Annotated in this window: 52 protein-coding genes and 1 pseudogene (1 of these 53 running past the window's edge); 22 read left to right on the forward strand and 31 right to left on the reverse strand. The window is 64.8% G+C overall.

The window, feature by feature from the left end; genetic code table 11:
- Positions 1-855, forward strand: an 855-nt coding sequence (locus U0177_RS10590; RefSeq protein ID WP_409570595.1) for a PT domain-containing protein, incomplete at its 5' end; no start/stop codon positions are given.
- A 47-nt stretch (positions 856-902) separates the two neighbouring features.
- Here the strand turns inward: U0177_RS10590 and U0177_RS10595 are convergent.
- From U0177_RS10595 to U0177_RS10640, 10 genes are all read right to left on the reverse strand, one after another.
- Entirely contained in the window at positions 903-2,942 is a 2,040-nt protein-coding gene (locus tag U0177_RS10595; RefSeq protein WP_409570596.1) for a phage portal protein, read from the reverse strand.
- A 58-nt stretch (positions 2,943-3,000) separates the two neighbouring features.
- Positions 3,001-3,663, reverse strand: coding sequence for a hypothetical protein (locus U0177_RS10600; RefSeq protein ID WP_409570597.1), 663 nt, complete (start codon positions 3,661-3,663; stop codon positions 3,001-3,003).
- A gap of 6 nt (positions 3,664-3,669) precedes the next feature.
- Entirely contained in the window at positions 3,670-4,419 is a 750-nt protein-coding gene (locus U0177_RS10605; protein WP_409570598.1) for a hypothetical protein, read from the reverse strand.
- Positions 4,420-4,525: 106 nt separating this feature from the next.
- The gene (locus U0177_RS10610) at positions 4,526-5,986 is read right to left on the reverse strand and encodes a phage portal protein (RefSeq protein WP_409570599.1); all 1,461 of its coding nucleotides are present in this window, start codon (positions 5,984-5,986) and stop codon (positions 4,526-4,528) included.
- Positions 5,952-6,497: a terminase small subunit gene (locus tag U0177_RS10615; RefSeq protein ID WP_409570600.1), complete on the reverse strand. Its 546-nt coding sequence runs from the start codon at positions 6,495-6,497 to the stop codon at positions 5,952-5,954. The genes U0177_RS10610 and U0177_RS10615 overlap by 35 nt, the downstream gene beginning before the upstream one ends.
- Positions 6,498-6,499: 2 nt before the next feature.
- Positions 6,500-6,784: a hypothetical protein gene (locus tag U0177_RS10620; RefSeq protein WP_409570601.1), complete on the reverse strand. Its 285-nt coding sequence runs from the start codon at positions 6,782-6,784 to the stop codon at positions 6,500-6,502.
- Positions 6,781-7,083, reverse strand: a complete 303-nt coding sequence (locus tag U0177_RS10625) for a hypothetical protein (protein WP_409570602.1) — start codon at positions 7,081-7,083, stop codon at positions 6,781-6,783. Before U0177_RS10625 ends, U0177_RS10620 begins: the two co-directional genes overlap by 4 nt.
- Positions 7,084-7,203: 120 nt before the next feature.
- Positions 7,204-7,491, reverse strand: a complete 288-nt coding sequence (locus tag U0177_RS10630; protein ID WP_409570603.1) for a hypothetical protein — start codon at positions 7,489-7,491, stop codon at positions 7,204-7,206.
- Positions 7,492-7,671: 180 nt separating this feature from the next.
- Positions 7,672-8,160: a hypothetical protein gene (locus tag U0177_RS10635; protein WP_409570604.1), complete on the reverse strand. Its 489-nt coding sequence runs from the start codon at positions 8,158-8,160 to the stop codon at positions 7,672-7,674.
- 707 nt (positions 8,161-8,867) lie between these two features.
- Entirely contained in the window at positions 8,868-9,248 is a 381-nt protein-coding gene (locus U0177_RS10640; RefSeq protein ID WP_409570605.1) for a LuxR C-terminal-related transcriptional regulator, read from the reverse strand.
- 252 nt (positions 9,249-9,500) lie between these two features.
- On the opposite strand from U0177_RS10640, the gene U0177_RS10645 reads away from it, so the two are divergent.
- Entirely contained in the window at positions 9,501-10,253 is a 753-nt protein-coding gene (locus U0177_RS10645) for a hypothetical protein (RefSeq protein ID WP_409570606.1), read from the forward strand.
- A gap of 87 nt (positions 10,254-10,340) precedes the next feature.
- Here the strand turns inward: U0177_RS10645 and U0177_RS10650 are convergent, their stop codons facing one another.
- Together U0177_RS10650 and U0177_RS10655 are read right to left on the reverse strand one after the other, a co-directional pair.
- Complete coding sequence (locus tag U0177_RS10650; RefSeq protein ID WP_409570607.1) at positions 10,341-10,901, reverse strand: uracil-DNA glycosylase family protein; 561 nt, start codon at positions 10,899-10,901, stop codon at positions 10,341-10,343.
- Between the two features lie 68 nt (positions 10,902-10,969).
- The gene (locus U0177_RS10655; protein ID WP_409570608.1) at positions 10,970-11,488 is read right to left on the reverse strand and encodes a uracil-DNA glycosylase; all 519 of its coding nucleotides are present in this window, start codon (positions 11,486-11,488) and stop codon (positions 10,970-10,972) included.
- A 213-nt stretch (positions 11,489-11,701) separates the two neighbouring features.
- On the opposite strand from U0177_RS10655, the gene U0177_RS10660 reads away from it, so the two are divergent.
- The 10 genes from U0177_RS10660 to U0177_RS10705 all read left to right on the forward strand — a co-directional run bounded on the left by U0177_RS10660 (position 11,702) and on the right by U0177_RS10705 (position 22,808).
- Positions 11,702-15,334: a GAF domain-containing protein gene (locus U0177_RS10660; protein ID WP_409570609.1), complete on the forward strand. Its 3,633-nt coding sequence runs from the start codon at positions 11,702-11,704 to the stop codon at positions 15,332-15,334.
- 194 nt (positions 15,335-15,528) lie between these two features.
- On the forward strand, positions 15,529-16,227 hold the full coding sequence (locus U0177_RS10665; protein WP_409570610.1) for a GAF domain-containing protein: 699 nt from the start codon (positions 15,529-15,531) through the stop codon (positions 16,225-16,227).
- Positions 16,224-16,637 carry a hypothetical protein gene (locus U0177_RS10670; RefSeq protein ID WP_409570611.1) on the forward strand — a complete coding sequence of 138 codons (414 nt, stop codon included), beginning with the start codon at positions 16,224-16,226 and terminating at the stop codon, positions 16,635-16,637. Before U0177_RS10665 ends, U0177_RS10670 begins: the two co-directional genes overlap by 4 nt.
- Positions 16,638-16,658: 21 nt before the next feature.
- On the forward strand, positions 16,659-18,032 hold the full coding sequence (locus U0177_RS10675; RefSeq protein WP_409570612.1) for a hypothetical protein: 1,374 nt from the start codon (positions 16,659-16,661) through the stop codon (positions 18,030-18,032).
- A gap of 179 nt (positions 18,033-18,211) precedes the next feature.
- Complete coding sequence (locus U0177_RS10680; RefSeq protein WP_409570613.1) at positions 18,212-19,378, forward strand: helix-turn-helix domain-containing protein; 1,167 nt, start codon at positions 18,212-18,214, stop codon at positions 19,376-19,378.
- Between the two features lie 328 nt (positions 19,379-19,706).
- Positions 19,707-20,126, forward strand: coding sequence for a PH domain-containing protein (locus U0177_RS10685; RefSeq protein WP_409570614.1), 420 nt, complete (start codon positions 19,707-19,709; stop codon positions 20,124-20,126).
- Between the two features lie 15 nt (positions 20,127-20,141).
- The gene (locus U0177_RS10690) at positions 20,142-20,903 is read left to right on the forward strand and encodes a protein kinase domain-containing protein (RefSeq protein ID WP_409570615.1); all 762 of its coding nucleotides are present in this window, start codon (positions 20,142-20,144) and stop codon (positions 20,901-20,903) included.
- A gap of 50 nt (positions 20,904-20,953) precedes the next feature.
- Positions 20,954-21,730: an alkaline phosphatase family protein gene (locus tag U0177_RS10695; RefSeq protein ID WP_409570616.1), complete on the forward strand. Its 777-nt coding sequence runs from the start codon at positions 20,954-20,956 to the stop codon at positions 21,728-21,730.
- The gene (locus U0177_RS10700; protein ID WP_409570617.1) at positions 21,727-22,197 is read left to right on the forward strand and encodes an alpha/beta fold hydrolase; all 471 of its coding nucleotides are present in this window, start codon (positions 21,727-21,729) and stop codon (positions 22,195-22,197) included. Before U0177_RS10695 ends, U0177_RS10700 begins: the two co-directional genes overlap by 4 nt.
- A 251-nt stretch (positions 22,198-22,448) precedes the next feature.
- Positions 22,449-22,808 (forward strand): four-helix bundle copper-binding protein, encoded by a 360-nt coding sequence (locus U0177_RS10705; protein WP_409570618.1) that lies wholly within the window; start codon positions 22,449-22,451, stop codon positions 22,806-22,808.
- A gap of 123 nt (positions 22,809-22,931) precedes the next feature.
- On the opposite strand, the gene ureC is transcribed toward U0177_RS10705, so the two are convergent.
- From ureC to U0177_RS10725, 4 genes are all read right to left on the reverse strand, one after another.
- On the reverse strand, positions 22,932-24,650 hold the full coding sequence (ureC, locus tag U0177_RS10710) for an urease subunit alpha (protein WP_409570619.1): 1,719 nt from the start codon (positions 24,648-24,650) through the stop codon (positions 22,932-22,934).
- Between the two features lie 80 nt (positions 24,651-24,730).
- Complete coding sequence (locus tag U0177_RS10715) at positions 24,731-25,315, reverse strand: hypothetical protein (protein ID WP_409570620.1); 585 nt, start codon at positions 25,313-25,315, stop codon at positions 24,731-24,733.
- A gap of 28 nt (positions 25,316-25,343) precedes the next feature.
- Positions 25,344-25,715 (reverse strand): urease subunit beta, encoded by a 372-nt coding sequence (locus U0177_RS10720; RefSeq protein ID WP_409570621.1) that lies wholly within the window; start codon positions 25,713-25,715, stop codon positions 25,344-25,346.
- Positions 25,716-25,894: 179 nt separating this feature from the next.
- Positions 25,895-26,197 (reverse strand): urease subunit gamma, encoded by a 303-nt coding sequence (locus tag U0177_RS10725; RefSeq protein ID WP_409570622.1) that lies wholly within the window; start codon positions 26,195-26,197, stop codon positions 25,895-25,897.
- 204 nt (positions 26,198-26,401) lie between these two features.
- Here U0177_RS10725 and U0177_RS10730 point away from each other — a divergent pair, with 204 nt between their 5' ends.
- Together U0177_RS10730 and U0177_RS10735 are read left to right on the forward strand one after the other, a co-directional pair.
- The gene (locus tag U0177_RS10730) at positions 26,402-26,764 is read left to right on the forward strand and encodes a hypothetical protein (RefSeq protein WP_409570623.1); all 363 of its coding nucleotides are present in this window, start codon (positions 26,402-26,404) and stop codon (positions 26,762-26,764) included.
- Positions 26,765-26,789: 25 nt separating this feature from the next.
- A complete protein-coding gene (locus U0177_RS10735) occupies positions 26,790-27,944 on the forward strand; it encodes an ISKra4 family transposase (RefSeq protein ID WP_409570624.1) in 1,155 nt (384 codons plus the stop codon).
- Between the two features lie 15 nt (positions 27,945-27,959).
- Here the strand turns inward: U0177_RS10735 and U0177_RS10740 are convergent, their stop codons facing one another.
- Complete coding sequence (locus tag U0177_RS10740) at positions 27,960-28,820, reverse strand: AraC family transcriptional regulator (RefSeq protein ID WP_409570625.1); 861 nt, start codon at positions 28,818-28,820, stop codon at positions 27,960-27,962.
- Positions 28,821-28,839: 19 nt separating this feature from the next.
- Complete coding sequence (locus U0177_RS10745) at positions 28,840-29,415, reverse strand: metalloregulator ArsR/SmtB family transcription factor (RefSeq protein ID WP_409570626.1); 576 nt, start codon at positions 29,413-29,415, stop codon at positions 28,840-28,842.
- 187 nt (positions 29,416-29,602) lie between these two features.
- On the opposite strand from U0177_RS10745, the gene U0177_RS10750 reads away from it, so the two are divergent.
- Positions 29,603-30,199 carry a LysE family translocator gene (locus tag U0177_RS10750; RefSeq protein WP_409570627.1) on the forward strand — a complete coding sequence of 199 codons (597 nt, stop codon included), beginning with the start codon at positions 29,603-29,605 and terminating at the stop codon, positions 30,197-30,199.
- Between the two features lie 4 nt (positions 30,200-30,203).
- On the opposite strand, the pseudogene U0177_RS10755 reads toward U0177_RS10750, so the two are convergent.
- The 3 genes and pseudogenes from U0177_RS10755 to mmuM all read right to left on the reverse strand — a co-directional run.
- Positions 30,204-30,337 (reverse strand): annotated as a pseudogene (locus U0177_RS10755) (VOC family protein); the annotation flags it as partial.
- 177 nt (positions 30,338-30,514) lie between these two features.
- Complete coding sequence (locus U0177_RS10760; protein WP_409570628.1) at positions 30,515-32,569, reverse strand: NAD(P)-binding protein; 2,055 nt, start codon at positions 32,567-32,569, stop codon at positions 30,515-30,517.
- A gap of 178 nt (positions 32,570-32,747) precedes the next feature.
- Positions 32,748-33,683 carry a homocysteine S-methyltransferase gene (mmuM, locus tag U0177_RS10765; protein ID WP_409570629.1) on the reverse strand — a complete coding sequence of 312 codons (936 nt, stop codon included), beginning with the start codon at positions 33,681-33,683 and terminating at the stop codon, positions 32,748-32,750.
- Here mmuM and U0177_RS10770 point away from each other — a divergent pair.
- From U0177_RS10770 to U0177_RS10800, 7 genes are all read left to right on the forward strand, one after another.
- The gene (locus U0177_RS10770; RefSeq protein WP_409570630.1) at positions 33,651-33,935 is read left to right on the forward strand and encodes a hypothetical protein; all 285 of its coding nucleotides are present in this window, start codon (positions 33,651-33,653) and stop codon (positions 33,933-33,935) included. The two genes, mmuM and U0177_RS10770, sit on opposite strands and share 33 nt — an antisense overlap.
- 26 nt (positions 33,936-33,961) lie before the next feature.
- Positions 33,962-34,648, forward strand: coding sequence for a TetR/AcrR family transcriptional regulator (locus U0177_RS10775; protein ID WP_409570631.1), 687 nt, complete (start codon positions 33,962-33,964; stop codon positions 34,646-34,648).
- Between the two features lie 168 nt (positions 34,649-34,816).
- Entirely contained in the window at positions 34,817-35,557 is a 741-nt protein-coding gene (locus tag U0177_RS10780) for an ABC transporter ATP-binding protein (RefSeq protein ID WP_409570632.1), read from the forward strand.
- A 16-nt stretch (positions 35,558-35,573) separates the two neighbouring features.
- A complete protein-coding gene (locus tag U0177_RS10785) occupies positions 35,574-38,108 on the forward strand; it encodes an FtsX-like permease family protein (protein WP_409570633.1) in 2,535 nt (844 codons plus the stop codon).
- Positions 38,109-38,323: 215 nt separating this feature from the next.
- On the forward strand, positions 38,324-39,877 hold the full coding sequence (locus tag U0177_RS10790) for an HlyD family efflux transporter periplasmic adaptor subunit (protein WP_409570634.1): 1,554 nt from the start codon (positions 38,324-38,326) through the stop codon (positions 39,875-39,877).
- Positions 39,878-40,287: 410 nt separating this feature from the next.
- Positions 40,288-41,667, forward strand: a complete 1,380-nt coding sequence (locus tag U0177_RS10795) for a flavin monoamine oxidase family protein (protein ID WP_409570635.1) — start codon at positions 40,288-40,290, stop codon at positions 41,665-41,667.
- A gap of 79 nt (positions 41,668-41,746) precedes the next feature.
- The gene (locus U0177_RS10800) at positions 41,747-42,673 is read left to right on the forward strand and encodes a DMT family transporter (protein WP_409570636.1); all 927 of its coding nucleotides are present in this window, start codon (positions 41,747-41,749) and stop codon (positions 42,671-42,673) included.
- Between the two features lie 653 nt (positions 42,674-43,326).
- Here the strand turns inward: U0177_RS10800 and hutH are convergent.
- The 10 genes from hutH to U0177_RS10850 all read right to left on the reverse strand — a co-directional run.
- Entirely contained in the window at positions 43,327-44,901 is a 1,575-nt protein-coding gene (gene hutH, locus U0177_RS10805) for a histidine ammonia-lyase (protein ID WP_409570637.1), read from the reverse strand.
- 173 nt (positions 44,902-45,074) lie between these two features.
- Positions 45,075-46,343: an imidazolonepropionase gene (gene hutI, locus U0177_RS10810; protein ID WP_409570638.1), complete on the reverse strand. Its 1,269-nt coding sequence runs from the start codon at positions 46,341-46,343 to the stop codon at positions 45,075-45,077.
- 88 nt (positions 46,344-46,431) lie between these two features.
- The gene (hutU, locus tag U0177_RS10815; RefSeq protein ID WP_409570639.1) at positions 46,432-48,084 is read right to left on the reverse strand and encodes a urocanate hydratase; all 1,653 of its coding nucleotides are present in this window, start codon (positions 48,082-48,084) and stop codon (positions 46,432-46,434) included.
- 281 nt (positions 48,085-48,365) lie between these two features.
- Positions 48,366-49,613 carry a hypothetical protein gene (locus U0177_RS10820; RefSeq protein WP_409570640.1) on the reverse strand — a complete coding sequence of 416 codons (1,248 nt, stop codon included), beginning with the start codon at positions 49,611-49,613 and terminating at the stop codon, positions 48,366-48,368.
- A 223-nt stretch (positions 49,614-49,836) separates the two neighbouring features.
- Positions 49,837-50,808, reverse strand: coding sequence for an aldo/keto reductase (locus tag U0177_RS10825; protein ID WP_409570641.1), 972 nt, complete (start codon positions 50,806-50,808; stop codon positions 49,837-49,839).
- 30 nt (positions 50,809-50,838) lie between these two features.
- Entirely contained in the window at positions 50,839-51,807 is a 969-nt protein-coding gene (locus U0177_RS10830) for an aldo/keto reductase (protein ID WP_409570642.1), read from the reverse strand.
- Positions 51,808-51,903: 96 nt separating this feature from the next.
- Positions 51,904-52,914 carry an ATP-binding cassette domain-containing protein gene (locus U0177_RS10835; protein WP_409570643.1) on the reverse strand — a complete coding sequence of 337 codons (1,011 nt, stop codon included), beginning with the start codon at positions 52,912-52,914 and terminating at the stop codon, positions 51,904-51,906.
- Positions 52,907-53,848 carry an ABC transporter ATP-binding protein gene (locus tag U0177_RS10840; protein ID WP_409570644.1) on the reverse strand — a complete coding sequence of 314 codons (942 nt, stop codon included), beginning with the start codon at positions 53,846-53,848 and terminating at the stop codon, positions 52,907-52,909. The genes U0177_RS10835 and U0177_RS10840 overlap by 8 nt, the downstream gene beginning before the upstream one ends.
- A gap of 63 nt (positions 53,849-53,911) precedes the next feature.
- The gene (locus U0177_RS10845) at positions 53,912-55,549 is read right to left on the reverse strand and encodes an efflux RND transporter periplasmic adaptor subunit (RefSeq protein ID WP_409570645.1); all 1,638 of its coding nucleotides are present in this window, start codon (positions 55,547-55,549) and stop codon (positions 53,912-53,914) included.
- A gap of 111 nt (positions 55,550-55,660) precedes the next feature.
- Positions 55,661-56,414, reverse strand: partial view of an ABC transporter permease gene (locus U0177_RS10850; RefSeq protein ID WP_409570646.1) — the 3' portion only. Its footprint extends 362 nt past the window's final position; 754 of the gene's 1,116 nt are visible here — the last part of the coding sequence; its start codon lies off the right edge, out of view; its stop codon occupies positions 55,661-55,663.

The following is a 56,414-nucleotide window of genomic DNA, read 5'->3' on the forward strand; positions in this document are numbered from 1 at the left end:
AACCAATTGATTCTATTCTTCATTCTTTTCGTAATTTTCTCAATACCCGCTGTTTATCTATCCTATTATCTAGCTAATTTACCACAAGCTCCAACTCCAACGAGTATTGCAGAAGCTAGTTCACCAACCTCAATGGTTACTCTTGAGCCGCCTACTCAGCTCCCAACTCTAGCACCTACAACTGAACCAACTTTGCAACCAACACAAACACCAACCAGTACACCTGAACCGTCACCAACACCAAAGCCGACCGAAGTGCCTATACCCACGGCTACAGCAGTTCCACCCACACCCGTACCACCAACACCAATCCCTCCTACGCCGATTCCTCCTACGCCAGCACCAGAGCCGAATCCAGAGGGCACAGATTTGGGAGATGGAGCTATTTCTATTATTGTAGATAACTCATATTTCTTGAGAGAGAGCGACAAATCTAATCAGGTAGTTGAATTTAAGATAACACTACGAAATAACACTGGTGAGACAATGCGTGTCCAGATAAATCCCAGAAGTATGACAGGTATTGATAATATACCAAACAATTATCGAACTTACCTGAATGAGCTTGATGAATATAAGCTTGGTGGATGTGATAGTAATGTCTACTTTGGCGTGCCTATGCCAGTGGTGGATTATACTATAGAGGCGGGTTCAACAATAACAATGCCGCATGATGAAAGCCTTATATCACTGGATCGCTCCTATAGTTATAAAGATGGCAGATGTGAAATTAAATCTCGTTTGCCATTTGGCGTAGATCATATTAATGTGACAATACCATCTGTTAGATACTCTGTAGGCGCGTCTTCGCCTAAAACCTTAGAGCGTCTAACTTGGAAACTGGTGTTTAAATGATAACGATAATTAATTATTGCGAGCATGGTTGTGTTTGATTTTGGCACTTAATCGTTCTTGACTGATGCTCCAAGACTACACTCACAATTAGGATGGGCACTCGGAGCATCATCCCCACTCGGGAAATTCTCATCGATTCCAATAACGCCAGCGTCAGCATTCTCCACACAAATATCACATGCCTCTGAGTCCGGCATCCAGTACTTCCCGTTGACTACCCCAGACTGCCTATATCCCTCCAGCGCCCCAGCCCCATAGGCATTGATCGTCTCAGTCCTCGCTATCCGCATGGCCCTGTAGTCGCTCTGGTCATCAAAGAACTGCTTGATTGTCCCTGCTATATCCTCGTTGCTCTGACCCAGCTCGACGCCCTCCATGACCTTCAGGGTGATGTCTTCCTTGATGGTCCCGGTGTAACTGTCCGAGTCTTCCAGAGCGTGCTCATTGAGCCAGTCCAGAACACGAGGGTGCTGCAGATCAAACGTCATATCCACTTCAAGGAGTGCCAGGGTGTCCTTCCCAGACTGTCCTAGAACCCGCGTAAGGCCGTCCTTGGTGGCGTTGTAGACTAAGCCGATCCAATCCTCATAGTCCTCAAAGATAAGCCGTACCAGCTCGTCTGAGGCATCCTTGCTCACCTGGCGAGCGAGCTTCTCGATATAGCTATCAGCCGATTTGGCTTTCTTGAGGTTCTTGAGAAGTTGCTTTTCAAGCTTCTCGTTGAGCTTGAGATAGGTCTCGTGCTGGGTGGCGATCTCTTCGTCTATGTACTCTCGGTTGAGCGGAGTGTCGACGCGCCGGCCACTATCGTTTTTTTTTACGCGGAGGGCCTTTTTGCCATTGCCTTTTCCGCCGTTATCAGCGTTGTCCTGGCCGCCATCTGGAGTATCGTTTTGAGGCCCTGTAGTGGCCTGTGACAGGGGAACGTAGTTGGAGGGGATATACAACTCATCTCCACCATCGATCGGCTCCTGACCGATCTGGGCGCGTGCTTCATTAGGTGTCAGATAGTAGTTCTTGATACCAGACTCGATATCTAGCCGCTTTTGCTCGATACTCTCTGGAACCGGGTCTTTGAAGTGCAGGCGATATTTCTGGCTATCGAGGCCAAAGATGGGTAGGTAGAATTCATTGAGCGTAGACACAAACGTTCGCATCTTGGGCTTGACCGTGAACTTGCTAAAGACATACTCGCCGACCTCGGCGTTAGCCAGGTTGACATTGTCAGTCACGCTGACGATTATCGGATGTACGCGGAAGATACCAAGGATTTCGTCGCGGATTGCCTTGCGGCCTTCGATAAACTGCATCTCGCGGGAAGTTGGAGTAAGCGAGGTGTACTTCAATCCTCCTTCAAGGATTGCCATCTTGTGGGCGTTCTGGACACCTCGATACTTGGCGTCCCAATTGGCCTTTATGCGGTCGTACTGGTCTTGGCTAAGTGAACCATCACTTGAGAGGATACCGGCCGGCATGGCTGAATTGCCAAAGAAGTTGCGCTGCCATTCTGAGGCATAGGTGTCAATGTCAATTGAGATTGCAGCAGCCTGAACAGTTCCAATACCACGGTACTTGTTCCAGGGGTTGAAGCGCTTGAAATGGATAATCTCATCAGTATCGAAGGGAATCTTTGCGCCCTTCTCGTTTGTGAAGATGTAGCCGCCAATGAAGTCTTGCTCAGACTTCACAATCTGCATCTTGGTCGGGTCCATGTACCAGATTTCAACAGGCGCACCCTTCCCGTTCCTCGGCAGATACCAGAAGGCGTTACCATCGAGTTCTAGGTATGCTTGGGTAGCATAGGTAAGGTCGAGAAACGATTGGAAATTGTTGACTTTGTGGAGAAGGTCGAGAGCGGGGTGGTCTGGTACATCCTGCCAGCCGTCTTTGGCCTTTTGCTGAAGCGTGAGTTCTATTTCGGAGAACGCCTCGGCGATGGCGTTGACACAAGCATAGACCCAGCCTTTGTAGGCTCTGAGATAGTCGCCCTCACGAAACTGGCTGCCAGCGGAAGGATTGAGGAAGCTGAATATGGAACTGTTGATGCTTTTCTGGGATTGGCCGAAAAGTCTACCGAGTAGGGACATAGTCTATCCCATTGTAGCGGGATAGGCAGCGGATGTTATACAAAATGAGCAGTATAGTTCAACTGAAAATCTGAACTTTTGATATATAAACGCAGCCAGACCCCTTTTCCTCTCGACATTCATTGATTCTTGGCGCAAATGTCAGATAGAGTAGACTTGGTAAATCTCGAAAGTCAAACGAGAATGAAGCTTTATGCCATTGATTATCAGCGGTATGCTTTGTTGGTGGAATAAAAGCCTGTCGTAAGCTAGGTTGCTCATTTTCGTTTATCTCAAGGTTTTCGATAAAGTTCTCATTCCACCTTTGCTCAATAGGAATCATGTAAAAGGCAATGTTCATCTCTTTTGTAGTACTCGATAGAATTTGATATTCGAACTCTATTCTGCCTCTGCGCCCAGGAATGTTCTTGTTAAATCCTACGAGCTCATCACTAAGTGTTCGCATCATAAGATAGGGCTGGTCGTCATCACTACCAGGTTTCCGTTGATAGAAGTCTTCCTTAAACTTGGCAGCTATATTATCTCGTAAAGTCACACAGGCCAGGCCATGCTTGTTATTGTCAAAGCGAAAGCTTATATCCCTACCTCCGTCTGCGCCGCCGCGTGGTGCCATGAGAACAACGTCTTCATAGCCTATGCCGTGCAGGATGTCGGCGCACATCCTTTCAAAATCATGTTGATTATCAAGTTCCTCTAACGCCTTTTTGGTGAGTGACAACATTAGGAGTTACTTTCTTGGCCCGCTTATAACGATGGGCCGCTGATCAACAACGCGGGTCGTTTCGGTGGTTTTTAGTGTTTCTTTGATCTGTTCTATTGTGTCCTTTCTTTGCTTCTTGTTATTGGCCTCTGCTTTTCTCATTATCCTCTTGTAGACTACGGTTTGATAGAGTAAGTTCACGAGTAAGTAGATCATAAAGACAATTACTAGGCCAGGAACAATATAGGGTTGGATAATGCCAATGTTAATAACACTCGGATATATATTTTCGAATAACGAATAGGCGGTAAAAACAATCGCCGCTGTTAAGTTGATGCTGTTAATATTTCCGACAAACCGCGTGGTTGCACTTCGATTATCCGTCATCTTCTCCCAATCGCCCACATGGACTACCCCGTCGTCCTCAGTATGAACGGAGAAGAAAATATACTTTTGGTTATCTGGTGAAAGTTTTGAGAAATATAAGCGTGTTAGCTTGTTTTGGAAATCAATAACGAGCGTATTAATCGTCGCATAAATAGTAGTAATAAAGGTGAAATGGCCAAACACGAACAAGAACCAAAAAATAATGAATAGCAAATGCAGTACCTGCTGAATGGCATTACTAAGCGCCATTAGGCCAAAAATGCCAGTCAGCGCTACGCCCTCAATAGACAGAAAGAACTGAACTATCTGCAACATGGATGTTTCAGCTTGTCTCATGTTAGCATGTTGCTCAGCGAATTCGGCTAGCAGCAGGTCTTCAAAGTTTGCCATGGAATTACCCCATATTATCTGCTTTGGACCACGACGTATATACGAGGTTCATTTAGTGAAAGTTACAGGTCAGCCGTTCGGCTCTGGCACTTCACTTCATGGGTTATTATAGCAGTCTTATCCCAGGCTCAGGCACCTTTGCTACCTCAAAGTACATCCTCATCATAAGTCCGTCTCCAAAGTCTGGGGATCGGCCAAGCAGATTGCGGATTGTTTCCTTATTCTCATCCTCCTTGCCCACGCCGCCCTTAGGAATAATCTGCCGCTTCTGATCGCTCCCATCATTGATTTCCTTGATAACATCAAGCTCCTCGATAATCATCTCCCTCATGGGCTCGTCTTCACACTGAACATAGAGCAGGGCATCATTCACTAGCTCGGCCAGCTTGAACCAGCACTGTGAGCGAAGGTTCCTGTAATTGGCCTTGAGACCTTGCTGTTGCTCCTCCTGGGTCGTGAAAGCCGATGCACCCGCCTGGAAGCCCTTGCACTTCAGCCGGTCAACGATGCCCACACCGATGCCGTCATAGTCCAGAATGATGTTGCTCGTCGGAATGTTGAACTGCTGCTTCAGCTCGATAATTTTGTCGTACAGTTTATCCTGATCGGTGATGTCCTCCTTGTAGATATGGATGACCTTCAGCCCTTCCCAGACATAGAGCACCGTCTTGTCTTTGCCCTTGCCTGCGATGTCGCCTGAGAGGTAGCGGGTCGTTCCGGTCACATGGACATTTGAGAAGAGGTCGGTGAGCTTGTCATAGTTGAATATCTTGGTCGGGTCGTCATCATAATCAAAGTTGCCGTAGAGCAAGCGCTCGATGGTTACCTTACTTGAGCGGAGGATACGGTCAATATAGGCTTTGGGCAGGAAGGGGTTATCAGATGCCAGGGCGCGGACAAACTGGCGGGTAGCGGGCAGTACACCGTCTCTGAAGGGTTTCCAGAATCGAGTGTAGATGTGTCCCTTCTCTGGGTTGAAGGTCTCTAGGAAGATCGGCTTGAGTATCCAGCCGTCTTTCTCGTCGTGCCGGCCAAAGAACTGCTTGAGGTTCTCTTCCCAGACCTTATTCTTGTTGCGCCGACCAACACGGGTGCTAAGGATTTCTATGGCCTTGTGCGGTGTCTCATTCGACTCGTCTATCCAGCACCAGGACAGTTCCAGACCGCCAAAGCGGGTATAAAGCGGGTCTTTCGGTGAAGGGGCAGTATCGAGGATAAGGATCTCTGAGCCGTTTTTGAAGCGTATGATGCCGTCCTGCTGGTTATAATCATAATCCCAAGGCTTCTTAACTCGCTCTTTTTGTTTTAGGCCCAGTTCGCCAGCGACTTCAAAGAAACTGGCGAGCGTCGTGCGCTTGAGGTTCTTCAGCTCGAAGCGGCCAATGGCACCGCGGCTACCAGGAAAAACGTCAGAGATGAAGATAGCGAGTTTGCAGCCAAGATTAGTTTTGCCGCCACCGGCACCGCCACCATAGCCAAGTTCATCAACGAGAGACTGAGGATTTTCAAGGTAATCCCATGCGGTCGTCTGCTTAGGTAGTAGGTTTATCGGATTCTTTATCAGCATAGGTCTTGTTCACCACCACAGTAGTCGGAGCCTTTCTCTCCAGTGGGGTGACATCCTCGACCTTATCCGGCTCATTGTAGCCCATCATCTTGCTGATATTCTCGATTGCTCGGTTCGCGCCGTTGCTGTCGTACTGCCAGACGCCGGTCACCTGCACTTTTCCGTCTTCGCCTACAACCTCATCGAAGACCTGTTCCATTTCTCTGGTCTTGGGGTTGTAACGCATCACTGGCTGCGCTTTCATGCTCATCCGCTTAATCGTATGGAGATCCTCTACCAATGTGAACTTGTTAAAACCGAGAATTTCCTCCATGTGTTTCTTGCGCTCATTAATATAGGCTTGTATCAAAGGTTTTGTAAGGTTTTCCGTGGCTATCGACTGCGCCGTATGTTCACTGTATCCCGCCTTAATTGCCGCCTGTGTCCCATTCGCCAATTTCAAATACCAATCGCAGAACAGTTTCTGCTTAAGGGTTAACTTTGCTTCTGGTTTTTCCTTTGTCTTTTTCATATTTACTTTTGCTTACGAACCAACCGAGATAGAATACCGGGCCTATCAACTGGTCTGGGTGGTTGCGGAGTTGGCGGGACAGGTCTTGGACTTCTCTTTTTGCTCCTTTCTAAAAACTCTCCCTGTAAGATAACCTCATCAGCAATAAGCTCTATCCTTGCAGTCGTTAGCTCATCGGGTCTAATACGAACATCGACAGCAAGCACTGGTACTTCTGCATCGTTGATGTATACATGACTGTCCCATGGTTTTTGACCGACAACAACTTTAACTTTTGTCTTTTTCATTTCATCTCCCTCCGTTTCTTCCCATCTCTCACCATTGCCTGAACAGCAAACACCTCGTTCATTATATCAACACGGTTCTTGCCCAACTGCCTGTTGACTTTCAATAGACCCTTAAGAGACTTTATATTGCCGCTGTAGATCTGATCGGACAAGGTTTCTACTGATGAGGCGATGCTCTCCGAAATGTTATCACTCAGTCTCTGTCTCTGCTTTTCGATGCGACGCTCTATTCTCGCAATCGCCACAATGTTCAAGATAAGTGACAGCCCAATACCGATAATAACAATGATTAGTTCCATATGTTTATATTAAGTCGATAACGACACAAACTACTAATGCAATTCCCCAAGCGTTCCAGCTACTTCCAATCAGGACTTGTGGCGTGTGTTGCAACAGCCAAACAATTAACCAAATAAATGTCATATTCTTGTTATAACTGGCGGCTCCATTTCCGGTATCTCTTGCCCTAAAGGAACTGGCTCAAATTGCTCACTCTCTATCAGCACGTCAAAGTAGTCGCCCATCCCAAACTTCATGTTCACAATCTTTGCATCAGCTGGCAAACCACCACTAACAACTTTGTATTGCTGCGCTGTTCCTTGCATAAATAGCGAAACAAAAATCGGATTTGCAACTCGCAAAATCTTCAATCTTCTTCCCGGAATTTCTGTTGTTTGTAATACCATAATGTTGTTATTGATGAGCACTCCCCCGCTTTAGCATCGACCCCTCTCAAAAAAATTCTATAGCCTCAGCTATTGATGGCCTTAGCCTCAGCCAACCTACCACTCCCCCGGCGGGGGAGACCCCATTGGGGAGTAGTTTAGCTCCCTGTGAAAATTCAGAAACCCCAGATTTTCACGATTAGCAGTCACTAAAGTCGTGTGCTAAAAGTCCTCCACACCCTCTAATTTATTGTCTATAAATAACTTTCGTTTTTCTATTAGCTCTTGTTTCTCTTTTCGGGAATACCAGGTCTTCTTTCTCGTTTGAGGATGTGGTGGTAATATGGGAGTGTTTTGTAGTCCTAACATAATTCTTTTTAATTTATTTCTGGAATTTTTGCCTGTCAAATTTTTGGTACTATTTACTGTGAAATCTACTTCTCCCCTCTCCATTCTCTCCTGAAAAGTTAGCCTGTTTCTATCTCTATAGAGCAGTTCCGTTAACGTCATATTGAACTTATCAAAGTTACTGTGACATCCCGGACATAATTCTATCCAATCACTGATTTCATATTTATATTCTCGGCTAATATTAGCCCAGTGATAGTTCGATGCCTTGTGTTCTTTGTTGACAATACAATACGCCGCATCACCATACTGTTGTTTTATCCAAGAGTGAACTCTCTCATACTCTTTTGTTCCTGCCTTCATAAGAGATGTGAAATTATTCTACCATTTTCACATCTAAAATGACATAGGCAGTCGAGCAATTCATCTGCTAATTACGCCGCATACTTAAACTCTATATCTGACTGATTACCAATTGCTGGTTTATAAAAACCAATCGCTAAACAGATATCACAGATATAGTCTTTTGTCTTCTTTCCCGCCGCATTTCTGACATTGCGAAGTGGTCGATTTCTCCACTGTCCTTGACAGTGCCAGCATACAATCTTCGCCACCGGTCGCGGGTGAGTTAGTCGCACTCGTCGCGGCATCGGAATGTCATTGATAGTAAATTCTCTTGTTGCTCCTACAGGATTCATCTCATAATCACCACCTACAAATAATCACACCTATTGCATCGATACCCCTTGCCATCTTCGCGGAGTCTGCAATGTTTACAGTACCCGCGCTTGCATCTGCTGCAAATCTTGCTCGCCGGTTTTCCCGGATGATTAGTACATGCAACCGCTTTTCCGTAATACGACATAGTCAATTTGCGACAGCTTTTTTGCTCGTCGAATTTGCCTGGACATCAGCACACCACAATTGCAAAGTCTCAAGTGTTGGCCGGTCATACTCTGCGAGCACTTTGTCTTGTTTCCAAATCTCGTGGAGTTTCTTAGCGTCAGTCCCTGGATTTATCAGAATGAAAAGATAGACCAGATTTTTGACCGCTTTGCTGACTCGCATAGTTAATACCTGCCGTGACGCACTCGCCAGCCCTTGGTACTGATGCCGGCTTTCAACTCCAGTCGTTTTCTGATCCGCAGAATTATCTGATGAACTGCTTGGGTGCAGACGCCGAGTTCTTCGCCAATTTCTATCCGGCTGTATCCCTCGGTGAGGAGCTGTGTCACTTGGCGCTGTCTTGCGGTGAGTGCAGCCAACATCAATTCTTTGTCGCGGTTGCCATAGTTGTTGTCCGACGCAAAACCATTGTCGCCGAGTGATAAGCCAGCTGATCGGTTCGAAGAGTCACCATTGTCATCGAAGTCAAAGTCGGTATCAAAGGCGCTCAGTGGTGTCTCAATAACTTTTACTTTTTCGTATCCTACAATTGGATTACTGTCCATAATTGGCAACAAAAAAGCTCTGGCGTTATCGCCAGAGCGTTACATCATTTATCGGGTTAGTGGCAGTCATAGTCAACAATCCGAGTGTATAGAAAAATCTTCCTTTTTGCAAGTGGCAACCGTTTTTAACCGAACGTATGTTTCTTAAGAGGATTGTTACATTGAATTCCTTGACATTTCCCTTGAATCATGGCATGAATCCCCTAACATTTTTTCCAACCGCGCCGGCCGCGCATACACAAGGACGGCAATATGCCCAAGATCTCCGACATGAACGGCAACCGCAGCGGTTCTTATCGTGACATTTTTGACGACGAAAGACTTGGGCATTTAATCAGTCAAACTCACGCAGCGGCGATTCGGTTTGGCACTGAGTTAGAGCGTGTTATTTCCTCACTTGTCCCGCAATCTAGCATTGCCACTGTTCAAAGCATTGCACAAACAATTGCTCGTGGCGAGGTTGATCCGCTTATCCCAAAGCACGTTATTTTCAAGCCTACAAAGCCACCTGTCGGCCGGGCAAGGGCTATCGTCTGTGACTTTGCAATCTTTTTCCACCAAGATCAAGAATTCTATGTTGTTGAGTTGAAGCTTGGTCACGACTTTGATACGCAGAAATCCGAGGCTGCCCACAGCAAACTGCAAACAATCTGCGAGTTTCTTACTGGCCGGACTGGTTACACTGGACGAACCTATATTGCCTCCTTCTCTGCCACGTCGAAGAAGCAAATGCTTGAAGGCTTCAAAGGCTATTTCCATGAGAATGAGGTTATGCTTGGGCCTGAGCTATGTTTCTATATGGGGGTTGATTACGAGGAGGTTTTGCAACGCCTGAAGGTCGATCAAGATGCGAACAAAGAGTACTTTTTGGGGCAGATAGACAAGATACAAAACGGCCTCCCCAAAGAGGAATACTTTGCTCAAATCGATCGACGTAAGAAGCGGGGTATTACCGACGCGCAGCAGGAAATACCAATCGACCCGCCTGAAGATATACAGCTGTAAGAGGGGATAAGAAGGATAGCCCGCCAAAGCGGGTTATCTTTTTCTTTACGCAGAAAGTAAAGTAGAGTTTATTGGGATTTGTGCTAGCTATATTTCAGCTAGCACTTCTTTCAGTTTCTGAAAGTCCTCTTGAAATGTCTCCTGCATCGGTGGGTAGCGCAATCCTGCGGCTGGATGAACAGTAATGAAATACTTCCGTCCATCGCGCTCAAGCACAGTGCCATGCACAGATGTGACAGCGACCTTCTCGTTGAGCACGGCCTGAGCTGCGACCGCTCCCATCAGGACAACGATTTTGGGATTAACAATAGCAAGCTGCCTATCAAAATGCGTCCTTGCGTGGTCGATATCCTTCTTGCTTGGTGTGCCGCGTTCTGGAAGATACTTCACAGGGCTTGTAATATAAACGTCTTTCATATCATCAAGTCCTAGCACGTCTCGGATTGTTTTGCGTAGCAGCTTCCCAGATGGACCGATGAAAGGGCGACCAACTTTCGCTTCTTGCTTCCCTGGTGCTTCACCGATAAATGCTACGATAGCATCAGGGTTACCCTCGCCAAAGACAGCGCCCCCAATCTTATCCTTCTTGCACTCCTCACACGCTTCGACCTCTTTGGCTAGCGCGTCGAGTTCTTCTTGCTTGCTCATAGATGTTCCCTTTAATGTCATTGTGCTACTAAGCGGCAGTGAGGTAAACGCGAAAGGTAAAATAGACTTTACGCGTAGTTCTGGGCATAGCCACCCCAGAGCACGAACACCACCGGCGTAGCGCGGGCGCTCAGCGCGGCGATGATCGCGTCGGTGAAGGTTTCCCAGCCCTGGCGCTTGTGCGAGTTCGGCTGGCCGGCCCGCACCGTCAGCACCGCGTTCAGCATCAGGATGCCCTGCTCGGCCCAGTGCGCCAGGTAGCCGTGGTTTGGCGCCGGCGCGCCCACGTCGTTGTGCAGCTCGGTGAAGATATTGCGCAGCGAGCGCGGCTGCGGCACGCCGGGGCGCACCGAGAAGCACAGCCCGTGCGCCTGTCCGGCGCCGGGGTAGGGATCCTGCCCCAGCAGCAGCACGCGCGCGCGCGCGAAGGGTGTGAGCTCAAGCGCCTGGTAGACCTCGGGCGCGGGCGGGTACACCGTATGCTCGGCGCGCTCGCGCGCCACAAACTCCTGGAGCCGCGCGTAGTATGGCTGCGATGTTTGCTCCTCCAGGATCGGCTGCCAGTCTGCGGGAATCGGCGTGGTCATGGCTGCTCCTCTGATCCAATCGGCGGGCCTGGCTTTTTCCTGCAAGTTGCTCGCCACGGCGGCCGCGCGCGTATGGTAGCAGATTTTGGCGCGGCCTCAGCGCATCTCAGCCATTTTCAGCCGCGAGTCAGCGGCAGGGGCTAGTGCGCCGCGCCAGTTTCGGCTAGACTACGCAGCTATCCACGTGTCGATCCAAGCGCTTGGAGGAAGCACATGCTCAATCAGATCGCGTCGGAGGGCGGCTGGCTGCGCCTGCTCAACGGTATTAGCGCCGACGTGCGCCGGGCTGAGTCGATCGACCAGCTCGCCGATTGCGTCGTGCGCAGCGGTATCGCGCTGGGGTTCGCGCGCGCCCGGCTGTGGCGGCTGACGCCCGACGGCGTTTCGCTGATCGGCATGAGCCAGGCCGGCGACCCGGCCGGCGGCGAATTTCGCGGGCTGAGCATCGCCCTGCACGAGTCGCCCTACTCGCAGCAGGTGCTGCAAGCGCGCGAGCCCCAGTACTTCGACGGCGAGCAGCTTGGCGCCTGGATGCTGCCGCGCTACCTTGGGCCAGAGAAGTTTGCCGCGCCGATCGGCCAGTGGGTACACATGCCGCTGTGGGCCGGCGCGCACTGCTGGGGCATGCTCACGCTCGACAATGCCGACCAGCCCGGCGCGATCACGCCCGAGCGCCGCCTGGTACTGAGCCTGTTTGGCCAGCAGATCGCCGCCGCGATCGAGCACACCAGCCTGGCCGAGGAGCTGCGCCGCCGCGAGCAGGAGCGCGACTGGCTCGAGGAGCTGATCCACATTGGCGCCGACGAGCAGCGCACCACCTCGTTCGACGAAACCACGGCGATCATTATCGCCGGCGGCCGCCGCCTGGGCTTCGAGCGCGTGCGGCTGTGGCTGCTGAGCGAAGACCACGAGCTGCTGATCGCCGTGGCCCAGGCGGGCTGCGCGGGGCTCGACGCGTTCGAGGCGGTACGCTTCCCGCGCCGTGCCTCGAAGTATATCGAGCGCGTGATCGTGGCCAAGCAGCCGGTGTTCTTTCGTGGCGAAGAGCACGGCCCGGGCTACCTCTCGCGCACGTTTCGCCAGCAGGGCTACCAGCCGCCGGCTGGCGACTGGGTCGGCATTCCGCTGCTCAGCAACCAGCAGCTGGTAGGCGTACTGATGCTCGACAACGCCGCCGCGCCGCGCGTGCTCGACCGCGATCAGCAGAAGCTGCTGGCGCTGTTCGGCCAGCAGGCCGCCGCCGCGCTCGACCGCGCGCGCAAGGCCTACGAGCGCACCTGGTTCTCGATCATCTCTGACACCATCGCCGCGGCCCAGCACGTGCAGACGCTGCGCGAGGCCGCCGAGCTGCTCGCGCAGGGCGGGCGCCGGCTCGACTTCGACCGGGTGCGGCTGTGGCTGCTCAGCGCCGACGGCCAGTATATCGACGGATTGAGCGAATCGGGCAACGATTCGCTTCCGAATTTTCAGTCGTTGCACGTTGAGTATACACAGTCGCATTTCAGCCAGCATATGGACGGCGCGCGCGAGCCGCGCTTCTTTCGCGGGATCGAAGAGGGCGACACCTACCTGGTGCGCACCTACCCCGGCTTCGCCGCCCCGGTGGGCGACTGGGTCAGCCTGCCATTGTGGACAAATGACCGCATGTTTGGCATTTTGACGCTCGACAACATCCACCGGCCGCGCGTGCTCTACCCCGGCCAGCGCGACCTGCTGCAGCTGTTTGGCCGCCAGGGCGCGGCGGTGCTCGAGCGCGCGCAGCTCTACGAGGCCGACCGGCGCCAGCAGGTCGAGCGCAAGTGGCTGGCGACGCTCTCGGCGATCGCCGAGCGCACCCAGCAGGCCTCGACGCTGCCCGAGGCGGCGCGCGCGATTGTGCAGGGCGGCCTAAGCCTGGGCTTTGTGCGCGCGCGGCTGTGGCAGCTGAGCGCCGACGGGAGCACGATCGAGTGCATCTGCCAGACCGGCGCCGACCACGTGGCCGACCTGGTAGGCGCCACGCTCTCGATCGGCCAGGCCGACTACGCGCGCGAGATATTGGTCGGCGACCGGCCGAAAATCTTCCCGTGGCGCGGCGACCTGCCGGTGCTGATCGACCGGCAGCTGGCCGCGCGCGGCTTCGCGCCCCCCGCCGATGAGCGCATTGGCGTGCCGCTGTGGAACAACGACCGCTGCTTTGGCCTGCTGGTGCTCGACTATGGCGAGCAGCCGTTCCCGCCCGAGCAGCGCGACCGGCTCGACCTGATCGAGCTGTTCGGGCGCCAGGCCGCTGCGGCCCTTGAGCGCGTGCGGCGCGCGGCCGAGCGCGATTGGCTCGAGCAGCTTTCGCTAGTGGCCAGCGAGCTGCAGCTGGCACTCAAGCCAGAAAGCGTGCAGGAGGCTATTCTGCACGGCGCGCAGCGCCTAGGCTTCGCGCGCGCGCGGCTGTGGCGCCTGCGCGCCGACGCGCAGACCCTCGAGGGCGTGTGCCAGATCGGCACTGCGGGGCTTGAAGATTTCGCCAACCTGGTGATCCGCCGCTCGGACTCGCTCTATATTCGCAAGATGCTCGCCAGCCCCGCGCCGGTCACATTCTATGGCCATGCCGACGGCCCCGACATCCTCTCGCAGCACTATGCCGCGCACGGCTACCGCTCGCCGCGCGGCGGCTGGGTGGGCCTGCGCCTGGGGATCGGCAAGGTCGAGGGCAGCGCGCAGTGGCGTGGCGTGCTGGTGCTCGACAACGGCGACGACGCGCGGCGCCTCAGCGCCGAGCAGGAGCAGCTGCTGAACCTGTTCGCGCGCCAGGCCGAGGCCGCGCTCGAGCGCGCCCGGCTGTACGAAGACGGCGTGCTCGAGCGCGCGCAGCGCCAGCTGTTCGAAAAGCTCAATGCCGTGGCCAACCGCCTGCAGCGCGCCCGCGGCCTGCAGAGCGTCGCGGCGATCGTGGTGCGCGGCGCGCAGGATCTCGGGTTTGTACGCGCGCGGCTGTGGCAGCTCAGCGACGACAAGCGCCACGCCAGCGGTGTGGCCCAGTGGGGCGACCCCGACCTCGACAATTTCGCCGAGATGCAGGCCGACACCGGCCGCTCGCCATATATGCAGAAGGTGCTAGCTGGCGCCGGCATTGAGTTCTTCCAGGGGGCGTCGCATGGCACTGGCGTGCTCGAAGATCACTATGGCAGCGATAAGTTCCACCCACCGCTCGGCGAGTGGGCCGGCATCCGCATCGGCCTTGGCCAGCAGTGGCAGGGGCTGCTGTTCCTCGACCACGGGCAGCTGCGCCGGCCGATCAGCGAGGCCCAGCGCAACCTGCTCGGCTGGTTGCGCCAGCAGGCCGAGGCGGCGATCGAGCGCGCCCGGCTGTACGAAGAAGAGCAGCGCCAGCGCTTTGAGAGCGCCTGGCTGAAAGAGCTGCACGATGTTGGCCGCGAGCTGCAGCGCGCCCGGCAGCTCCACGAGGTGGCCGATGTCGTTGTGCGCGGCGTGCAGCGGCTGGGCTTTATGCGCGCGCGGCTGTGGCAGCTCAGCGACGACGGCCAGACGGTACGCGGGGTGGCGCAGTGGGGCAGCGCGCTGCTCGAAGACTTCGAGACGCGAACCACCAGCCGCAGCCACTCGCCGTATATCCAGAAGGTACTCACGAGCGGCGACGGCATCGAGTTTTTCGACGGCACCCAGCTCGGCGCTGGCGTGCTCGACGAGCAGGCGCGCCCGGCCGTAGGCGAATGGGTCGGTACGCACTGGCGCCGGCCAGCACCTGGCGCGGCGTGTTGTTCCTCGACCGCGACCAGAAGACCAGTCGCTCATCAGCGCCCAGCGCGGCCTGATAGGGCTGTTTGGCCGCCAGGCCGAGGCCGCGCTTGAGCGCGCCCGGCTGTATGAAGAAGAGGAGCGCCAGCGCTCCGAAGCGCCTGGCTCAAGGACCTGGCCGAGCATAAGCTGCAGCCGGCCGACACGCTTGAAAAAGTGGCCGAGCAAATTGTTGCCGGCAGCGAGCCGGCTCGAGTTCGAGCGCGCGCCTGTGGCGCCTGAGCGACGACGGCGAGGCGATTGTTGGGGTGAGCCAGCGCGGCAGCCCCGAGCTGGCACCGTTCGAGCGCGTCACCCTGCCGCTTGCGGGCGAGCCCTCAGCGTGCGGCGATCGAGCAGCGCAGACCGCGCGTATTCCAGGGCCAGGCCGAGCGCAGAGCCAGCTCGACGCGCTGTTTCTTGAGCGCGGCTTTCGCCCGCCGGTGGGCGAGTGGGTCGAACTGCCGCTGATTGTCCGGGAGCGTGTCTGGGGCCTGCTGACGCTTGACAACGCCAGCGCCGCTCGCACGCTCACCGGCGCGCAGAGCAACCTGATCAGCCTGTTTGCGCGCCAGGCCGAGGCGGCGATCGAGCGCGTCGAGCAAGATTCACGGCTGCGCTTCCTCACCATGGCCGCCGCGCGGATCGCCTGGGCTGCCGAGATCGCCCACGATGTGAATAGCGAGCTTAGCCATATCCGCTCGCTAGTCGACCGAATGAAGCGCCTGCCAAGCTGCACCTACCGCGATCTGCGGCGGCTGGGCCAGGGCCGCGACCCGCGCCTGGCAGCGCTGGCAGCGCGCCTCGACCCGGCGGCGGCGCCGCAGCGGCGCTCGATGCGGCATGGGCTATGGAGCTGGCCCAGGTGTACCTCGACGACTTGGCGCTGCACGCCGGGCGCCTGGCGATCACCCACCGACACGCGCGCCGCCGGGCGAGATCGACACCCAGCCGCTGGCGATCAATGAGGTGGCTCGCGCAGCTGCTGAGCATTCCGCTTGGCCAAGATGCCGAGCTGCGGCTGCGCCTGGCCGGCGAGCGCACCGTGGCCACCAGCCCGATGGTGCTGCGGCGCGTGCTGCTGCACTGCGCGCAACGCGCGCGAGGCCAAGCGCCCGCACGGCGGCACGATCACCGTGCGTACCCTGTTTCCGCGGCGGCAGCGGTCGAAATCCGGCTGGAAAGATCCGGCCCGGGTGTTCCGGCCGACGTGCGCCTCGCACTGGACTTTCAGCGGCAGATCACGACGAAAAATCGGCCAGGCGGCCTGGGCCTCATGTTTGTGCGCATTATGCTCGAGGGCCTGGGCTGCCGGATCAAGCTGCTGCCGTCGGCCGCCGGGGCAGTGTTTGCGATCGAGCTGCCGAGCGCACTATAGCCGAAGGGAAGGAGCACCCGCATGGAGACTCACTCGCCCGCTGAGACTCCCTGGATGCCTGATGTGCTGATCGTCGACAACGACGACGAGATGCGTGATCAGATCTGGCAGGATCTGGTGTCGTGGAACTACCGGCCGGTGCTCGCCGCTGGCCAGGGGCCGGCGCTGCTGGCCGATACCCTGGCGCTCTTGGCGCGCTCGCACTACGCAGTTGCGCTGATCGACCTGCGGATCGGCGATAATTACGACCCGCACGAACAGGGCGGCCTGGATGTGATCCGCGCGATCCGCGCGCGCAGTGGCACGAACTGCATCTTGCGCACGGCCTTCCCGACTGTCGATGTCGCGCGCGAGGCGATCGCGCGGCGCGGCGCGTTCGACCTGGCGCACAAGAATGCGCCGCCGGCCGAGCTGCGCGGCCTGCTCGCCCGCGCTGTAAGGTATTCGTGCCTGTGCGAGCAGAGCGGCACGCTCCACTGGCACCCCGCCGCTGGCGATATGGCCGGCCGCGCCGCCAGCGCGCCGCCCGCCGATACCCGCAGCCTGCTCGGGCTGCTCAACCAGCCTCCCGGCGGCGCCGCGCTCGACGGTACGCGCATCCTGGCGGCGCTCGACGCGGTGCTCGATCTGCTTGAGCACTACCAGGCGCGCGGCGAAGAAGATGCCGCGCCGCCGTTTGAGCCGCTGATCGAACTCTATCTGCTCGATTTACTCGACGGCGCCGCGCCTATGCCGGTGCGCTTCGCAGCCGAGCCGGCGGCGGCGCTCGAGCTGCCCGACCCGGTGGCCTGGCTGGCCGCGCGGCGCCTGCACGACGCGCCGCGCGGCCAGGTGCTGGCGCGCTGCCACCGCGCGCTGCGCCTGGCCGATATTCTGATCGACGCGGCAGGCCAGCCGTGGATCGACCAGATGTGGCAGGCCGGGTGCCAGCACCACCTCTACGACCTTGCGGCGCTGCTGGTCGATCTGCTGGCTGTGGCCGAGCTGGGGCAGCGCCGCGAGCTGCCGCTGATCTACCAGCTGGTGAGCGCGCTCATCGAGCCCGATTCGCTGGCGCAGGCGCCGCGCCCACCGCAGCCGGTGCTGCGCAACCCGCGCGCCCGGCAGCTGTTTCACCTGGCGCAGCAGCTGGCCCGGCGCGCGCTTGGGCCGGAACTTGGCGACGGCCCCGGCGCGCGCGATGGCGTGGCGCTGGCGCGCGAGCTGCGCTGGGCCGTGCTGCTCGAGGCTGTGCGCCGCCTGCTGCACCTGCTCGAAACACAGCCGCCTTGTGCCGGCGGCGCGCGCTCGGCCGCGCTTGCCGTGGCCGCGCTGTGCTGCGCCCGCCTTCGATGCTGGCGGCGCTGCTCGGCCGCTGCCGGGCTGGGCCTGAGATCGATGTCGGCGAAATCCTGAGCTACCGCGAAGACGAGCTGCGGCATATCTGCCGCGCGATCGGGCTGGGCGAGTCGCTGATCGTGGCCGGCCGGGCTATCGATGCAATTGCGCGCCGGCGCTGCAGCATATCGGCATGCAGCCGCATGTGCAGCGCACCACTGGCCTGCCGCGCCGCGCCGATACGGTCTACATGCTGAATGCAACATGAGCCCATCGATGAGCTCGACGATCGGCACTTTTACGAGCTGCTGCTCACGCGCCTGAGCTACCACCCCGCCGCCCAGGCGCACCACGCCGACCTGCTGGCGCTGCGCCACGAGGCGATCTTGTCGAACAATGGCTTGCTGGCCCTGCGCAACCTCGAGCACGCCGTGGATCTGGTGCTGGCCGATCAGCGCCTGGCGCTGTCTTTCATCCTCAGCTCGTTCGACGAGCCGTACGCCCGGCTGGCGCCGCGCGTGTTTCGCGCCCTGCGCGCACTGTACGAGTACTACCCCAGCCGGCTGGGTTTCGTGCTCGGCCTGAATGCCCCGCCCGCTCGCCAGAGCGCCTCCGACGAGCGCGCGGCGTTTACTGCGATGTTCCTGCGCACCTACTGGCTGGCGCCCGATAATCAGGCCGACGCCGAGCTGGTGCTGCGGCGCGTCGAGCAGCGGCTGGAGTGGCAGCTGCCCGAGCCCGAGCGCGCGGCGGCGATCGCGCTCAGCGGCTGCCACCCGGTGCTGCTGAATGCGATCTGCCTCGCGCGCTACGATCAGCCGCAGCTCGATCTGTCATCGCCCGAGATCGGCTGGGCGCTCGAACTGCCGGCGGTGCAGACAGAGTTCGGCCAGCTGTGGCACGCTCTCGACGCGCGCGAGCGCCTGGCGCTGATTGCTCTGGTGCTGCCGGCTGCGAGCAATGGGCACGGGCGTGCAGACAATGGCATTGAGCCGAGCGACCCGGCGGCTGTGCGGCGGCTGCGCGACCGGGCGCTGCTCGTCGAGGGCCGGGTCTTCAGCCCGCTGTTCGCGCGTTTCGTCGAGCAGAAGGCCAGCCTGCTCATGTTCGACGGCAGCCGCTTTTGGCTGCGCGGCGCTCCTTTGGCGCTCAGCAACATTCCGCTGAAGATCGTGAAATACCTGTACTCTCAGGCTGGGAAACTTTGCTCGAATGAAGAGCTGCAGTCGTTGTGGCGTGAAGATCCAAGCGAAACCGAGCCACACCAGAAACTTGCGCTCGAGCAGAAGGCCGCCAGCCTGCACCAGCATATCCGAGCTATACATAACGCTTTAGGCGACAAGACACCGTTTCGCTATTTGGTGAATGACAGGGCCGGCGGAGGCTACCGCTTGCTGCACACCGACCATGCCGATATGCAGTAGGGCCATGTTGCGATTTTGGCGCAAAGCGCCAAGAGCGGCAGGAGCCCGGGGCGCTTCGCCGCCCCCGAGCCCTTAGGCTGGCACTGCGGGTGAAGCCACGCAGTGCAAATACACCATACGTGGGAGTTACACGCTTGGTGTGACTCGGCTTCCTCGCGGTACGAGATTGAGCCTGCGGCAGCATAGTACGTGGTGCTCTATCTTTCAGCCTGAATCAGCTGATATTCAGAACAAAGAGTTCATTCGTCTGCGATACCACCATCCAGGATGAACAAATTATTATATAGCTAGCCAAACCGCCGTTGCCCGCTCGGAAAGGAGGAACGCCATGCCGAACCGATCGCCGCACTGCCCGCCGATTATTCTGCGGCGCTACCGGCCGCTGCTGCTGCTGGCGCTGGCGCTGCTGCTGGCGCCGATGATCGGCTGCGTCGCCCTGGTGGGCCTGTTCGACAGTCTGCTGCCGCTGGTGGCGCTCGCGGCGCTTGGCGGCGTCGCGCTGCACACACTGCTGCGCTTCCGCACCGACGCGCTCGAGCTGCGCGCCGACAGCCTGATCTGCCGCTATGGCGCGGTAGGCGCGCGCGAGACCATGATGCTGCGCCAGCGCACGGTGGTGCAGGTGCGGCAGAGCGCGCTGGGCCGGCTGCTCGACGTAGGCGATGTGGTGTTGATCAGCGGCGCGCAGCGCGTTGAGCTGCGGCAGCTCGCCAACATCCACCATCTGCGCGAATGGTATGCCATGTAGCCAGGAGGCTCCGCCATGACAACGTCAGCTGCCAATTGCGGCGCGGCCGCGCTGCGCGAGCGCTACTGCGTGCTGCGTACGCTAGCGATCACCGATCTGAATATTGTGTCGGCGGGGATCGATCGCGCCAGCGGTGCGCCGGTGGTGATCAAGGCGGCGCTGGCCGCCTGCCACGATCCGATCGAGCATCGCCAGCGCTGCTATGTGCTGGCGTACGAGGCGCTGATGCTGCGGCGGCTCGAGCGCTATGGCGTCGCCGCGCCGCGCCTGCTCGATACATTTCACCACGGTGGCCAGCCGTTCCTGGTGATGAGCCGTGTCGCCGGCAGCACCCTCGACACGCTGTATCGCGCCGGCCGGCTTCCGCCCACGGCGGCGGTGGCGGCGATCGCTGCGGTGGCCGCGACGCTGGAGCTGCTGCACCTGTGCGGCTATGTCCACCACGATGTCAAGCCTCAGAACATCGTGCAGCCGCCAGCCGGCGCGGCCGTGCTGATCGACTGGGGCTCGGCCGCACGCATCCGGCCCTACGGCGAGCGCAGCCGCTTTCTGGCCTACACCAGCGGCTTCGCCAGCCGCGAGCAGCGGCTATGCCAGGTGCTCGCGGCCAACGATATCTACGCGCTTGGCCGCACGCTGGCGGCGCTGGTGGCCGAGCCAACGCCCGCGCTGGCGGCGATCATCCGGCGCGCCAGCGGGGCCGCCAGCCAGCGCTACACCAGCATGCGCGCGTTTCGCAGCGAGCTTGCCGCGTATGCCGGCGCCAGCTTGGTATGATACAATCGGCGTGCTCGCCTGAGCCATAGCAGAAAGACGCGAGGAAGCGAATGGTGGTGTTTATTCTGATCGACGGCCTGCGTCCCGACGCGATTGCGCCGGCCGACTGCCCGAACCTCAAGCGGCTGATTGCGCGCGGCGCCGCGACCATGCGCGCCACCAGCGTGATGCCCTCGATGACGCTGCCCTGCCACACGTCGATCTTCCACAGCGTGCCGCCCCAGCGCCACGGCATCAGCAGCAATGTCTGGTCGCCTATGGCCCGGCCGCTGCCCGGCCTGTTCGATCTGGCCAAGGCCGCCGGCAAGCGCAGCGCGTTTGCGTACAACTGGGAAGAGCTGCGCGACCTCGGGCGGCCCGGCAGCCTCGACCTCGCGCTGTTCCGCAGCACGGCCTACCAGGCCGACGGCGACGATATTATCGCGGCCGAGGCGGCGCGCGCGCTGCCCGGCGGCGGCTACGATTTCGCCTTCGTCTACCTTGGCACCGTCGACACCGCCGGCCACTACTATGGCTGGATGTCGGAAGGCTACATCGCCCAGATCGCCGCAGCCGACCGCGCGCTGGGGGTTGTCGAGGCGGCGCTGCCCGCCGATACGGTCTATGTGCTGCAGAGCGATCACGGCGGGCACGAGCGCACCCACGGCACCGCCGCGCCCGAAGATATGACCATCCCCTGGCTGGTGGCCGGCCCCGGCATCCGCGCCGGCCACACCATCGCCGCGCCCGTCAGCCTGCTCGACACCGCGCCGACGATCGCGCGGCTGCTGGGGATTGCGCCGCACCCCGAGTGGGAGGGCCGCTGCGTCGAAGAGATATTTGTATGAGCGATGTGATCTTTATCCACGGGCAAGAGAGCAGCAGCCGCACCTACAAGGCCACGCTGCTGCGCGCGGCGTTCCCCGGCGCGCTGGTGCCCGATTTCAGCGGCACGCTGGCCGAGCGTATGGCGCGCCTCGAGCCGATCCTGGCGGCCGGCCAGGCGTGGGCGATCGTTGGCTCGAGCATGGGCGGGCTGATGGCCGCGCTGTGGGCGTGCGCCCACCCCGCGCGGGTGCGCCGGCTGGTGCTGCTGGCGCCGGCGATCCACCTGGCTGAGTTCGCGCCGGATGCGCCTATCGACGTGCCGACGGCGGTGTTCCACGGCCTGCGCGACAGCGTGGTGCCGCTCGCGCCGGTGCGCGCCGCCGCCGAGCGGGCGTTTCGCCACCTTGAGTTTCACACCGTGGACGACGACCACCGGCTGCACTCCACTGCCACGGCGATCGATTGGCGCGCGCTGCTCGGCGGCTGATGCCAAACTCGGCTGATCACACGCTTTATGGTGGGGGCTCAGGGGCGGCAAAGCCGCCCCTCGAAATTGCTTCTTTTTGATGAAGCTACCTGAAAGGGGTGCGCGAGGGGCTATGCCCCTCGCGCACCCCTAGGTAGCTTCGAAAGAACGAGATCAAACGAAGTTGGTGCGATGCCGGCATGGAACCTGCTGCTCTGCTAGGCTATCTGGCCGCGCGATGGCGTGCGGCATAGCGGAGAGAGGAGACAGCCATGACGAGCCAAGCCCGCGAGCGGATCGGCGACGTGATGCGCGAGTGCATCGGCAACTGCCTGAACTGCTTTCAAATGTGCGAGCGCACGATCCAGCACTGCCTGAGCCTGGGGGGCCAGCACGCCGCGCCGGTGCATATTCGCACGCTGCAAGATTGCGCGCAGATCTGCGCCACGAGCGCGGCGTTTATGCTGCGCATGTCGCCGCTGCACTCGCAGGTGTGCGGCGTATGCGCCGAGGCGTGCCAGGCCTGCGCCGAAAGCTGCCGCGGCATGGGCCGCGATAGCCAGATGCTGGCGTGCGCCGAGGCGTGCCAGGCATGCGCCGAGAGCTGCCGGCGGATGGCCACCGGCGCGTAGCGCGCCGCGCCCGATACGGAAAACCCCGCACCTATAGAGAATCAGGGCGCGCTCTGCCAAAAGCAGAGCGCGCCAGCTGCGTAGGTTCTAGCTGCGACAACAAGCCCTGTTTCGGGCGGCGCCTCACACAATATAGAACAGCTGAGTCAGCGGCAGCCGCTCGGCCGGCTCGCAGGTGGCCAGCTCGCCATCCACAAACACCTGGTAGGTCTCGGGGTCGACATCAATACGCGGCATGGCGCTGTTGCGCACCAGGCTGGCCTTGCCGACGCTGCGGCAGTGCTTCACCGCTACGGCGCGGCGCGTCAGCCCGAGCCGCTCGGGCACGCCCAGGTCGATCGACGCCTGCGACATGAAGTTGACGCAGGTGCGACCAAGCGCCCGGCCGTGCGCGCCGAACATCGGGCGGTAGAACACCGGCTGAGGCGTGGGGATCGAAGCGTTCGGGTCGCCCATCGCGGCCCAGGCGATCATGCCGCCCTTCAGAATCATCTTGGGCTTCGCGCCGAAGTAGGCCGGGTCCCACAGCACAATATCGGCCAGCTTGCCCGGCTCGAGGCTGCCGACCTCGTGGGCGATGCCGTGGGCCAGCGCCGGGTTGATCGTCAGCTTGGCCAGGTAGCGCAGCACGCGCGCGTTGTCGTGCTCGGCGGTGTCGTCGGGCAGCGGGCCGCGCTGCTCCTTCATCTTGTGCGCCGTCTGGATCGCGCGCGTCACCACCTCGCCCACCCGCCCCATCGCCTGCGAGTCCGACGAGTACATGCTGATCACGCCCAGGTCGTGCAGGACATCCTCGGCGGCGATGGTCTCTTTGCGGATGCGGCTCTCGGCGAAGGCCACGTCTTCGGCGATTGCCGGGTTGAGGTGATGGCAGACGATCAGCATATCGAGGTGCTCGGCCAGCGTGTTGACGGTGTATGGGCGGGTTGGGTTGGTGCTGGAGGGCAGGATGTTCGGCAGCGCGGCGATCTTAATGATGTCGGGCGCGTGGCCGCCGCCGGCGCCCTCGGTGTGGTAGGTGTGGATGGTGCGCCCGCCGATCGCCGAGATCGTATCTTCGACAAAGCCGCTCTCGTTGAGCGTGTCGGTGTGGATGGCCACCTGCACGTCGTACTCGTCGGCCACGCGCAGCGAGGCATCGATCACCGCCGGCGTGGTGCCCCAGTCCTCGTGGTCCTTCAGGCCGCATACGCCGGCCTCGATCTGCTCGCGCAGCGCTTCGGGCGAGCTGGCGTTGCCTTTGCCGAGCAGGCCCCAGTTCACCGGCAGGCCCTCGGCGGCCTCGAGCATGCGCGCGATGTACCAGGGGCCGGGCGTGACGGTGGTGGCGTTGGTGCCGTCGGCCGGGCCGGTGCCGCCGCCGATCATGGTGGTGATGCCGTTCGAGAGCGCCTCGTACACCTGCTGCGGCGCGATCATGTGGATGTGGCTGTCGATCGCGCCGGCGGTGGCGATCAGGTGCTCGCCGGCGATCACCTCGGTGCCCGGGCCGATCACCATCTGCGGGTGCACGCCGTCCATGGTATCCGGGTTGCCGGCCTTGCCGAGTGCGACGATCCGGCCGCTCTTCACGCCGATGTCGGCCTTCACTACGCCCAGCACTGCGTCGAGCACGATCGCGTTGGTGATCACCAGGTCGAGCGCTCCGGCGCGGCTGGTGGCCGACGCGCGCTGGGCCATGCCGTCGCGTATGGTCTTGCCGCCGCCGAACACCGCCTCGTCGCCGTGGGTCAGCAGGTCGCGCTCGATCTGGATCAGCAGGTTGGTATCGGCCAGGCGCACGCGGTCGCCGGTGGTGGGGCCATACAGCGCGGCGTACTGGCTGCGGGGTATGCGGGCCATGCGAGTTCCTTTGCTTCAAGGCACGGTAGACGCGGCGAAACTGATGCTTTGATGCGCCGCTGTTCAGGTAGGCTCTTATGCTACGCCGGCCTGCGGCGGCGCCATGCCACGCCCGCCAGCAGCGCCAGCGCGGCCGATCCGGCCAGCAGCGGCGCGGCGCCTGGCGCCGGGGCGCTCGGTGGGCCTGCGCCCGCCGCCGCGAACGACGACGCCAGCGGCAGGTAGGCGCGCGGCGCCAGGTTCAGCGCGGCGATCACCTGGGCGATCGTGTCCTGGTTGGCCGGCTCGGTCGCGTCGAACTGGCCCATGTAGCTCGCCTGCAGCCCATTCGCGGTAACACGCGCGAAAAAGATCAGGTGCTGGCCCACCTGCACGGACGAGCGGCACAGCGAGCCTGGCCCGAAGCCGACGATCGTGACGCTGCCGGGCTGGTTGCCTTTGAACACCTGCAGCACGCTGATTGTCGCGGTATCGTCGGGGATGCTGGTGGTCGCCAGGCTGTCGACGATGCCCTCGAGCACTACGTCGGCTGCGGCGACGCGCTGCGCGATGGTGTAGTGCGGCAGCCCGCCCGGCGGCGGCGTGCAGGCCAGCGCCGGCGCGGCCCACAGCAAGCTCAGCAGCGCGGCGGCCAGCCCGGCCGCGCGGCGCGTGGTTGTCGCCATTGGCAACGCTCCGTTCTGGTGCGCCGCGCTACTCGGTGAAGCCCTGCTCGCGGGCGCGGCGCAGCGCGTCGCGCGTGCCGCCCTCGGTGGCGGTGCTGCCCTCGGCGAGGCGGTTGAAGCCAAGCGCGCGGCGCAGGCCGCCTAGCTCCACCAGCTCGACCTCGCGCGTGTCGCCGGGCTCGAAGCGCGCCGACAGCCCGGCCGCGATGTTCAGGCGCATCCCTAGCGCGGCGGCGCGGTCGAACTTCAGCGCGCGGTTGACCTCGAAGAAGTGAAAGTGCGACCCGACCTGGATCGGCCGGTCGCCAGTGTTGCTGACGCTGACCGTCGTGGTGCGGCGGCCGGCGTTGATCTCGACTGGCTCATCGCGCAGCAGGTAGCGGCCGGTGTTGCCTGCCATTGTTTCCTCCCGCATAGTATTAGGCACACTTGTGTGATACGGCTTGCTCAAGCGACGAGATTGAGCCTGCGGCGGCAAGGTTTTGTGTGCGGTTTTTCCGCGCGGAAAAACCGCATACGATAATAGATATAGTACCGCTCTGCCGAAGGCTGAACGCGCCAGCTGCGTAAGCCCTAAACTTATACAATCGGGTCGTGGCACGAGATCAGCTTGGTGCCGTCGGGGAAGGTAGCCTCGACCTGCACCACCGGCAGCATGGCCGGCACTTCGTCCATCACGTCGTCGCGCGAGAGCACGTGGCGGCCCAGCTCCATCAGCTCGGCCACGCCTTTGCCGTCGCGCGCGCCCTCGAGCAGCGCCTCGCTGATCAGCGCGGTAGCCTCGGCGACGTTCAGGCGCAGCCCGCGCGCCCTGCGGCGGCGCGCCAGGTCGGCGACGACATAGATCAGCAGCTTCTCTTGTTCGCGCGGGGTGAGAAACATCGCCAACCTCCAGAAAGCACTAAGCACGCGCTGCCAGCCAGTGGGCGCGTGCCGTCGTCGGCGCTCGGTTTGTGCGGGGTGGAACGCCCGAGAGTATAAACGCGGTCGTACGTTTGGTCAAATGCTCAGCGCACGGTGGGTGTGACGGAAAGTCTTGCAGGTGGTAGGATGAGGTCGCGACACGTTTTCTCTAGGAGCGATGCGATGAATCACCCGCTTGACGAGCACACCTGGCATCGGATGACTGAGGAGATTCTGGCCGGGATGCGCGAATGGCGCCAGGCGCATCCCAAAGCCACGCTCCGCGAAATCGAGGACGAACTAGATACCCGCTGGGCGCGCGTCCGAGCGCGTATGCTCGAAGATATGGCGCTCGCCAGTGCGGCCGCCAACTGGGCGGCAACAGCAGAGGGCCAGCAGCCGACCTGTCCAGATTGCGGCCAGCCGCTTCGCCTCCGTGGCACTGACACACGCACGCTCCAAACTCACGGCGGCCAATCCTTGAACCTGGCGCGTTCCTACGGCACCTGCCCTGCCTGCGGCACGGGCCTTTTCCCCCCTCGATGACGAGTTGGGGTTGTTGCCAGGTCGCTTGACCCCACGACTGCACGAAGCGCTGGTTCGGCTCAGCACCCATATCCCCTCATTCGCGAAAGCTGCTAAGGAGCTGGCCTGGTTTACCGGTGCCCAGATCCATTCCGATACCGCGCGAGCGCATACGGAAGCTGCCGGTGCGATGGTGGTCGCCTACGAGACACGCGAAGCAGAACGCATCCTGCGTGAGCAACCCGCGCCGCCCTGTGCACCGGACCGCTTGCTGCTCAGCGTCGATGGCGCCATGGTCCCGCTCGTTCACGGGCAGTGGACCGAGGTGCGCACGCTCGCGGTCGGCGAGGTGCAGCCGCCTCAGAAGACCGCCGATGGCCCGGTTGTACACACCACCAAGCTGTCCTACTTCTCGCGCCGAACCGACAGCGCTCGCTTTGGCGAACTGGCGACCCTTGAGTTGCACCGACGCGGACTGGAAGGCGCACGCCAGGTTGGGGTAGTCGCCGATGGAGCGCTGTGGTGTCAGTCCTTTGCCGATCTGCACTATGGTGAGGCGCTGCGTATTCTGGATTTCGCTCACGCGGCGGAATATCTGAGTGCAATCGCCCAGAGCAGCGGAGCAAACGGGCCGCTGTTGTCGGCACCGCAACTGGTGGAGATGCGCCACGCGCTGAAGGAGCAGGGGGCGGCTGTGGTGCTGCCGCAATTGCGCGCGCTGGTGGCGACAGTGCCGGACACCAGCGAAGTGGCCGGCAGCCTGGCGTATTTGGAAAGCCGGCAGGCGCAGATGGACTACCCACGGTTTGTCGCGGAAGGCTGGCCGATTGGCAGCGGAATGGTCGAGAGCGCGAACAAGCTGGTGGTCGAAGACCGGCTCAAAGGCGCAGGGATGCACTGGGCCGAGGCCAACGTCAATCCGCTTCTGGCGCTACGGAATGCGGTGTGCAATGACCGCTGGGAGGAGTGCTGGAGGGTGATTGAGCGAGAGCAGCGCCGCCAAGTGAGCGCTCGCCGGCAGGCACGCTGCCGGACACGCGCTGCAGCTCGGGGAAAAGAGGCGCCAGCGAGAGCAGCGGCACCGCCAGCGCCGGCGTGTCCACGCGTGCGACCGCTCGAGCCAGAAGTGAAGTCAGCACACCATCCCTGGAAGCGAGCCTGGAGCATACGCCGTCAACGCGAAGTCGCTGATCAGCGGTAAGTGCAGAAACATCCGTCACACCCGCGCACGGTAGCGCGCCGGGGTGAGCCCATAGGCGGCTTTGAACATGCGCGTGAAGTGGGCCTGGTCGGCGAAGCCGGCTCCCAGCGCGGTGTCGGCCAGCGCGCGCCCGGCGGCCACCTGCTGGCGCGCGCCGTCCAGCCGGCGCATGAGCAGGTAGCGATAGGGGCTGGTGCCGCACACCAGGCGGAACTGGCGCGCCAGCTCGTAGCGGCTGAGCCCTGCCACAGTCTCCAGCTCGGCCGAGGCGACCACGCGCGCCCGCTCGGCGTCGAGGTACTCGCGCGCCCGCTCCACGGCGGCGACGTCGAGCCGGCGCGGGACGCGGGCCTGGCCGCAGCTTGGGTCGATCTCGACCAGGCCCTCGGCCAGCTGCAGCACCAGGCTGTCGGCTGCCAGCGGCTCGCGCGTGTCAAGAAACGCACTGGCGATCGCCGCCGCCAGCCTGGGGCTGGTGCACACCGGGGCGCGCACAAACGGCAGCGCGCAGGGGCGGCCGCAGATCGCCCGGGCTGCCTGGAAGATCAGCGCCGGATCGATATACAGGATGCGGTAGCCGAACCCGACCTCGCCGACAGCGTGCCCGTCGTGCAGCTCGTCGGGGTGCAGCACCACCACCTGGCCCGGCAGGCTGATCTCGGCCGCGCCTCGGTAGTCGAACCCCTGCACGCCGGTGGTCGTCAGGCAGATCGCGTAGGTGTCGTGGCGGTGCTTGCGGTAGGCCGGCCCGCGAAACCAGGCCTCCAGGCGCTCGACCCCGTGCTCGGCCTCGGCGCTGCGCATCCAGCCGGCCGAGTGCTCTGTGCACGATCGTTCAAGACCGACGCCGCTGGCTCTGCTATGATCGTTTTTCATACGATCCCTGGTTCTGCACCTAGACTTGTGTATTTGATTCTACACGCCAATACACACCGTTTTCGCGTTGCATTAGCTTATTGCCAATCAATTCTCGTCGCAACGTCGCCGTATCAGGGTGATACTGCTTTATAATCGTATTCACTTGGGCTTCAGGATAGCGCCTCCCTGTTTCGAAACGCGTAACCAGCCAGTTCAGAATAACATCACGCTTCTTACGCGTCTCCGGTATTTTCGTCAGTTGGTTATCGATGAGATACGTTTGAAGCACCTTGCGCTCCCAGGCATCGCTCACGACATTTTCAGCAATTGTGGCAACCTGTTCCGGTGTGAAAAGCTCGCGATTGATACGTTTGAGGGTTTCCTGCTTGAGGCAATAGCGGTGGCTCGTGCCTTCAGCGCGCATCTGGACCAGATCAAGGTCAAGTAACTTTGCAAGATGATGCGAAACCGTCGGCTCTTTGAGATCGAGAAGCTCAGCCAGCTCGCCGACGCTATATTCATGATCGGCCAGTAAGCCGAGCAATTTGAGCCGGCTTTCATGGGCAAGGGCTTTGAGGAATTGCAATAACAAGGTGAAGTCTTGCGTTTCCATCGCATACTCCTTTGAAGTTAATCTCCATAGATGTATATCTAAAAAGAAGTATATCAAAGGAATTACTGAGGTACAAGTCCGACGAAAGGCGTATCTGAACTGCCATCCAACACGCGCATTATGATTGGCGGCGTGGCTGATGCGCAATCCGATTGCGTTGGCGCTGCCGAGCCGAAAGAGAGGAGCCATGGCTGCCGAGCACACCCTTGCCTTTGTACTGTTCGCAGTTGTCGCGGCGATCACGCCGGGGCCAAGCAACCTGATCCTGACGTCGACCGGGGCGAGCGTTGGCGTGCTGCGTGGGCTGCCGAGCTTGTTTGGCGTCACGGTCGGGATGGGCGTAATGATGTTCCTGGTGGCCTTTGGGCTTGGCAGCGCCGTGCTCGCCAGCCCGGCCATTATACTTGTTCTCAAGTGGTGCGGGGTTGGCTTCCTGCTGTGGCTGGCATGGAAGATCGCCAGCGCAGGCCGGGGCGACGCGACCGCCAGCCAGCGCCAGGTCGGCTTCTGGCAGGCGGCCGCGTTCCAGTGGGTCAACCCGAAGTCGTGGCTGGTGTGCGCTAGCGCGGCAGGCACGTACCTCGAAGCCCAGGCCGGCGGTGCGCTGCCGCAGTCGCTCACGCTCGGCGCGCTGTTTGTGCTGGCCGCTCTGCCGAGCTGCTTCGTGTGGCTGGCGTTCGGGGCCACGCTCCAGCGCCTGCTGCGTAGCGAGCGCGCTTCGCGGATCTTCAACCTGGCGATGGGCGGGCTGCTCGCGGGATCGATCTTACTGTTTATCTGGTAGCCCGAAGCTCGTGCTGGTAGTCGCCCAGGCGAAACTCGGCGTAGCCCAGCCCTCAACGCATGGCACGACGCCCAGCAGCTTGGCGTACCAACGCTTCGCCGCCGCCAGGTCGGCCGCCCAAAAGCTCGCCGTCGTCAGTCAGCGCAGCATCGGGTGCTCCTTTCGTCGTGTTTTCCTGGGTGGAGTCTACCAGCAGTAGCAGACGGATACCATCCTAGAAGATGGGAAGACCCTATATACTTGGCTCTGAAATCTTCCAGTCTTCCCGCCCTTGTGGCAACGCTCCCTGCCATCTGTATTGGAAAGGTTTCGGCGCTAAGCCAGCAGCGCCCGCTCGACTCGAAACGGCGTCTCGTCCGCCGCCGGCTCCTCGAACTCGCGCGCGGCCAGGTGCCCGGCGAACACCGCCTGCGCGATGATGTGCGGCGCTGCGGCGTCGCCGATCAGGCGCAGGCTGCGCAGCCGCCGATCGGCCAGCGCCGGCCGCAGCTCGTGGTACAGCGCGTCGTTCGGCAGCCGGTCGGTCACCAGCACGACCGCGTCGCAGTCCAGGTCGACCGCCCGCCCGCTTGATGCGTCGGCCAGCTCGGCCCCGGCCGCGCCGATCGCCAGCAGCGTGTGCTGCGGCGCCAGCGCCACGCCGAGCCCGAGCAGCTGGCGCTGGATGCGCTCCTGCTCGAGCGTGTACTGCGCCCAGTACGACACCAGCGGCGCCGGGGTTGCCAGCGTGACGTGGCAGCCCTGGCGCGCCAGCCGCTCGGCCAGCACCCCGCCCATGTAGAAATGGTCGTTGTCGTACACCAGCACCCGCCCGGCCGGCGCGCGCCCATCCATGATATCGTCGGGCGTCAGCACGTGCGCCTGGCCGTGCCCGGCGATAGGCCGCCACTGCCCCCGGCCGACGCCGTCGCGCCGCCATGTCGCCCCGGTGGCGACGAACACGTGGGCGTAGCCGGCCTCCAGGATATCGGCGGCGCGCATCGGGCTGCCGGGGAACAGCTCGACATTCGCCAGCTTGCCGATCTGAGTCAGGCGCCAGTCGATCACCCGGCGCCACTCGGCCAAGCCGGGCAGCCGGGCCTCGCGCAGCACCCGCCCGCCTGGCTCGCGGCGCGCCTCGGCCAGCGCCACGCGGTAGCCGCGCTGCCCAAGCGCCCGCGCGCACTCAAGCCCGGCCGGCCCGCCGCCGACCACCAGCACCTCGGCGTCGCTCTTGCGCGGGGCGATCTGCTCGGGGTGCCAGCCGCGCCGCCACTCCTCGCCCATGGTCGGGTTCTGGGTGCAGCGGATCGGCACCAGCTTGCTGTCGGCGCTGACGCAGATGTTGCAGCCGACGCACTCGCGGATATCTTCGACCCGCCCGGCGCGGATCTTTTCGGGCAGGAACGGGTCGGCGATCGATGGCCGCGCCGCGCCGACGAGATCGACCAGCCCGCGCCGCACCGCCGCGGCCATCGCCTCGGGCGTGGTGTAGCGGCCGACGCCGACCACCGGCTTGCTGGTGAGCGACTTGACCGTCGCGATGTAGGGCTCCTGGTAGCCTTCCTTGGCGAAGCGCGAGGTGGCCGAATCGTTGCTCCAGTCGCTCACGTTCACATCCCACAGGTCGGGCAGCTCGGCCAGCAGCTCGACGATCGCGCGGCCCTCGTCGTGGTGGGTGATCCCATCGTCGCCGAGCAGCTCGTCGACCGCCAGGCGCACCGCGACCGCGCAGCTGTCGCCGACTGCCTCTTTGGTGTCCTCGATCAGCTCGCGCAGCAGCCGGGCGCGGTTGGCCAGGCTGCCGCCATACTCATCGGTTCGGTCGTTGAAGCGCCGCGAGAGCATATGCATCGGCAGCGACAGGCCGTGCCCAGCGTAGCAGTAGACGATGTCGAAGCCGGCGCGCTTGGCCCGCAGCGCCGCGGCGCGGTGCCAGCGCCGCAGCGCGCGCAGGTCTTCGCGGTCGGCGCGGCGCGCCTGCCCAGGCTCGAAGCCGCTGCCGCTGATCAGCGCCATCGGGCGCGGGGCAAGCGCCGTGGCGCGCGAGAACAGGTTGCTGCCGTTCGCCCCGCTGTACACCAGCTCGATTCCGGCCAGCGCGCCGTGCCTGTGCACCGCCTCGGCCATGATCGCCAGAGCCGGTATGTCGCCGTCGTCCCACAGCCGGCCTTCGTTGTAGGGCGCCACGTCGCTGCTGTGGTGGATCTCGACCTCCTCGGTGCACACCACGCCCCAGCCACCGGCGGCCTTGGTCGCGCGCATGGCGGCCAGGCTGCGCGGCATCCGGTGGCCCATCCCGTTGCAGTGCGGCACCTGGTAGAAGCGGTTCGGCGCCACCACCGGCCCGATCTGCACCGGCTCAAACAGAATTGCGAAGTCGTTTTGCATTGTTGTGCTTTCCTTTTTCTGTGGTCAGAACCTCTCTGATACCAACTCCGTTTGATTACTTGTGTTTTCTTGTGCGGCGCCCGGCTTTGCCGGGCGCCGCACAAGAAAAGGCTTCGGGGGCGGCGAAGCCGCCCCGAACCCCCACTATTTTCTGGTGGGTGGCGCGGCGGTTGCGAAGCTAGCGCCGCGCCCACTCGGCAATCGCGCGGATCTCGCGCGGGCCGGTGCGGCAGCAGCCGCCGATCAGCCGTGCGCCGCTGGCGTGCCACGCGCGCGCCTGCTCGGCGTAGGCGCCGGTTTCGCCCTCGCCAGCCCACGCGCCCGTGGCGGCGTCGTAGCCCTCGCCCGAGTTTGGGTACACCACGATCGGCTTGGCGCTGGCCGAGCGGATCGCGCGTATCAGGCCGGGGATGTGGTGTGGCGCGCTGCAGTTCACGCCGATCGCCGCCACCTGGTCGTAGCGATCGAGCAGGGCGGCGCACTCGGCCAGCGGCTCGCCGTGGCAGGTGTGCGCGCCGTCGCGGGCGCTGAAGCTGATCCAGGCGTGGCGGCCAGGGAACTCGGCCAGCAGCTCGGCCAGCGCCTGGGCCTCCTGCAGGCATGGGATCGTCTCGCATGCCAGGATGTCGGCCTGGCTGCCGGCCAGCACCGCCATGCGCGGCCGGTGGAACTCGGCCAGCTCGCTCGCGCTCAGGCCGTAGTCGCCGCGGTACTCCGAGCCGTCGGCCAGAAACGCGCCATACGGCCCGACCGACGCGGCTACGATCGGGCGCGGGCGGCCTGCGCGGTTGGCTGCCGTGGCCCAGAAGGCGTCGCGCGCGTCGGCGGCCAGCTGCACCGATCGGCGCATCAGCTCGGCGGCCGCGTCGGCGCCGAGGCCGCGCTGCGCGAAGCCGGCGAACGTGGCCTGGTAGCTGGCACTGATGGCGCAGTCGGCGCCGGCCGCGAAGTAGTCGGCGTGCACCTGGCGGATCAGGCCCGGCGCCTCGATCAGCACCTTCGCCGACCACAGCGGGTCGCGCAGGTCGCAGCCGCGCGCCTCGAGCTCGGTGGCTAGCGCGCCGTCGAGGATCATTAGCCCGTGCTCGCTGAGGATCTGGTCGATTGGGTTCATGGCGGTTTCTTTCTGTTTGCGCACAACCTGGGCGGCCGGCGGCTTGCCTTCGGCAGAGCGGCGCCGTTCGTGCGCGCCGCGCCGGTGCCGGCGCCGGGAATACGCATGGTACTCGATCTTCTTTTTTCCACCAAGGCGGCGCTCGCCTCGCGCAACCCCTTACGAGCCCTGGCTGCGGAAGCCCTGCCATTGACAGCCTGGCGTGGCCGCGGTATACTATGCCCCGAAAACAAACCGACGGTCGGTTTATAGCACGGGCAGCGGCGATGGCGCGGGTGGTGAAAGAGCAAGAATACACGGCGCGGCGCGGCGAGATCCTCGACGTAGCCGAGCGGCTGGTCGAGACGATCGGCTACGAGCGGATGTCGATCCAGGACATCCTGGACGCGCTGCAGATGTCGAAGGGCGCGTTCTACCACTACTTTGGCTCGAAGCACGCCCTGCTCGAGGTGCTCGTCGAGCGGCGGCTGGCCGAGGCCGAGCGGCGCCTGCTGCCGATCGTGCACGACGCCGAGCTGACGGCGCTCGCCAAGTTTGAGCGCTTCTTTCAAACCAGCAACAGCTGGAAGCTCGAGCAGCGCAGCTTTCTGATCAAGCTGCTCGGCGTCTGGTACGCCGACAGCAACGCGATCATGCGCCAGAAGGTGCGCGCGGCGGCGCTGAAGGTGCTGGCGCCGCTGTTCGCCACGATCGCGGTGCAGGGCGTGGCCGAGGGCGCGCTGAATGCGGCCTACCCCGAGCACGTCGGCATGGTGATGGTGAACCTGGCGTACGATTTTGGCGATATTCTCGCGGCGCAGCTGCTGGCGCACGAGCCGGCCGCCGCCAAGGCCCACAACATGGAGCAGACTATCGCGGTGTACACCGACGCGATCGAGCGCGTGCTGGGCGCGCCGAGCGGCTCGCTCGCGATCGCCGACGCCGCGACGCTGCGCGCCTGGGCCGATGTTTCCGAGGGCGGCTAGAGCCAATAGATTTCAAATTGCCACAAAGCCACACCGACGTACAGAATATGCGGCAGCAGCGCGCCTTCGAGACTTTGGGGCTTTGTGGCGAATGTCTATGTTTATTGCGGCTAGAACACTGGTAGAGCCTCCGCGAGTACGCGCGTCACAACAGTAGGCGGTGCGACCATGGCGCTGATCGAAGCCGAAAACCTGACCAGGCTGTATGGCGCGGGCGAGGCGGCCGTCACGGCGCTCGACCACGCCAGCCTCAGCGTCGAGGCGCGCGAGTTTGTGGCGGTGATGGGCCCGAGCGGCTGCGGCAAGTCGACGCTGCTGTACCTGCTGGGCGGCCTCGACCGGCCGACCAGCGGGCGGGTGCTGATCGAGGGCCAGTCGATCGGCGAGCTTGCCGACGACGACCTGACGCGCCTGCGGCGCCAGAAGATCGGCTTTGTGTTCCAGTCGTACAACCTCATCCCCATGCTCGACGCGATCGACAACGCCGCGCTGCCGCTGACGCTCGACGGCGCGCCGCCCGATACGGCGCGCGCCAGGGCCACCGAGTGGCTGCGCAAGGTCGGCCTCGGGCATCGCCTGAACAGCAGGCCCGACCAGCTTTCCGGCGGGCAGCAGCAGCGCGTGGCGGTGGCGCGCGCGCTGGTGGCCGAGCCCAAGCTGGTGCTGGCCGACGAGCCCACCGGCAACCTCGACACGCGCTCGTCCGACGAGATCGCCGCGCTGCTGCGCCAGATCGCCGACGACTGGGGCCGCGCCGTGGTGATGGTGACGCACGACGCGCATATCGCCTCGTACGCCGACCGGGTGCTGTTTCTGCGTGACGGCGTGATCGCCGACGCGCTGCGCCTCGAGGCGCGCGATGGCGCAAACGCCGACCTGGTGAACGCGCGGTTACGCCAGCTGGTGTAGTGTCAGGAGGCCGGCCATGCTCAGGCTACAGCTTACACTGGCGATGCGCTACCTGTGGGGGCGCAAGCTGCGCACCGCGCTCACCACGCTGGCGATCGTGTTCGGCACGATGGTGATCTTTGGCATGAACATCCTGCTGCCGACCATGCTGGCCGCGTTTCAGGCGAACGTGCTGGCCGCCGCCGGCCAGGTCGACGTGACCGTCACCGAGAAGAATGGCGAGGCGTTTGGCCGCGAGGTGCTCGGCAGGGTGCGCGCGGTGCCGGGCGTGCGCGCGCTGGCCGGCTCGCTCAGCCGCACCGTCAACATCCCCGCCGGCTACTACGGTCGCGCCCAGCTCGGCGCGCTGACGCTCACCGGCATTGATGTCGACGCGGCCCAGGCGCTGCGCACCTACGCGCTGAAATCCGGGCGCTTTCTGCGGCCCGGCGACGAGGCCGCCACGGTGATCACCGCCAACCTGGCCGAGAGCCTGGGCCTGAGCCTGGGCGGCAAGCTGCACCTGCCGACCGCCGACGGCGACGTGGCGCTCAGGGTTGTCGGCCTGATGCCGCCGCGCTCGCGCCCCGGCAACGAAGAGGTGCTGGTGACGCTGCACGAGGCCCAGAAGCTGCTCGACCTGCCGAACCGCATCAACACCGTCGAGGCCAACTTCGACACCACCGACCAGGCCCAGCGCGAAGCGACCCAGCGCGCGGTCGCGGCCGCGCTCGGCGACGACTACACGCTGGGCGGGATGGCGGGCGGCAGCGAGCTGCTCACCAGCCTGCAGACGTCGCGGGTGGCGTTTAGCGTGTTCGGCTTTCTGGCGCTTTTCATGGGCGGCTTCATTATTTTCAACACCTTCCGCACGATTATCGCCGAGCGCCGCCACGATATCGGCATGCTGCGCGCGATCGGCGCCAGCCGCGCGACGATCGTCGGGCTGATCCTGGCCGAGGGGCTGGTGCAGGGCGTGGCCGGCACGCTGATCGGCATGCTGCTCGGCTACCTCATGGGCGCCGGCCTGCTGATCCTGATGCGCTCGGTGTTCCGCGATTTCCTGCACATGGCGATCGGCGGCCCGGTGGTGCAGCCGCAGCTGATCGGGCTTACGCTGCTGCTGGGCGTGGGCGTGACGCTGCTCGCCGGCCTGCTGCCGGCGCTGAGCGCCAGCCGGGTGTCGCCGCTCGAGGCGCTGCGGCCGCCCGCCCCGGCCCCGCAGGGTGGCGCGCTGGGCCGGGGAACTCGTGCCGGCGCCGCGCTGCTGGTAGGCTCGCTGCTGGGCCTGCTCTCGCACAACGCGCGCCTGGCCGGGCTGGGCGGGCTGCTGTTTCTGTTCGGTCTGGTGCTGGTGGCGCCGGCGCTGGTGCGCCCGATCGCCACGCTGTTCAGCCGCCTGCTGGCCCTGGTGGTGGCGCGCGAGGGCACCGGCGAGCTGGCGCAGAGCAACGTGGTGCGCCAGCCCTCGCGCGCCGCGATCACCGCCAGCGCCACCATGGTCGGCCTGGCGATTATCGTGGCGATGGGCGGTATGATCTGGAGCCTGACCGGCGGTTTCCTGGGGGTGCTGCAGAAAAGTCTCGGCAGCGACTACCTGATCATGCCGCCGTCGGTGGGGGTGTGGCGCAGCAACCTGGGCGCCAAGCACGATCTGGCCGACCGTCTGCGCGACGCGCCAGGCGTGGCGGTGGTGAGCACGCTGCGCTACGCGGCGGCCTCGGCCAATGGCAAAAGCGTCTCGCTGCTGGGCATCGACCCCGAGTCGTACCCCAAGGTCGCGAGCCTGACATTCCAGGCCGGCGAGCCGAGATCGGCCTTTGGCGCGCTTGGCCGCGGGCGCGCGCTGATCGTGAATGGCGTGTTTGCCTCGCAGGCCGGCCTGGCCGTCGGCGATACCGTGCGCCTCGATACGCCCACCGGCCAGCAGCCCTACATGGTGCTGGCGGTCGCCGGCGACTACCTCAACGCCAAGCTGCCAACCGCGTATATCGCGCAGTCGAACCTGCAGCGCGATTTCCGCAAAAGCGAAGATATTTTTATTCAGCTCAATCTCGCGCCCAGCGCCAACGCCGCGGCGGTCGAGCCGAAGCTCAAGGCCATTCTGAAAGACTACCCGCAGTTCCGCCTGGTGTCGGGCAAGAGCTACTTCGAAGAAAACAAGCAGCTGTTCAACGCGTCGTTCGCGGTGATGTACGTGCTGCTGGCGGTGCTGGCGATGCCCTCGCTGATCGCGCTGCTGAACACGCTGGCGATCGGCGTGATCGAGCGCACCCGCGAGATCGGCATGCTGCGGGCGATCGGCGCGACGCGGCGGCAGGTGCGCCGGATCGTGATCGCCGAGGCGCTGCTGCTGGCGGCGATCGGCACGGCGTTCGGGCTGGTGGCCGGGCTGTACCTTGGCTACGTGCTGATCCTGGGCCTGAGTACGGTCGGCTACCCGGTGCAGTATGTGTTCCCATCGGCCGGGCTGGTGGCGGCGACGGCGATCGGCTTGCTGCTGGGCGTGCTGGCGGCGCTGGTGCCGGCGCGCCAGGCCGCGCGCATGAATATTGTGCGCGCGCTGCGCTAGTGAGTAGTGCTTGTGGGAGCTATCCAGCGTTTTTTGCCTGCGGCAGCATGGTACTTGATCATCTTTTGTGTGCGATTTTCCGCGCGTCGCGCGGAAAATCGCACACAGATACAAGAGGAAGTACCGCTCTGCCGAAGGCTGAGCGCGCCAACTGAGTACACCCTAGCTTGGTTTCGCACGATGAGCAAGGATCTTGCTGGAATGCCAGGTGTGCTATGAAAAAGATCTGGATCGCGGTGGTGGTGGTGCTGCTGGTGGGCGCGGGCGCGTTCGTGGCGTTTTCGCGCGGGCGCGCCGCCGACCAGGCCGCGCAGGTGGCGCCGACGCTTGCGCCTGCGCCCGAGGAAGACCTGGTGGCCGAGGCGAAGGTGGTGCCGGTGCGCGGCGCGGCGCTCAGCATGCCGGCCGGCGGGGTGGTGGCCGAGGTGCTAGTGGCCGAGGGCGATGCCGTGCAGGCCGGCCAGCCGCTGGTGCGCCTCGACCGGGCGCGCGCCCAGGCCGCAGTGGCCCAGGCCGAGGCCCAGCTGGCGCAGGTGCAGGCGACGCTCGATAAGCTGCACGCCGGCGCGTCGGCCGAAGACCTTGCAGTGGCCGAAGCGCAGCTGCGCCTGGCGCAGGCCCAGCAGCGCCAGTCGGGCGGCAGCGTCACCTCCGCCGACCAGGCGGCAGCCCAGGCGCAGCTGCAGCAGGCCCAGGCGCGCCTCGCCGATCTGCAGGCCGGTCCGCGCAAGGCCGACCTCGACGCCGCGCAGGCGGGCCTGGCGCAGGCCCAGGCCAACCTCGTCTCGCAGCGCGATGGCTTCTCGGCGGCGAAGACCAACGCCCAGCTGGCGCTCGATCGCGCCGGCAGCGCGCTGACCCAGGCCCAGGCCAGCTATGCGACGGCGCAGCAGAACTGGCAGTACGCCCAGGACAGCGGGCAGGACCCGATCACGCCCTGGCTCGGCACCGACCCGCAGACCGGCAAGAAGATTCCGAACAAGCTCGGCGACGCGCAGCGCCAGCAGTACCACGACGCCTACGTGCAGGCCGAGGCGGGCATGCACAGCGCCGAGGCCGGCGTGCAGCAGGCCAAGGTGGCCTTCGATACCGCGCGCCAGGCCGAGGTGAGCGGGGTGGCGGCAGCCGAGCAGCAGGTGGCGGTGGCCCAGGCCGCGCTCGACAAGCTGCGCTCCAGCGTCGACGCCGAGGCGCTCGCGGCGGCGCGCGCCCAGGTGGCCAGCAGCAAGGCTCAGGTCGATAAGCTTGGCGGCGACCAGCGCAGCGGCGCACTTGCCGCCGCCCAGGCCGCCGTCGACCAAGCCCAGGCCGCGCTCGACAAGCTGCGCTCCGGCGCGTCGAAGAGCGACCTTGCGGTGGCCGAGGCCGAGGTGCGCAGCGCCCAGGCCGCGCGCGATCTGGCGCAGGCCGCCGCAAACGAGGCCGAGCTGCGCGCGCCGTTCGCCGGCAGCGTGGCCGCGCTCGATGTAAAGGTGGGCGAGTTCGTGGCGCCCGGCGCGCCTGCGGCCTATGTGGCCGATCTGGGCGCCTGGCAGATCGAGACGACCGACCTGACCGAGCTGAATATCGCGGCGGTGCGGGTGGGCAGCCCGGCGACGATTACGCTCGACGCGCTGCCTGGCCTCAAGCTCACCGGCAAGGTCAGCAAGCTGCGCGCGCTCGGCGAGAGCAAGCAGGGCGATATTACCTACACCGCGACGATCGCGCTCGACAAGCAGGATCCGCGGCTGCGCTGGAATATGACTGCTTCGGTGACGATCGCCAAGTAGTGCATGCGCGCGCGCCCCGCCGGCAAGCCGGCGGGGCGCTTTTTTTTGGCATCTTCGCGCCTTCATGGTACACTCGCGCCGTCAGGTTTCTGTCAAAAGTGGGGCCTCGGGGGCGGCGAAGCTGCCCCCAACACTCCCTTTGCTATGCCCTGTTCGGCGAAGCCGGGCAGAGCATAGCAAAAAGAAATACGACCTACGCAGTTGGCGCGCTCAGCCTTCGGCAGAGCGGTACCCATTTCCGTAGAGGTATGCGGTTGTTCCGCGCACAGCGTGGAACAACCGCACACACGACGATCAAAAAGTACCGTGCTGCCGCAGGCAGTATGCACGGCTTCGGAAAGCCGAACAGCGCAACTGTGTAAGTCCTAAGAAAGTGATCCAACGAAGTTGGTATAACAGAGGAACACGCCATGCTGCAAACAATCAGGCGGCGCCTCGGCCGCGCGCGCGACGCCGACGTGGTGGTGGTGGGCGCGGGGCTGGCCGGCCTCGTGGCCGCGCGCGAGCTGGTAGGCCAGGGCGCGCGCGTGGTGGTGCTCGAGGCGCGCGACCGGGTGGGCGGGCGCACGCTGAGCCACGCGCTGCTGGGCGACCAGATCGACCTAGGCGCGCAGTGGGTCGGCCCGACGCAGCGGCGCGTGCTGGAGCTGGCGCGCGAGCTGGGCGTGCCGACCTTTCCGCAGTTCCACGCCGGCCAGAAGGTGCTGACGCTGGGCGGGCGGCGCAGCACCTACCGCAACACCATCCCCTCGCTGCCGCTGCTGGGCCTGGCCGAGCTTCAGCTGGCGATCAGCCGGATCGACTGGATGGCGCGACAGGTGCCGCGCGACAACCCGGCCGCCGCGCGGCGCGCCGCCGCCTGGGACGCGGCGACGGTGGCCGAGTGGCTGGGGCGCAATGTCCGCCGCGCCGATGCACGCGCGGTGCTGCGCATCGCGATCAACGCAATCTTCGCCGCCGAGCCCGAGGAGCTGTCGCTGCTGTTCTTTCTGTTCTACGTGCGCTCGGGCGGCGGCCTGATGCGGCTCAGCGAGATCAAGAACGGCGCGCAGCAGGATCGGCTGCAGGGCGGCGCGCAGCAGCTGGCGCTGCGGCTGGCCGCGCGCCTGGGCGACCGGGTGGTGCTGAACAGCCCGGTGACGGCGATCGAGCACGGCGCCAGGGGTGTGCTGGTGCGCGCGGGCGGCGAGCGCTACCGCGCCAGCGCCGCGATCGTGGCGATACCTCCCGCGCTGGCCGGCGCCATCCGCTTCCGCCCGGCGCTGCCGCCCGCGCGCGCCGAGCTGGCGCGCGCAATGCCGATGGGCAAGGTGATCAAGTGCGTGCTGGCCTACCCGCGGCCATTCTGGCGCGACGCCGGGCTCTCGGGCGAGGCGCTGTGCGACGATGGCCCCGTGCGGCTGGTGTTCGACGATAGCCCCGCCGACGCGGCGCACGGCGCGCTGGTGGCGTTTATCCTCGGCGAGGCCGCGCGCGAGTGGGGCCAGCGCAGCCGGGCCGAGCGCGCCCGCGCGGTGTGCGACCAGCTGGCGGCGTTTTTTGGGCCGCAGGCCGCCGCGCCGGCCGCGTACCTCGAGCAGGATTGGGCGCGCGAGCCGTGGAGCAAGGGCTGCTATGTGGGCATCCTGCCGCCGGGCGCGCTGACGCGCTACGGCGCGGCGCTGCGCGAGCCGGTCGGCCCGATCCACTGGGCCGGCACCGAGACGGCCGTGATGTGGAATGGCTACATGGACGGCGCGATCGAGTCGGGCGAGCGCGCCGCGCGCGAGGTGCTTGGGCGCATTCGGTAGCCCCAAGTTCGCTTCAATACAGAGTCAAGTACCGCTGGAAGCGGGAGCGCGGGTGCCGCGCCCCCAACGGAGCAACGATTTGGCGATCTCTGACACACTCGCGGCCGTGCGCCGCCCGCAGCTGGCGGCGTGGGCGCCGGTGGTGTTCGTGCTGCTGTGGAGCACCGGGTTCATCGGGGCGAAGTTTGGCCTGCCCTACGCCGAGCCGTTTACGCTGCTGCTGCTGCGCTTCGGCCTTGCCGCCACGCTGCTGCTTGGGCTGGCGCTGGCGCTGCGCGCGCCCTGGCCGCGCTCGCCGCTCAAAGTGCTGCACGTGGTTGTTGCCGGGCTGCTGCTGCACGCTGTGTATATCGGCGGCGTGTTCGAGGCCATCCGCCTCGGCATGCCGGCCGGCGTCACCTCGCTGGTGGTCGGGCTCCAGCCGATCCTGACGGCGATCGTGGCGCAGCTGCTGCTGCGCGAGCGCGTGGCCGCGCGCCAGTGGCTCGGCCTGCTGCTGGGCTTCGCCGGGGTGGGGCTGGTGGTGGGCGAGAAGCTGCTGGCCGGCGACGCGGCCCACCCGCTGAGCGCGGCCGGCATGCTGGTGGCGTGCGTGGCGCTGCTGGGCACCACCGCCGGCACGCTGTACCAGCGCCGCTTCTGCACCGACGTATCGCTCACCAGCGGGTCGGCGATCCAGTACCTCGCTACCAGCGCCGTGATGCTGGTGCTGGCGCTGTCGCTCGAGAGCATGCGCGTGCAGTGGAGCGCCACGCTGATCGCGACGGTGCTATGGCTGGTGCTGGCGCTGTCGCTCGGCGCGATCCTGCTGCTGTTCTGGCTGATCCGCCAGAACGCCGCCTCGCGCGTGGCTAGCCTGTTCTACCTGGTGCCGCCGCTCACGGCGATCGAGGCGTTTGTGCTGTTCAATGAGCGGCTGGGGGCGCTGGCGCTGGCCGGCATGGGCCTGGCGGTGCTGGGCGTGGCGCTCGTGCTGGCGCCCGCGCGATCGCGCGCCGCGCGCTAGGCGCTCGTGCGCTTCGCCCTCCGGGCGCATGCGGGAGCTGCGCGCTCCCGTGCCCTGCACTTCGCCCTCCGGACGCAATCGGGGCCTACGCGGCCCCGCGCCCCGCGGCAGTGGCGGCCGCCCGCCCCTGCACCCCGCGATGGGGCTTCGCCCCAGACCCCATAAAGAAAGCCTCGATATGCTCAGCCCTGGTGGCGCATGCCTCGTGGCAAACCGACACGTCACTCCGCGCCGGGAGGCATGCGCGCCTGACGTTGCCACTGGCACGGCCTTCCCGTAGGGCGCGCATCGTGCGCGCCTGTTCCCGGTCGGGGTGAGCTGGGGGCTGTGCGCCAGGCCCACATACAGAAAGTCTCGATATGCTCGGGCTCGGTGGCGCATGCCTCGTGGCGCAACACCAGGTGTTGGTTTGCCACGAGGCATGAGCATATGACGTTGACTTTGGTAGGGCCTTCTTTCAGCCGGAAAGGTTGTAGGAAAACCGGCAGGGTTTTGGACGCGGGGGGCCGGGGGCGCAGCGCCCCGGAATGACCCACTGAGGGGATTGCAGGGAGGGGAAGAGAAACGAGCCAAACCGGCAGGGTTTTCCTGCGCGGGGGGCCGGGGGGCGCGCAGCCCACGCACCACGTAGCGGGCGAGCGCGCCGGTCGCCGCTACGCCCGCTCCATCGCGCGGTTCACCGTGGCCACGATCGAGCCGTCGGCGACGAGCTGGCGCACCGCCTCGATATAGCCGGCCATCGCGCGGTCGCGCTCGATGAACGGCACGTGCCCGCGGATCAGCGCGTAGGCTGCGGCGGTGCCGCGCCCCAGCCGCGCCCCCTCGCCCAGCTCCTGCCGGCGGAAGTCGATGCCCTGCGCGGCGGCCATGAGCTCGATCGCCAGAATGTGCTCGACATTGTCGATCACGTCGCGCAGCTTCAGCCCCGCCGTGACGCCCATGCTCACGTGATCTTCGACATTGGCCGAGGTGGGGATGGTGTCGACGCTGGCGGGGTGCGCCAGCACCTTGTTCTCGGTGGCCAGCGCGGCTGCGGTGTACTGCAAGATCATGAAGCCCGAGTTCAGCCCGCCCTCGCGCGTCAGGAACGCCGGCAGCACGTGGGTGTTCGAGTTGTCGTCGGTCAGGCGCATCAGCCGGCGCTCGGCGATGTTGCCAAGCTCGCTTACCGCGAAGGCCAGGTAGTCCATGGCGATCGCCAGCGGCTCGCCGTGGAAATTGCCGCCCGAGAGCACGTCGATCGCGCCGCTGGCCTCGTCGATAAACAGCAGCGGGTTGTCGGTCACGGCGTTCAGCTCGATCTCGAACACCCAGCGCGCGTAGGCGATCGCGTCGCGCACGGCGCCGTGAACCTGCGGGATGCAGCGCAGCGTGTACGCGTCCTGCACGTTGGTCGAGGCGTGCTCGCGGGTGAGGCTGCTGCCGCGCAGCAGGCCGCGCAGGTAGCGCGCGCACTCCTGCTGGCGCGGGAACGGCCGCAGCGCGTGGATGCGCGCGTCGAAGGCCAGGTCGGTGCCGTTGAGCGCCTCGAGGCTCAGGCACCCGGCGATGTCGGCCGTCTGGCTATACCGCTCGGCGCGCGCGGTCTCGAGCACGCCAAGCGCGCACATCACGGCGGTGCCATTGGTGAGCGCCAGGCCCTCTTTGGCCGCCAGCGCGATCGGCGCAAGCCCGGCGCGGCGCAGCGCCGCGTCGCCCGGCAGCGTCTCGCCGGCCAGCTCGGCCTGGCCGTGGCCGATCAGCGGCAGCGCCATATGCGCGAGCGGGGCGAGGTCGCCGCTGGCGCCGAGCGAGCCCTTGCAGGGGATGATCGGGTGCACGCCGGCGTTGAGCATGTCGAGCAGCAGCTGCAGGGTTGCCGGGCGGATGCCCGAGTGGCCGCGCGCCAGCGTGTTCGCGCGGATGAGCATGATCGCGCGGGTGGTGGGCGTGTCGAACGGCGCGCCGACGCCGACGGCGTGGCTTACCAGGATGTTGTGCTGCAGCAGCTCGACCTGCTCGGGCGCGATGATCCGGTCCTTGAAGGCGCCAAAGCCGGTGGTGATGCCGTAGGCGATCGTCCCGCGCGCCAGCAGCGTCTGCACCGCGTCGGCCGCGCGCGCGACCCTGGCGCGGGCGGTTTCGCCGAGGGCCACGCGCGGGTGGCCCGGCCGGCCGTACGCCACCGCCAGCACCTGGCTGAATGTGAGCGACTCGCCGTCGAGGATCACTTCGTCGTGAATGTTCATGCTTATTCCTTATAAAGGCATCGCCTGTTCAAAATACCCCTCACCCCCTGCCCCGCTCCCCTGCTGGGAGCGGGGTTCGAACCGGGTAGTGGTTCGGCGCTACGCGCCCGAACCACTACCCCAAAGATATGTCTACGCCGCTTCTCGGCGCCCTCCGCGCCTCTGTGGTGAACTTAATACACCTGCCCCCGCTTGATCACCCGCTCGACAAGGTTGCCGCCGAACTGATAGGCCAGGTGGCGGTAGTCGGGCGCGGCGACCACCAGCAGGTCGGCCTGCTTGCCGGGCTCGATCGAGCCGAGGCGATCGCCCAGGCCGATCGCGTGGGCCGCGTTGATCGTGGCGGCGGCCAGCGCCTCGGACGGCAGCAGCCGCTGGTAGCGGCAGGCGATCGCCAGCACCAGCGGCATGCTCGGGCAGGGCGCCGAGCCGGGGTTGATGTCGGTGGTGAGCGCTACTGCCGCACCGGCGTCGACCATGGCGCGCGCGTCGGCGAAGTGCGCGCTGCCGAGGTTGAAGTTCACCGCCGGGATCACCACGCCGACCGTGCCCGAGCGCGCCAGCCGCGCGATGCCCTCCGGCCCGGTGGCGTCGAGGTGGTCGACCGACACGGCGCCGAGCTCGAGCGCCATGTCCAGCCCGCCCAGCGCGCTGAACTCGTCGACGTGGGCCTTGAGCCGCATGCCGGCGGCGCGCGCCGCCTCCAGCACTCGCCGCGACTGAGCCACGTCGAAGGCATTCTGCTCGCAGAACACGTCGGCGAAGAGCGGCGTGCCGCGCGCCGCGAAGTGCGAGCCATGGTACCACTCGGCCGCCGCCGGGATCATCTCGTTCACCACAAGGCCGATATACTCGTCGGGGCGGCCGGCGTACTCGGGCGGCAGCGCGTGCGCGCCCATGAACGTCGGCACCAGCTCGACGGGCTGCTGCTGGTCGAGCATGGCGATGGCCTGGAGGATGCGCAGCTCGCTGGCGGTGTCGAGGCCGTAGCCGCTCTTGCACTCGGCGGTGGTGGTGCCCAGCGCCAGCATGGCGGCGAGGCGAGGGCGCGCCTCGGCGGCCAGCTGCTCGGCCGAGGCGGCGCGGGTGGCGCGGGTGGTGAAGGCGATCCCGCCGCCCGCAGCCATGATCTGCATGTAGCTGGCGCCGGCGATGCGCTGCTCGAACTCGGCCACCCGGTCGCCCGCAAACACCACGTGGGTGTGCGGGTCGGTAAAGCCGGGGCACACGGTTTTGCCCGACGCGTCGATCGCGCGCGTGGCGGTGTAGGCGGCGCGCAGCTCGGCGCTCGGCCCGGCCGCCACGATCCGGCCGGCGTCCACCGCAACCGCGCCGCCGGCGATCAGCCCCACGTCGCGCATGGCCGCGCCGCGCTTCGGCCCGCCGGGGCTGGCGCACGTCACCAGCTGGGCCGCGCTGTGGATGAGCAGGTCGACGTTCACACACCCTCCGAGGATTGTATTTCACCACAGAGGCACGGAGGACACAGAGTTAGAAAGATATACTATCTCTGTGTCTCTGTGGTTCATTTCATTCCCCAAGCATGGGGATCTTCACGCCGTTGGCGCTGGCGAACGCGAGCGCCTCGGGGTAGCCGGCGTCGGCGTGGCGAACCACGCCCATGCCCGGGTCGGTCGTCAGCACGCGCTCGAGGCGGCGCGCGGCCTCGGGCGTGCCGTCGGCCACGATCACCTGGCCGGCGTGAATGCTGTAGCCGATGCCGACGCCGCCGCCGTGGTGGATGCTCACCCAGGTCGCGCCGCCGACGGCATTGACCAGCGCGTTCAGCAGCGGCCAGTCGGCGATTGCGTCGGAGCCGTCGCGCATGGCCTCCGTCTCGCGGTTGGGCGAAGCCACCGACCCGCTGTCGAGGTGATCGCGGCCGATCACGATCGGCGCCTTGAGCTCGCCGCTCGCCACCATTTCGTTGAAGCGCAGCCCGGCGCGCGCGCGCTCGCCGTAGCCGAGCCAGCAGATCCGCGCCGGCAGGCCCTGGAAGGCCACCTGCTCGCGCGCCATGGCCAGCCAGCGGCGCAGGTGATCGTTCTCGGGGAACAGCTCGGCCACCGCCCGGTCGGTCGCGTAGATATCCTCGGGGTCGCCCGAGAGCGCCACCCAGCGGAACGGGCCCTTGCCCTCGCAGAACAGCGGGCGGATGTAGGCCGGAACGAAGCCGGGGTAGTCGAAGGCATTCTTCACGCCGTAGTCGAGCGCGCGCTGGCGTAGGTTGTTGCCATAGTCGAACACCACTGCGCCGCGGCGCTGCCACTCGAGCATGGTCTCGACGTGGCGCGCCATCGAGGCCATGGCGCGGCGCTCGTACTCGGCCTGGTCGCGCGAGCGCAGCTCGGCGGCGGCCTCGAGCGAGAGGCCGGCGGGGATATAGCCGTACAGCACATCGTGCGCGCTGGTCTGGTCGGTCACCACGTCGGGCACCACGCCGCGCGCCAGCAGCTCGGGCAGCAGCTCGGCGGCGTTGCCGATCAGCGCGATCGAGAGCGGGCGGCCGGCGGCGCGCGCAGCCTCGGCCTGGCTCATGGCGTCCTCGAGGTCGTCGCAGATCGCGTCGACCTGGCGCAGCGCCAGGCGGCGCTCGGCGCGCCAGCGGTCGATCTCGACCAGCACGCCCACGCCGCCGTTCATGGTGATCGCCAGCGGCTGTGCGCCGCCCATCTCGCCCAGGCCGGCCGTGAGCACCAGCTTGCCCTTGAGCGTGCCCCAGCCGTGCTGGCGCGCAAGCGCGCCGAAGGTCTCGTAGGTGCCCTGCAGGATGCCCTGCGTGCCGATGTAGATCCAGCTGCCGGCGGTCATCTGGCCGTACATGATCAGGCCCTCGCGCTCCCAGCGGTCGAAGTTCGCCTGCGTGGCCCAGTGCGGCACGATGTTGCTGTTGGCCAGCAGCACGCGCGGCGCGTCGGCGTGGGTGCGGAACACCGCAACCGGCTTGCCCGACTGCACGAGCAGCGTCTCGTCGGGGTCGAGCGCGCGCAGCGCCGCGAGGATGGCGTCAAAGGCCTGCCAGCTGCGGGCGGCGCGGCCGCGCCCGCCGTAGACAATCAGGTTATCGGGGTCGAAGGCTACCTGCGGGTCGAGGTTGTTCTGGAGCATGCGGTACGCGGCTTCGATCTGCCAGTTCTTGCAGCTCAGCTGCGTGCCGCGCGGGGCGCGGATCTCGCGTTTCATGGCTTTCCTCTCCGTTGAGGCCGGCTAGCGATGCGGTGGCGCACCACAATACACCACAGCCTCGGCGAGTGTCAAGTGGCGCGTGGGGCTACTAGGCTCGGAAATCGCCACAAAGGCACGAAGACGCAAAGGGTGTGCGGTTTGGAGTTGCCTTCGTGGCTTCGCGCCTTCGTGGCAAGCGTTCGGCGGGGCTGGGCTCGGAAATCGCCACAAAGACACGAAGACGCAAAGGGTGTGCGGTTTGGAGTTGCCTTCGTGGCAAGCGTTCGGCGGTCGGCGTTCTAGCCTAGCACATACGCGCCCTGCTGCGCGTCCCACACTGCCCGCACCGCCTGGCCGCTCGGCATGCCGTCGCCGCCGAGTGGCGTGATGTAGTAGCTGTGGTTGGCGCCGCCGTAGATTACCACCACGAAGCCGGGGTTGGGCGCGTTCTCCTGCCCCATCAGCAGCAGGCGCTGGCTCTCGGAGTTCAGGGCTATCGGGTTGAGGTAGAGCAGCGTGCGGCCGCCAGGCACGGCGCCCTGCGTCACAAACAGCTCCTCGGCCACGACGACCGCCGCAATGTTCGGGTTGCTGTGGTCGATCGGCGGGCTGAGCCGGGCGCGCCCGGTGCGGTAGGTGATCGTCTCGTCCACGCCGTCGCCGTTCAGGTCGGCCGTCAGCGCGGTGTGAATCGCCTGGTCGGCCGGGTCGGGGGTGGGCGCGTCGAGCGGCAGGCTGGATCCTGCGACGCGCCAGCTGCCGGCCTCGAGCACCACGGTGAACTCGCGGCGCTCCTGGCTGGCGTCGTACGTGAGCTGCGCGGGGATGAACAGCGCGTCGGCCGGGCGATCGAGCGGCGCGCTTACGTCGAACGACCGGAGCGCGCCGGGCGGCAGGCTCAGCAGGCGCGTGGCCGGCTCGCCGCGCGCCAGGCGCGCGCGCAGGTCGGCGCTGAGAAACGCCGCGATGTCGCCGCCGCTGGCGTAGGCGCTCAGCAGCGAGCGCACCAGCTGTGGGGCCTCTTCGCGCGGTGGGATGCTGGCCGGCTCGAAGGCGAACGGCGCGCTGGCGAGCGCGACGTTGGCGTCGCTCATGGCCACCAGCATCAGGTCGCGCCGGGTGATCAGCTCGCCCGAGGGCAGCCGGTCGGGCATCACCAGCGTGGCGCTCCAGCTGCCGCCGGCGTCGGCGAAAGCGCTGGCGAGCACCTCGCCGGTGGGCTGAGGCATGCCCAGGCGAATGGCCACCGGCTGGCCCGGCGCGAAGTTCCAGCCGTTCAGCGCGACGCGCGTGCCCGCGCCGCCGTTTTGCGGCGCGAAGGCGAACGCCGGCGTGGCAGGTGTGGCCGGCGCGGCCGTGGGCTGGCCGGCTGTGCCGGCGGTTGCGGTTGGGCGCGCGGCGGTTGCGGTTGCGGGCGCCGGCGTGGCCGGCGCGGTGGCGGCCGGCGTGGGCTGGCCGGCGTCGGGCGCGGGGCCAGCCGTGCAGCCGGCCAGGATCGCGCCAAGAATAACGATTCCGCCGAGCAGGCGGGCAATGCTGCGGTTCATTGTTCCCTCGTACCATGGGTGCTCGCGAGCGCGCCATTCGCGCCCGCGCGAGCGTACCGTCATGCGATAGACGTTTGGTTGAACGAGGGGTGTTCCGCGATCTTGCGGCTTGCGCGTGGGGGTGGGGCGAAAATCGGCCAAAAGGCCGAGCCGATCGGTCTGCGGGCGGGGCGGCGCGGTCAGGCGGCGGGACGGCGCGAGCGCCGCCCCGCCGCGCGGCGAGCTACTGCGACCACTCGGTCGGCTCGCGGTCCCAGCGGTGGGCGCGCAGCTGGCGCAGCAGGTCGGCGGGCAAGCCCACGCCATCGCTGGCCGCGATATTCGCGCGCACATTGCGCGGCTTGCGCATCCCCGGGATGATCGTGCTGACCGCCGGGTGGTGCAGGATGAAGCGCAGCGCCATGTCGGGCAGCGTCGCGCCCGCGGGCACCAGCGGCTTCAGCGCGTCGGCGCGGTCGACGCTGGCGGCCAGGTTCTCGGGCACAAAGTAGCTATTGCGCCAGTCGCCCTCGGGCCAGCGCGTGCTCTTGGTGAGCGTGCCGGTGAGCGAGCCTTCGTCGAAGGGCACGCGCGCGATCACGCCGATATTCAGCTCCTGGCACAGCGGGAACAGCTCGTCTTCGGGGGCCTGGTCGAAGATATTGTAGATCACCTGCACCGCGTCGATCTGGCCGGTGCGCAGCGTCTCGAGCGCGTTCCACGGCTCCCAGCGGTTGATGCTTATGCCAATGCCGCCGATCAGGCCCTCGCGCTTCAGGTCGTCCACCGCGCGCTGCCAGCGCTCGTCGCGCGCCCAGGCATCTTCCCAGACGTGGAACTGCATCAGGTCGACGCGCGGCAGGCCGAGGTTGGCCAGGCTCTTCTCGGTGAACTCGCGGATGTGATCTGGCGGAAATGTCTCGTCGAGCGTAAAGCCGCGGCGCGACGGCCAGGTGAAGTTTTTGGGCGGTATTTTGGTGGCGGTGTACAGCTTTTTGCCGGGGTTGGCGCGCACCAGGTCGCCGAGCAGCCCCTCGCTGTGGCCGGCGCCGTAGCCCCAGGCGGTGTCGAAAAATGTGCAGCCGAGGTCGGCCGACAGCTGCAGCGCCTGGCGCGACTCGGCGTCGTCCGATTCGGTCCAGCCGCCCATGCCCCACATGCCGTAGCCGATCTCGCTGACCTGCCAGCCGAGCCGGCCGAATGTTCGATAGTGCATTGCATTCTCCGTAGATGCCGGGCAGCCGTGCTACCAGGCGTAGGCTTTTGGCGCCTCGCCGCCGGGGCCGGGCCAGATCTGGTCGAGCTGGGCGAGCTGCTCGTCGGCGAGCCGGATCTCGAGCGCGCGCAGGCTGCCGTTCAGCTGGTCGAGGGTGCGCGGCCCGATGATCGGCGCCGTCACCGCCGGGTTGTGCAGCAGCCAGGCCAGCGCGACATCGGCCGGCTGCTCGCCCAGATCGCCGCAGAAGCGCTCGTAGGCCTCGAGCTTGGCGCGGTTCTGCTCGATATTCTTCTGGGCCTGCTCGCTCGCGCGCCGGCCGCCGCTGGCTTTCGCGAGCGCGCCGCCAAGCAGGCCGCCGGCCAGCGGGCTCCAGGGTATCAGGCCGAGGCCGTAGTGGCGGCAGGCCGGGATGACCTCGAGCTCGATCGTGCGGGCGTTCAGATTGTAGATGCTCTGCTCGGAGACGAGGCCCATGAAGTGGCGCGCGCTGGCGCTGCACTGCGCGGTAGCGATATCCCAGCCCGCGAAATTACTGCTGCCGACGTAGAGCACCTTGCCCTCGCGCACCAGCTGCTCCATCGCCTGCCAGATCTCTTCCCAGGGCGTGCTGCGCTCGACGTGGTGCATCTGGTACAGGTCGATGTGGTCGGTCTGGAGGCGGCGCAGGCTGTCTTCGCAGGCGCGGCGAATATGGTAGGCCGAGAGCCCGCGATCGTTGCGGCCGTCGCCCATGGGGCCAAACACCTTGGTGGCCAGCACGATCTGCTCGCGCTGGCCGCCCTGCGCCAGCCAGCGGCCGATGATCTGCTCGGTGGCGCCTACGCCGAGGCTGCCGCCGTAGCGGTTGGCGGTGTCGAAGAAGTTGATGCCCAGCTCGAGCGCGCGATCCATGATCGCGAAGCTGTCGGCCTCGTTGGTCTGCGGGCCAAAGTTCATGGTGCCGAGGCACAGCCGGCTCACCTGCAGGCCGGTGCGCCCAAGATGCGTGAATTCCACCGTTGTTCTCCTTTGCTTCAAGTGCTGGTGTGTGCGCCGCTGCCCGAGCTTCAGCAAGTGGGCTGCCACGGTACCGGCGCTGGCGGGGGGCGTGTGTCAGGCTGGGCCGCGCAGCTCGCTGCGGAGCGCGCCGGCCGCCGCGCGCTCGGCCTGCTGGCGCGCCAGCACCAGCGAGATGAACACGTCCTCGAGCGACGGCTCGATCGGCGCGATCGACTCGACGTCGATGCCCTGGCCGGCTAGGCGCGCGCGCACCTGCGGGATGGCGGCCTGCGCGCTAGGCACAACCACGTGGATCAAGTCGCCGTATGGCGCGGCCTCGAGCACGCCCTCGAGCTGGTCGAGAAGCTCCAGCGTGTCGAGCAGGGCGGTGCCGCGATAGGCCGGCTGCAGCGCGATCTCGAGCAGCTCGCCCTGCATCGCGCTGTGCTTCAGCTCGTCGGGGCTGCCCAGCGCGATCAGCTTGCTGTTGTACATAAAGCCGATGCGCTGGCAGCGCTCGGCCTCGTCCATGTAGTGCGTGGTCACGAAGATCGTGGTGCCCTGCTGGGCCAGCGTGTAGATCAGATCCCAGAAATCGCGCCGCGACACCGGGTCGACGCCGCCGGTTGGCTCGTCGAGGAACAGCATCTTGGGCCGGTGGACGATCGCGCTGCCAAGCGCCAGGCGCTGCTTCCAGCCGCCCGAAAGATTCGCCACCTGCTCGCGCTCGCGCCCGGTGAGGTTGGCCATGGCGATCAGCTCGGAGATGCGCTGGCGCTGGCTCGCGCGCGGCAGCTCGTAGATGTTCGCGTAGAACTCCAGGTTCTCCTGAACCGTCAGGTCGTTGTACAGCGAGAAGCGCTGCGACATGTAGCCGATGCGCTGCTTGATCGCCTCGGGCTGGCTGGCGATGTCGTAGCCGAGCACGCGCGCCGTGCCGCTGGTGGGCGTCAGCAGGCCGCAGAGCATGCGGATGGTGGTGCTTTTGCCCGAGCCGTTTGGCCCGAGGTAGCCGAAGATCTCGCCGGGCGCCACGTCGAACGAGACGTGATCGACGGCGATGAAGCTGCCGAAGGCGCGCGTAAGCTCGTGAACCTCGACGGCGTGCGGCTGGGTTTCAATCATTGGCGTCGCCCTGGTGCTGGGTCATCGATACAAACACGTCTTCGACCGACGGCAGAATGCGGCGCAGGCTGGCCACGGCGATCCCGCCGGCCGCCAGGCTCGCGGCCAGCGCCGCCTCGGCGGCGTCGGGCTGGTCGGTGAGGATATGCAGCGTGGTGCCGAACACCTGCACGGCGGCCACGCCGGCGGCCGCGCGCGCGATCGTGCGCGCCTGCTCGAGCGGCTGCGCGCGCAGCTCGAGCACGGCCTCGGGCAGCTGCTGCTGCAGGTTGCGCGGCTCGTCGGCCACCAGCACGCGCCCCTGCGACATAAACGCCACCGTCTGGCAGCGCGCCGCCTCGTCCATATACGGCGTCGACACCAGCACCGTCACGCCGTCTTTGCGCAGGCCGTACAGGATGCGCCAGAACTCGCGCCGCGCCACCGGGTCGACGCCGGTGGTCGGCTCGTCGAGGAACAGCACCTCGGGCTTGTGGATGAGCGTGCACGCGAGCGCGAGCTTCTGCTTCATGCCGCCCGAGAGCAGGCCGGCGGGCCGCTGCTGAAACGCGGTAAGGTCGCTGAACTCGAGCAGGTACGGCACCAGCCGGGCGCGCTCGGCGCGCGGCACCTCGAACAGGTCGGCGAAGAAGGTCAGGTTCTCGAGCACCGTCAGGTCGGGGTACAGCGAGAAGCGCTGCGACATGTAGCCAATCCGCTCTTTCACCGCCTCGCGGTTGTGCCGCAGGTCGAACCCGGCCACGGTGGCGCTGCCGCCGCCGAGCTCAAGCACGCCGCAGAGCATGCGCATGGTGGTGGTTTTGCCCGCGCCGTCGGGGCCGATCAGCCCGTAGATCTGGCCGCGCGGCACGCGCAGCGCCACGTCGTGCACGGCCACGCGCCCGCCAAACTGCTTGTGCAGCCCGTCGGCAATAATTGCGTAGGTTTCGTTCATGTGCTTGCGCGGCTCTATCTGTGCGGGCGCGCTATGCCGCGCCCGCGCGTATGGCTCGATATGCTAGTTGATCGTGGCATCGGCGGCCATGCCGGGCTTCAGATCGCCGTTGGGGTTGGGCAGCTCGATCCGCACCGGGAAGACCGTGGTAGCGCGCTCCTCTTTGGTCTGCACGTTGCGCGGCGTGAACTCGGCCTGCGGCGCGATATAGCTGATCGTGCCGGCGAACGTGCGGCCGGCGAAGCTGTCGACGGTGACGCTGGCGCTGACGCCCTGGTTGACGTGCAGCGCGCCAATGCGATCCTCGGGCACGTAGATCGTCAGCTTCACCGTGCCCAGCGAGCCAAGCTTCAGCAGAATATTGCCGGGCGATGCCAGCTCGCCCTTGTTGATCACCTTCTCCTGCACAATGCCGTCGGCGGGCGCCTTGATCGTCGCTTTGCTGATCTGGATCATCAGCTGCTGCACCTGGGCTTTGGCCTGGGCGGCCTGGGCCTGGGCAACCAGGATCTGCTCCTTGCGCGACCCGGCGCGCGCCAGGTCGTTTTTGGCGCGCGCCTGGGCCAGCGCGGCGTCGGCGGCCTGCAGCTGCGCGTAGGTGCTATCGATCGCCGATTGCCTCTGCAGCCGGGCGGCCTCGACATTCGCCTTGGCGGTGTTCAGCTGGCTGAGCGCGCTGTCGGCGCTGGCCTTGATCTGCTGCGGGTTGGCGCGGATGGCCAGCGTGTGGTCGAGCGCGCGCTGCGCATTGGCCAGCCCGGTCTGCGCGGCCTGCAGCTGCTCGTCGGCGGCCTGCACGCCGGTTATTTCGGCCTGGCGCGCGTTCTCGGCGGCGGCCTGCGCGCTGGTCAGCGCCTGCTCGGCCTGGTGCATGGCCGCCTCGGCCTGCACGAACTGGCTGTAGTAGCTGGCCAGCTGGCCGTCGCTGAGCGTGTTTGGCGTCTTCTTGCCGGTGGTGGTAGTGACATTCGGCACCACCGGGTCGTTGCCGGTGTCGTGCGCGGTTTCCCAGTACTGTTTCGCCTGGGCGTAGCGCGCCTGGGCCTGGGTGAGCGCCTGCGCGGCCTGCTGCAGCTGGGCCTGGGCCTGGGTCTTGGCCAGCGAGAGCCGGTCGCGGCTCGCCTGGGCGTTCAGCTGGGCCTGCGCCTGCGCGGCCTGGGCCGAATCGCGCGCACTGGTCGCCTGCACCACCTGGGTATCGAGCTCCTGCGGGTTGTTCAGCGTCTTCAGCGCGTCGGCGTAGCTGCGGCCGGCGGCCTCCTGCAGCGTCAGCGCCTGCGTCACGGCGGTGCTGGCCTGAGCGTTCTGCCAGGCGCGCGCCGCGCCGTCGCGCTGGGCCTGCGCCTGGTCGAGCGCGGCCTGCGCCTGCGCCAGGTCCTGCTCGCGCGAGCCGGCATTCGCGAGCGCCAGGTTGGCCTCGGCGGCCTGCGCGGCCGCTTGGGCCTGGGCCAGCTGGGCCTGGAGCAGATCGGTGTTGAGCACGACCAGCGTATCGCCGGCCTTCACCTGCGCGCCCTCGTCGGCCACCTGCTCGACCACGCCGCTGACCTCGCTGGTCAGGTCGACCTGGTCGGCCTCGATCGTGCCAGAAAAGGTGCGGCTGCTATTCGCCGCGCCCGAGGCGCGCCCGAGCGTATAGTAGAGCCCTCCGGCGATTAGCGCGACAACTATGACAATCGGGATGAGTCTGCGTCGGTTCATACAGCTACTCCTAATGGTATTTGTTTTCTGTGTGCGGTTGTTTCGCGCGGAGCGCCGAACAACCGCACACGATGCGGAGAAGAGTACCGCTGCTACCGCAGGCAAAAAGAGCTAGCCCAGCGTTTTCTTGAAGCGCGAGCTGGCCAGGTACATAAAGAACGCCGCCCACAGCGCCAGCGCCAGCGCCTGCGGCCACAGCTCGGCCCAGCCGATGCCCTTCAGGAAGATCCCGCGCAGCACCGGCAGGAAGTAGCGCAGCGGCACCAGGTACGTCACGTACTGCAGCAGGCGCGGCATCGACTCGATCGGGAAGAAGTTGCCCGAGAGCAGGAAGCCGGGCAGCAGGAACAGCAGGTTGAGCGCCTGGGCCTGGCGGTAGGTGGTCGAGATCGCCGAGATCCACAGCCCGATGCCCAGCGGCACCAGCAGAAACAGCAGCATAAAGCCGAACAGCAGCAGCAGGCTGCCATTGAACGGGATCTGGAACAGCAGCAGCCCGGCGACAAACACCAGCAGCGAGGTGCACATGCTGGCGCAGGCGTACGGGATGAGCTTGCCGATGATCAGCTCGATCGGCCGCACCGGCGTGACGATCAGCTGCTCCATGGTGCCGGTCTCGCGCTCGCGCACGATCGCCTCGGACGTAAGGTTCAGCGTGGTGAGCTGCAGGATCAGGCCGATCAGCGCCGGGATCTGGTAGTTCGTGCCCGAGAGCTGCGGGTTGTACAGCACCCGCGTGCGCACGTCGAGCGCCGGCTGGCGCGCGGCCAGGCGCTGCGGCAGCACCCGCGCCGATTGGGCCTGGCCGATCAGCTGCGACGCCGCGATGATCGTGTTGGCAGTGTTCGGCTCGGAGCCATCGACA

The sequence above is a fragment of the Kouleothrix sp. genome, from assembly GCF_046328425.1.
Taxonomy (GTDB): Bacteria; Chloroflexota; Chloroflexia; order Chloroflexales; family Roseiflexaceae; genus Kouleothrix.

What these genes read in the sequence shown, in the direction of transcription:
- U0177_RS10595 (WP_409570596.1), bottom strand. Translation starts at nt 2,942, where the DNA reads ATGTCCCTACTCGGTAGACTTTTCGGCCAATCCCAGAAAAGCATCAAC.
- U0177_RS10600 (WP_409570597.1), bottom strand. Translation starts at nt 3,663, where the DNA reads ATGTTGTCACTCACCAAAAAGGCGTTAGAGGAACTTGATAATCAACAT.
- U0177_RS10605 (WP_409570598.1), bottom strand. Translation starts at nt 4,419, where the DNA reads ATGGCAAACTTTGAAGACCTGCTGCTAGCCGAATTCGCTGAGCAACAT.
- U0177_RS10610 (WP_409570599.1), bottom strand. Translation starts at nt 5,986, where the DNA reads ATGCTGATAAAGAATCCGATAAACCTACTACCTAAGCAGACGACCGCA.
- U0177_RS10615 (WP_409570600.1), bottom strand. Translation starts at nt 6,497, where the DNA reads ATGAAAAAGACAAAGGAAAAACCAGAAGCAAAGTTAACCCTTAAGCAG.
- U0177_RS10620 (WP_409570601.1), bottom strand. Translation starts at nt 6,784, where the DNA reads ATGAAAAAGACAAAAGTTAAAGTTGTTGTCGGTCAAAAACCATGGGAC.
- U0177_RS10625 (WP_409570602.1), bottom strand. Translation starts at nt 7,083, where the DNA reads ATGGAACTAATCATTGTTATTATCGGTATTGGGCTGTCACTTATCTTG.
- U0177_RS10635 (WP_409570604.1), bottom strand. Translation starts at nt 8,160, where the DNA reads ATGAAGGCAGGAACAAAAGAGTATGAGAGAGTTCACTCTTGGATAAAA.
- U0177_RS10640 (WP_409570605.1), bottom strand. Translation starts at nt 9,248, where the DNA reads ATGGACAGTAATCCAATTGTAGGATACGAAAAAGTAAAAGTTATTGAG.
- U0177_RS10645 (WP_409570606.1), top strand. Translation starts at nt 9,501, where the DNA reads ATGCCCAAGATCTCCGACATGAACGGCAACCGCAGCGGTTCTTATCGT.
- U0177_RS10650 (WP_409570607.1), bottom strand. Translation starts at nt 10,901, where the DNA reads ATGAGCAAGCAAGAAGAACTCGACGCGCTAGCCAAAGAGGTCGAAGCG.
- U0177_RS10655 (WP_409570608.1), bottom strand. Translation starts at nt 11,488, where the DNA reads ATGACCACGCCGATTCCCGCAGACTGGCAGCCGATCCTGGAGGAGCAA.
- U0177_RS10660 (WP_409570609.1), top strand. Translation starts at nt 11,702, where the DNA reads ATGCTCAATCAGATCGCGTCGGAGGGCGGCTGGCTGCGCCTGCTCAAC.
- U0177_RS10670 (WP_409570611.1), top strand. Translation starts at nt 16,224, where the DNA reads ATGAGGTGGCTCGCGCAGCTGCTGAGCATTCCGCTTGGCCAAGATGCC.
- U0177_RS10675 (WP_409570612.1), top strand. Translation starts at nt 16,659, where the DNA reads ATGGAGACTCACTCGCCCGCTGAGACTCCCTGGATGCCTGATGTGCTG.
- U0177_RS10680 (WP_409570613.1), top strand. Translation starts at nt 18,212, where the DNA reads ATGCAACATGAGCCCATCGATGAGCTCGACGATCGGCACTTTTACGAG.
- U0177_RS10685 (WP_409570614.1), top strand. Translation starts at nt 19,707, where the DNA reads ATGCCGAACCGATCGCCGCACTGCCCGCCGATTATTCTGCGGCGCTAC.
- U0177_RS10690 (WP_409570615.1), top strand. Translation starts at nt 20,142, where the DNA reads ATGACAACGTCAGCTGCCAATTGCGGCGCGGCCGCGCTGCGCGAGCGC.
- U0177_RS10695 (WP_409570616.1), top strand. Translation starts at nt 20,954, where the DNA reads ATGGTGGTGTTTATTCTGATCGACGGCCTGCGTCCCGACGCGATTGCG.
- U0177_RS10700 (WP_409570617.1), top strand. Translation starts at nt 21,727, where the DNA reads ATGAGCGATGTGATCTTTATCCACGGGCAAGAGAGCAGCAGCCGCACC.
- U0177_RS10705 (WP_409570618.1), top strand. Translation starts at nt 22,449, where the DNA reads ATGACGAGCCAAGCCCGCGAGCGGATCGGCGACGTGATGCGCGAGTGC.
- ureC (WP_409570619.1), bottom strand. Translation starts at nt 24,650, where the DNA reads ATGGCCCGCATACCCCGCAGCCAGTACGCCGCGCTGTATGGCCCCACC.
- U0177_RS10715 (WP_409570620.1), bottom strand. Translation starts at nt 25,315, where the DNA reads ATGGCGACAACCACGCGCCGCGCGGCCGGGCTGGCCGCCGCGCTGCTG.
- U0177_RS10720 (WP_409570621.1), bottom strand. Translation starts at nt 25,715, where the DNA reads ATGGCAGGCAACACCGGCCGCTACCTGCTGCGCGATGAGCCAGTCGAG.
- U0177_RS10725 (WP_409570622.1), bottom strand. Translation starts at nt 26,197, where the DNA reads ATGTTTCTCACCCCGCGCGAACAAGAGAAGCTGCTGATCTATGTCGTC.
- U0177_RS10730 (WP_409570623.1), top strand. Translation starts at nt 26,402, where the DNA reads ATGAATCACCCGCTTGACGAGCACACCTGGCATCGGATGACTGAGGAG.
- U0177_RS10740 (WP_409570625.1), bottom strand. Translation starts at nt 28,820, where the DNA reads ATGAAAAACGATCATAGCAGAGCCAGCGGCGTCGGTCTTGAACGATCG.
- U0177_RS10745 (WP_409570626.1), bottom strand. Translation starts at nt 29,415, where the DNA reads ATGGAAACGCAAGACTTCACCTTGTTATTGCAATTCCTCAAAGCCCTT.
- U0177_RS10750 (WP_409570627.1), top strand. Translation starts at nt 29,603, where the DNA reads ATGGCTGCCGAGCACACCCTTGCCTTTGTACTGTTCGCAGTTGTCGCG.
- U0177_RS10760 (WP_409570628.1), bottom strand. Translation starts at nt 32,569, where the DNA reads ATGCAAAACGACTTCGCAATTCTGTTTGAGCCGGTGCAGATCGGGCCG.
- mmuM (WP_409570629.1), bottom strand. Translation starts at nt 33,683, where the DNA reads ATGAACCCAATCGACCAGATCCTCAGCGAGCACGGGCTAATGATCCTC.
- U0177_RS10780 (WP_409570632.1), top strand. Translation starts at nt 34,817, where the DNA reads ATGGCGCTGATCGAAGCCGAAAACCTGACCAGGCTGTATGGCGCGGGC.
- U0177_RS10785 (WP_409570633.1), top strand. Translation starts at nt 35,574, where the DNA reads ATGCTCAGGCTACAGCTTACACTGGCGATGCGCTACCTGTGGGGGCGC.
- U0177_RS10790 (WP_409570634.1), top strand. Translation starts at nt 38,324, where the DNA reads ATGAAAAAGATCTGGATCGCGGTGGTGGTGGTGCTGCTGGTGGGCGCG.
- U0177_RS10795 (WP_409570635.1), top strand. Translation starts at nt 40,288, where the DNA reads ATGCTGCAAACAATCAGGCGGCGCCTCGGCCGCGCGCGCGACGCCGAC.
- hutH (WP_409570637.1), bottom strand. Translation starts at nt 44,901, where the DNA reads ATGAACATTCACGACGAAGTGATCCTCGACGGCGAGTCGCTCACATTC.
- hutU (WP_409570639.1), bottom strand. Translation starts at nt 48,084, where the DNA reads ATGAAACGCGAGATCCGCGCCCCGCGCGGCACGCAGCTGAGCTGCAAG.
- U0177_RS10820 (WP_409570640.1), bottom strand. Translation starts at nt 49,613, where the DNA reads ATGAACCGCAGCATTGCCCGCCTGCTCGGCGGAATCGTTATTCTTGGC.
- U0177_RS10825 (WP_409570641.1), bottom strand. Translation starts at nt 50,808, where the DNA reads ATGCACTATCGAACATTCGGCCGGCTCGGCTGGCAGGTCAGCGAGATC.
- U0177_RS10835 (WP_409570643.1), bottom strand. Translation starts at nt 52,914, where the DNA reads ATGATTGAAACCCAGCCGCACGCCGTCGAGGTTCACGAGCTTACGCGC.
- U0177_RS10840 (WP_409570644.1), bottom strand. Translation starts at nt 53,848, where the DNA reads ATGAACGAAACCTACGCAATTATTGCCGACGGGCTGCACAAGCAGTTT.
- U0177_RS10845 (WP_409570645.1), bottom strand. Translation starts at nt 55,549, where the DNA reads ATGAACCGACGCAGACTCATCCCGATTGTCATAGTTGTCGCGCTAATC.